The organism is Sorangium sp. So ce131, from assembly GCF_051519095.1.
Taxonomy (GTDB): Bacteria; Myxococcota_A; Polyangia; order Polyangiales; family Polyangiaceae; genus Sorangium.
On sequence record NZ_CP150455.1, the window covers coordinates 10646173 to 10703843 of the forward strand.

Below are 57671 nucleotides of genomic sequence, written 5' to 3' on the forward strand. Positions count from 1 at the left end.
CGCCGGCCGCGGGCCCGTCCCGCTGCTCGCGGACATCACCTACGACCCCCGCGGAGAGCTCGAGGGCTACCGCGTCCCGCGCACCCGCCTGCGCCGCGCGCTCGGCCACGACGCGCGCTCCGGCCAGCTCACCGCCCTGCGCGCCTGCACCGGCGACGCGCCGGAGCCGTGCGCGCGCGGCGACGTGCAGGACGTGACCTACGAGCGCCGCGCCGACGGCCGGGTCATCGTCGCGCGGGACGCCGCGCTCCCCGTGGCCGGCGCCGAGGGCGCCGGGGCCGTGGGCGAGACCTCCTACACGTACAGCGCGCGCGGCGAGCTGCTCGGGGCCGTTGCCGCGGGCGCCGAGCACACCTACACCTACACACCAGCCGGTCACGTCGCGGCGTTCGGCGAGGGGGCCGAGGCGCGCGTGTTCGACGCCGGGGCAGACCCCGGCGGGCTGCCACTCCCGCAGGGCAGCGGCGGCGAGCTGGACGAGTTCGGGCGGCTCGTCGCCTTCGGGTCGCTCCGCGGGGCCGAGTACGACCCCTGGGGCCGCCTCCGGCGCGTCGAGGTCGACGGCGGCGAGATCTTCTACGGTTACGACGCGTTCGGCGAGCGCATCGCGAAGCGCGTGGTCGGCCGCGAGGGCGAGCGCGAGCTCGTCGTGTACCCGACGCAGACGACGCGCGACGACGGCGTCGAGCGCCAGAGCCTGATCCGCCTCGGCGATCGGCGCGTCGCGCTGCTCGTCGACGGCGAGCGGGTGCTGTCGCTCGTCGACGACCAGCTCGGCGCGGTGCGGCGCGTGGTCGACGAGCGCGGCGACGTCGTGCTCTCGGCCGATCCCACGCCGTTCGGCTCGTTGCCGCGGGGCATCGAGGGCGCTCCCTCGGGGCTCCGCAGCGCCGAGCTCGTCCTCGGCTTCACCGGCCAGCTGCGCGACCCCGACACCGGGCTCGTCCACATGGGGGCGCGCGAGTACGTCCCTGCGCTGGCGAGCTTCGCCACGCCCGATCCGTACGTGCTCCTCGCGCCGGAGCTCTGCGCGAGCAGCCTGCTCGAGTGCAACGCCTACGCGTACGTCGCGCACGACCCGGTGAACTTCATCGACGAGACGGGCTTCACGAGGAGCCCGGCCGAGCGCATCCGATCGCCGCGGAGCATGGGCGCCCGCATGGCCAGGGCCGCCAAGTCGGTCAAGGAGAAGGGAGGCCCTTTCCTGAAGCAGTGGCTCCACAACTTCCTCGCGAACGCGCGCGGCGGCGCGCCCTCGAACGGGATGCCCCGCACGTCCGCGGCGGTGGAAGACCGCGATAGCGCCGTCAAGGAGCTCGCGAGCACCGCGAGATCCGAGCTCAAGCAGCTGAAGAGGGGCCCGTTCGCGCCGAGGAAGACCAGCGTGCAGAGGATCAACGCCCTCGCCGCCAGGACCCTCGAAGGGCGGCGGGCGATCGAGGCGACCTACCGAGAAAAGATGACGCCCGAGGCGCGTGAGCGGCTCGAGAAGCAGAACCTCGAGAAGTTCGGCGACCCGCTCGGCGCCACCGTCGATCACCTGCGGGGGCAAGGGTGGAGCTGGGACAAGATCCTCAAGGCCTCCGTGAAGACGGACACCGGGAAGCTGGGCTTCATGGTCGAGCAGCCCTAGCCAGCGTTCGCCCTGCCTCCGTGAACCGAGCGGCGCGCGGCGAGGCGACCTGTCCCACCTTGGTGTCCTCGCCCCGCGCTACTCCACCGTCGCGTAGGCCTGCGTCCACGCCCGCTTCCCGTCCGGCTGCGTGACGCGGGCCCGCACGTACCGCTCCCCCCCGCGGAGCCGGTACGTCGCCCGCCCCGTCAGCAGCCGCTGCCGGTCCAGCACGCGCCCCCCGGCCCCGACGAACTCGACCACGGCCCCCGTGGCCGCCGGCCAGACCGAGAACGAGTCCTCCGCCACGGCGATCCTGCGCAGCCTCGCCCCCGACGACGCGTAGAGCCGCCGCCGCGCGAGCGCATTGCAGATCGCGGCGCTCGACACCTCGCGGGAGAACACCTCGATGAACGCGCGCCCCGGCCCCGCCGGCGGGGCGCTCGACTCCGGCACGAGCTGGTGCAGGTCGTCCACCGCCACCGCGGCGATGCCGGCCCCTGCCGGGCCCCGCGCCGTCAGCACCACGTCCCAGATCGCCTCGTGTGACGGCCGCGTCGCGTCCCCCTCGGTGTGCACGTACGGATGGCCGCTGTAAATTTCCAGGAGCTCCGCGGGTGGCGCCGCCATGATATCGCCGGCCGAGAGCGCCCAGTCGAAGTTCGGGTGGTTGATCAGCGCCACGCCCCCCTCCGCGCGCACGCGCCCGATCGCCCAGCGCAGCGCCTCCACCTTTGTCGGGAAATGCCCGCCGCCGATCGTCCGCTGCGTGCACAGCGCATTCACGTGCACCGGCCGACCCTCCGCCGTCATCGTCACCTCTTCCCCGGGGATGACGACGAAATTCGGTGAGGGCTGGGACGCCGGGGACATCGTGGGATCCACCCGCTGGTTGTGGTCTGTCAGGGCCACAAAGGCATACCCGTTCTCGCGGTACCACCGCACGACGTCATCCGGCGCGCTGTCCCCGTCGCTGAGCGACGTGTGCGTGTGGAGGTTGCCTCGCTGGAAGACCTCGACGTCGAGCGGCTCTGCGAACCGCAGCGGGCTCCGCGCCCCTTCCGCCCCGGAAGCGGCCGTGGGGCCCTCCTTCCAGCAGGCGAAGGCCGCCGCTGCGCCGATGAGCAGGAGAGCGATCCAGCGTGCGCGATTCTTCATCTCCGCCAGCAGCCTCTCCTCATCCTCCGATCCCCGGCCAGCAGCAGAGTATACCGGCGCCATCGGCCGCGACCAATTCGGTGCACCTCGGCCGCTCGCCTCCACTGCATTCGCTGCCTTCCGTGACTTTCCGCCTTCTCACCTCCCCTCCCCTTTCGCCTCCCCTCCCCTTTTCGCCCCCCTCCCCTTTTCGCCCCCCTCCCCCTTTCGCCCCCCTCCCTCTCCTCACGCCGGCCGCTGCATAATCCGCCGGTGCCCCGCCCTCTCCTCGCGCTCGTCATGATCGTCAAGGACGAGGCCCGCTCCATCCGCGAGACCCTCGCCTCCGCGAGGCCTTATGTCGACCGCTACACCCTGCTCGACACCGGCTCCACCGACGGCACGCAGGCCCTCGCGCGCGCCGCCATGGACGGCCTCCCGGGCGATCTCGTCGAGGAGCCCTTCGTCGATTTCGGCACGACCCGCAGCCGCGCGCTCGACCTCGCGGGCGACGCCGCCGTGTTCACCCTCATGCTGAGCGGCGACGAGCGCCTCGTGGGCGGCGGCGCGCTCCGCCGCTTCTGCGAGGCGCACCGCGACGCCTCGGGCCCGGGCCACGGCGCCTACTACGTCCGCGTCCGCTTCGGCGACGCCGTGTACGACTCCGCGCGGCTCGCCCGCGCCTCGGCCGGGTGGCGCTACGTCGGCGCGACCCACGAGGTGCTCGCCAGGGACGGCGAGCCGCCGCCCTCCGTCCGCGTGCCCGAGGCGCACATCGTCCACGACCTGTCGCGCCGCGACCCCGCGGCCCAGACCCGGCGGTGGGAGCGCGACCTCGACCTGCTCTCCGCCGAGCTCACCCGCTCCCCCGGCAGCGGCCGCGCCGCCTTCTACCTCGCGCAGACGCTGGAGTGCCTCGGCCGGCACGAGGAGGCGTTCCAGGCTTACGAGCGCCGCGCCGCGCTCGGCGGCTGGCGCGAGGAGGTCTACGAGTCGCTGTTCCGCATGGCGCGCACCGCCGCCGCGCTCGGGCGCCCCTGGCCCGAGGTCCAGCAGCGTTACCTCGACGCCCACGCCCACAGCCCGCACCGCGCCGAGCCGCTCTTCGCCGTCGCCTTACGCTGGTACGAGCAGCGGTGCTGGCCGCTCACCTACCTCTTCGCCTCGCGCGGCGCCGCCATCCCCTTCCCCGCCCAGGCCACGCTCTTCGTCGACGCCGAGGTCTACGAGCACAAGCTCCTCGACCTCGTCGCCACGAGCGCCTTCTACGTCGGCGAGCTCGCCGCCGGCGAGGCCGCGCTCACGAAGGCCCTCGCGCGCCGGCCCGGCGACGCGCGCCTGCTCAAGAACCTCGCCTTCTACGCCGCCGCGAAGAAGCGCTGACGCGCGCCCGCCGCGTCATGACGCGCGCCCGCCGCCAAGGAGCGAAGGCGCGCGCCCTCGTCGGCGCCCCCTCAGCGGCCGTCGTCGTCCTTCCCGAGCCAGCCCTTGCGGCGGTAGTACGAGAGGAGCCCGACGACGCTCGCCAGCATCAGGAGCCACACCATCGGATACCCGTAGTACCAGTCGAGCTCCGGCATGTTGTACGGCGAGCTCTCGTGGTGGAAGTTCATCCCGTAAATCCCCGCGATGGCGGTGATCGGCAGGAAGATCGTCGAGATGATGGTGAGCACCTTCATGATCTCGTTCATCCGGTTCGACATCCCGGAGAGGTGGAGGTCCATGAGGCCCGAGCTGAGCTCGCGGTAGGTCTCGATCATGTCCATCAGCTGCACCGCGTGGTCGTAGGTGTCGCGCAGGTAGAGCCGCGTGTCCTTCGAGATCATCGGGTTGTCGTCGCGGAGGAGCGCGTTCACGAGGTCGCGCTGCGGCCAGACCGCGCGCCGCAGCGTGAGCAGGTCGCGCTTGAGGTCGTGGATCGGCTTCGACATCGGGCGCTTCGCCTCGAGGACCTCGAGCTCCAGGTCCTCGATGTGGTCGCCCATGCGCTCGAGCACCGGGAAGAAGCCGTCGACCACCGCGTCGAGCAGCGCGTAGGCGAGGTAGTCGGCGCCCCGCGTCCGCACCGTGCCCCGGCCGGCGCGGATGCGCTCCCGCACGACCCCCATCACGTCCCACTCGGCCTCTTCCTGGACGGTCAGGACGAAGGTCTTACCGAACAGGATCGCGAGCTGCTCGGTGCGCAGCGCGCAGTGCTCGTTGACCTGCGCCATCCGCGAGATGACGAGGACGTGCTCGCCCCCGTAGACGTCCGCCTTCGGCCGCTGGGGCACGTTGACCATGTCCTCCAGCGCGAGCGGGTGGATCTTGAAGATCTCGCCCAGCCGCTCGAACGTCGGCTTGTGGCCGAGCCCCCGGACGTCGACCCAGGTGATCGAGGGCCGGTCGTCGATGAGGTAGGGGATGCACTCCTCCACGCTCTCGATCTCCTTCTCGGCCACCACGTCGGCGTCGTAGTCGATGACGAAGATCTTCGGCCGGTTCGTGTTCTCGATGACGAGGGTTCCGGGGGGAGACGCCGGCGGCGGCTCGTGCACGAGCCGGTCGCGCTTCGGCCGCTGCGCCCCGGCCAGCTCGGCCCGCTCGCGGGCCCAGGAGGTGCGCAGCTCCGACTCGCTGTGCCGCGACTCGGGGGGATGGCTGGTCGTCGTCATGGGGACGGATGGTAGTCGAGGATCCCGCGGCATCGAGGGCACGCTGTGGCTCGCTCCGCAGCGCCGCCTGGCGTATGCTGACCTGGCCGCGGGGGGAACCGGCGCTTTCCTGGCCACCTCTTCACCCCTGTCCTGCTGGGCTGGGACCCGCCGCGCGGCGCGCCGGCCCGCGCCCGGCGTCGCCGCGCGCCCTGCCTTTCCGGATGCCCATGGGAACGACCCTCGACATCGCGATCGGCCTCGTCAGCGTCTTCTTCCTCCTGAGCGTCCTCTGCTCGGCCATCTACGAGGCGCTCGCGGGCGTCTTCCGGCTGCGCGCGCTCAACCTGGCGCAGAGCATCGAGATCATGCTCGCGGATCGCGCGCTCGACCCGCACGTCCTCCGGTCGCTGGCCGAGCGCGAGGGCGCAGAGCGCGCGGCGGCCGCCCGCGAGCCCTTCCTGACGCGCCTGGTCCGCGGCTTCGCCGAGCTCGTGCGCGTCCGGCTGATGCCGGGACCTCCCGCGTCCCCGCTCGCGAAGGCCCTCCGCCAGCACCCGCTGATCAAGGACCTCAAGTACGGCTGGGTGGGCCCGTCCTACATCCCGTCGCACGCGTTCGTGGCCGCGCTCCTCGACGTCCTGCGGCACGTCGACTGGTCCGGCGGCGCGCCGCCGTCGGCCGCCGCGCCGCCGTCGGCCGCCGCGCCGCTGCCGGCCGCCGCCGCGCCGCTGCCGCAGCCGGTCGCCGCGCTCGCGCCCGCGGCCGGGGCTACTGCGCCTGCGCCCTCGCCGGACGTTGCCGCCGCGCCCTCGCCGGACGTTGCCGCCGCGCCCTCGCCCGACGCTGCCGCCACCGCCGCGCCCTCGCCCGACGCCACCTCGCCCGCCCCCTCGCCGGGAGTCGCCGCCGCGCCCTCGCCCGACGCCACCGCCGCGCCCTCGCCCGACGGGGGAGTACAGGCGCCCGGCAGCGATCAGACGCCGCTCCAGGAGCTCCGGCGCCTCATTGCGAGCATGCCGCCGGAGAGCGATCTCCGGCGCGCCCTCGCCACGATCGTCGACGGCACGGTCAGGAACATCCGCGAGGCCAACGTCCGGCTCGAGCGGTGGTTCAACGACGCCATGGACCGAGCCTCCGGTCGGTACAAGCGCCGGGCGCAGCTCATCATCAGCGCGACGGCGCTCGTCCTCTGCGTCGGGTTCAACGCCGACAGCCTGAAGCTCGCGAGCGCCCTCTCGCGCGACGCCGCGGTGCGCGCGGCCATGCTCGCGGCGGCGCAGGAGATGGCGAAGTCGGCGCCCCGCGTCGCGCCCCATGAGCTCGGCATGGACAAGGACGAGGACGTGAGCGCCGCGATGGCCCAGGGCAGCGGCGTGCACAAGCAGCTCACGGGGCTCGACCTCAAGATCACCTGGGGCGTGAGCCCTCCCGGCGAGACGACCTTCACGGGGCTCTGGGGCGCGCTGTCCCGGGTCTTCGGCCGCGGCTCCGTCGCCTGGGTCCGGGGCGTGCTCGACCGGATCTTCAGCCCCGGCATCCTCATCACCACCGCCGCGGCCTCGCTCGGCGCGCCGTTCTGGTTCGACCTGCTCAACAAGCTCGTGAACCTCAGGACCGTCGGCAAGAGCCCCGAGCCCTACGAGCCCCCGAAGGGCGCCGGCCCCGACGAGAGCGTGAACCGCTGACCGGCGCGCCGGCCGCGCCGCGCGCGCAGACAGCGCGCCCACGTGTCGCTCAGCAAGCCCTGGTCGGGCCGCGCTACGACACCAGGCCGGCGTGCATCACAATCTGCGGCAATCCTGGAGCCAGTGGCTCGAACGTCCTCCGCGTCGTCCGGCACCTGGGGCAAGCGAGCTGCGGCACCGGCGTGCACCCGTCGAACATCCCATCCTGAAAACATGTCAATGCGGTCGGGCCGCCCAGTGACCTGGCGATAAGCGGCGCGCGACGCCCATCAGCTTCATCGCCTGCTGGGCTGCATCCTTCAACCGTCAGGAGAGCACTTCAGCGGCGGTCTTCGCCCCAAGGACGTTATCGATCCACCGGTCGAGGGTCGCGATGTCCTTGCATGCCTGGATGCGCGCGCTCTCGTCCTCGGTGAGCGAGATCCCCGCACGAGCGAGCAGCCGCAGCAGCGTGTCGCTCTTGCCCTTGAGTTCGCCCTCGCGGATGCCGTCGAGCTTGCCGCGATCGACGAGCTTTTGCACGAAGGAGGGGAACGTCGCCTCACCTTCTATCTGTCGTTCCATGACCAACGCCTCCAGAGCCCGCCGCATGGGCTCGCGCAGCCCGTTCCAGATGACCTGAAAGTATACTTCCGCGTGCTCCTGGTCGAGCCGCTCGAGACCGACGAGCGCCGCCTGGACCACGGCGAGCCCGTTTGGCCCGTTGCCGTGCGCCACCGCCGAGAGCACGGCGAGCTCCATCTCCTGCTCCGCCTCGGCAGGGTCGGAGATCTCGGGCACGACGGCCGGACCGAGCACCAGCGGCTTGACGTGGCCGAAGCCGAGGCCGACGTCGATGTTCTCCGCCGCCCAGGCGGCCACGTCGGCGCCCGGTGCGACCACGAGGACGACGGTGCCACAGCGCTTCTTCGCGCGCACGACCGTGACGTAAACCGGCCAGGAGAACTTCTTGTCCGGGTCCTCGTCGCGCTGAACCTCGATGACAATCGCCAGCACGAGCGTGCCGTTCGCGTCGCGGAGCTCGAGCACCAGGTCGGCGCGGAACTCCACCGGGATGAGCTGGTCGAGCGAGGACTCGACCACCGCGACCGAGGCATGCCGCGGCACATCGACGTGGAAGAGGGTCACGAGGAAGCGGGGCGCGAGCTCCGGGGTCTCGCGGAACATCTCGACGAGGGCGTTGTGCTCGAGCGTCGGCATGACGCTGGGCCGATGGCACGCGCCATACCGGCGCGAAACGACGGGAGAACGCGACGAAAGCTCCCCGTCAGGGGTGGCGGCGCCATGGCGGAGCGTGCGGCCGCTCCCCCGCGGTACGTCGGCCCGACGCTTCCCCGCGCCCGCTCACCCTTCCCCGCGCCCGCTCACCCTTCCCCGCGCCCTCATGGCGCCGCGCGCTCGAGCCACTCCCGCGCGTCCTTCTCCAGCAGCGGATCCCCGAGCCGCACCGACAGCTCGAGCACGTCCTCGAACTCGCGCCGCGCCAGCGCGTCGTGGCGCGCGTTCTTCAGCAGCATCGCCGCCGCCCAGCGGCCCTGCAGCACGTCATGCAGGTAGCCCTGCTCCTCCGCCTGCGCGATCAGCTCCTTCAGCCGCTCGCGCGCGTCCCCCACCCCCTCCACCCCGTCCAGGTACGCGATGTACATCCGGTTCGACGCCGCCACCCGGTCGTACCCCGCCTCGTCCGCCTGCTCGAGCGACGCCGAGAACAGCGACCGCGCCCGCTCGTAATCCCCCAGCCGGAACGATGCGTACGCGAGGTTGTGCAGGTTCACCACCCCGTCGAAGCGCAGCCCGAGCGCGCGGTCGAGCTCCAGCGCCCGCTCACACGCGCGCACCGCGGCCTCGAAATCCCCCGTGTAGAGCTCGATCATCACGAACAGCTTCGCCCGCACCGCCTCCGCCACCCGGTCGCCCGGATCCGAGCAGGCCTCCGACCGGGACAGCGCCTCGATCGCCCCGGCCCGATCCCCCGACGTCGCCCGCGCCAGCGCGACCGACAGGAGCACCCTCGGGTCGTCGATCGGTCCGAGCGCGTCGAGGTCGAGCGCCGCGCGCCGCGCGCGCGAGAACTGCCCCTGCAGGCAGGAGACCTCGAGGTCGACCATCAGCGCCTCGCGCAGGAGCTCGCGGTGCGCGAGCGCCATCTCGAACACCCCGTCGAGCAGGTCGTACGACATCCGGAACAGGTTCGTCGCGCCGAGCGCGCGGGCGAGCTCGATCCGGGAGCGCAGCCGGAGCTCGGCCGAAGACACCGCGTCGAGCCGCGACAGGATGCGGTCCGCGGCCGCCGGCAGCGACGGCGCGCGGCGCGAGTGGCTCGCCGCCTTCGACAGGATCTCCACCCACCGCCCGAGCTCCTCGGGCTCGCGCCGCGACACGTCGCAGAGCTCGAACGCCCGCGTCATCGCCGCGATCGCGGCGTCGTACTGCCCGATGCGCGCGCGGATGACCGCCGCGCGCGCGAGGTGCCCCGCGGCGCCGTCGCTGTTCCCCAGCGTCAGCGCCTCGTCCGCGGCGCGCGCGAGGTGCTGATCGACGAGCGCGAGCACCACCGGATCCCCCCCGCCCACGCGCTCCAGCCACTCGGCCGCCAGCCAGTGGCCGAGCGCCCGGTCCGCGTCGGTCAGCATCTCGTAGGCCGCGTCGCGCACGAGCGCGTGCCGGAACGTGAACTCCGTCTCCCCGCGGAACATCGCCTCCGACCGCGGCACGATGAGCTCGCGCTTCTCCAGCGTGAGCAGCCACGACTCCAGCTGCGGCACCTGCCCGCCCCCGCCGAGCAGCGCCTCCAGGCCCCCGCGCCAGAACACCTCGCCGAGCACCGCCGCCGCCCGGAGCGCCCGCCGCGCGTCGGGCTCGAGCGCCGCGATCCGCGCCTGCATCATCGCGAGCACCGTCTCCGGCACCTCGCCCGCCCGCCGCTCCGCGGCCGCGCGCACGAGCTCCTCGAGGAAGAAGGCGTTGCCGGACGACCGGTCGACGATCGCGGCCACCTCCGCCTCCGGCAGCGCGTCGCCGAGCACGTCGCGCACGATCCGCTCGCACGCGCGGCGCGACAGCTCCCCGAGCCGCATCTCCGTCGCCCCGCGCTCCTCCCACAGGTCCGGGAACGCCTCGCGCACCCCGGGGCGCGCCAGCGCCAGCACCATCAGCGGCTGGTGCCGGAGCTGCCGGAGCGCCGCGTCGATGTACTCCACCGTGCTCCGGTCGCCCCAGTGCAGGTCCTCCAGCACGATCAGCACCGGCTGCGCGTCGCACTCGGCCCGCAGGAGGTCGAGCCACGCCCGCCGCGTCTGCTCGTCCATCAGCGCGCGGTCCTGCCGGGCGGCGCGCAGCGCCGGGCTGTCCGGGAACGGCGTCCCCACCAGCTCGCCGAGGAACTCCGTCACGCGCTCCTGCGCCCCGGCGGCGACGCGCAGCGCGACGCGCGCCGCGAGCTTCCGCCGCCGCTCCTCGAGCGGCTCGCCGTCGAGCAGCCCCGCCGCGCGCCGGACGATCTGCGCGAGCAGCCCGAGCGGCGCCCCCGCGCGCATCGGATCGCCATGCGCGCGCCACACCGACGCCGGCTCGCTCCGCGCCTCGACCCGCCGGATCAGCTCGTGGCCGAGGCGCGACTTGCCCACGCCGGCCCCCGCGGTGACCAGCACCACGCGCGCGACCCCCTCCATGGCGCACTCGTCGAGCAGGTCCTCGAGCGCGCGGAGCTCGCGCTCCCGCCCCACGCAGGACGTCGGCTTCCCGAGCAGCCGCCGCACGGACGTCGGCTCGGGCGGCTCGCACGCTCCGAGCAGCGTCGGCCCCTGGTCGCCCGCGGCGATGTCGAAGCGGTCGCCGAGCAGCGCCGCCGTCATCTGGTCGATGAGCACCGGCCGGCCCGAGACCGGGTCCTCCGGCGTGTGGCGGACGCGCATCTCGAGCAGCGCGCCGGCGCGGTCGATGACCTGCCCCACCGCCTGCGTCCCGGCGATGACGTCCCAGCCGGTCGCGAGCGCGACCCACGCCCCCGGGAGGAGCGCGTGGATCGAGAGCGCGCACCGCGCGGCGTTCGCGGCCAGGTCGGTCGGCGAGCCCGCGCCGGCGACGACGGCGGCGACCGAGCCGTCGGCGAGCACCTCCAGGACCGCGCCGTGGGACTGCGCCGCCTGGCGCACCTCGTGGAACGGCGTGGCCGGCGGCGGCGCGGGCCGGTGCCGCACCTGCGGCGCCGGCGGCGGCCCGTTCGCGGGCGACGCCTCCTTGCCGCCGGCGGCGACGGCCCCGTGGGGTCCCGAGACCACCGTGTCCGTGGCCCGCGGCGGGGCGGCCATCGGCTGCGGGCGGGCCGAGGGCGGCCCCCGCTTGCCCGCGCTCATCTCGGCCGCGAGCACGACGCTGACGAGCCGCCGCTCGCTCTTCGTCAGCGCCGGCGTCGGCTGCCCGTTGCCGGACGACATGCTGCCCTCGACGACGCTGAGCATCCGGAGCTCCGCGGCGACCTCGGCGGCGTCGGCCGGCCGCTCCGCGGGGTTCTTCGCGAGCAGCCGCGCCACGAGCAGGTCGAGCGGCGGCGGGGTGTGCGGGCAGAAGGCGCTCGGGCGCGGCGCCGACTCGAAGAGGACCTTGGCGAGGACGGACAGCGGGTGCTGGGCGACGAAGGGCGCGCGCCCGGTGAGGCACTCGAAGAGCAGGCACCCGATCGAGTAGAGGTCCGCGCGCGCGTCGACGTCGAGGTCGCCGCGGACCCGCTCCGGGGCCATGTAAGCCGGCGTGCCGATGGCCGAGCCGGTGAGGGTGAGCTCGTACGTCGCGTCGGCCTGGCGCGCGATCCCGAAGTCGATGAGCTTGGCGCGCTCGATGTCGCCCTCCGGCAGGAACACGTTGGTCGGCTTGAGGTCGCGGTGCACGATGCCGCGCGCGTGGACGGCGGCGAGCGCCTCGGCGACGCGGCCGACGAGCATCAGGCTCGGCTCGATGCCGAGCGGCCCGCGCGAGAGCCTGGCGCCGAGGTCCTCGCCCTCGAGCCACTCCATGGCGAGGTAGTAGAGCCCGTCCGCGGTGACGCCGTGGTCGATGTAGCGGGCGACGGCGGGGTGCTCGAGCTCGGCGAGCAGGCGCGCCTCCCGCTGGAAGCGCACGACGTGCTCTCTGCCCTGGTTGAAGATCACCTTGAGCGCGACCACCTGGCCGCTCTGCCGGTCCACGGCCCGCCACACCGCGCCCATCCCGCCGGAGCCCGCGAGGCGTTCCAGCTGGAAGCGGTTGGCGATGACGTGACCGGAATGCATGGCGCAAGTATCGGCGTGCAGGCGTTCGCGGTCCAGGCGACGAGCGCCGGAGGGGACAGCGATTCCGTGGGTTTACCACCCACGTGCGGCACGAGGATACCGATCTGGGGGCGCCGTCACGAGCCTCGTGGTCTCTGCTGACGGTCGGGCGGCCGAGAGCGCCGGCCGGTCGGCCCCGGATGCTCCCGCGCGCGGGCCGGAGCCCACCGGAGCGCCTCGTCCTCCGGCGGACATTTCTGCTGACGCCGCGTCGGTCCGCCTCGCGCCGTGCGCCGCCGGCGCCTCCGTGGCGCCGATCGGGGCGCGTGTCCTGCGCTGTCGGGCCTCCCGTGGAGGCCGCGGCGGCGGCGCCGGGGGTGTGCCCGGCGCGGCGGGGCTCTCAGCTCGCGAGGCGCTCGATCCGCGCGTCGACCTCGCGCTCGGCGTTCAGCCAGTCCTCAACCGGGTTGTTCCGGAAGCCGGCCCTCTCGGCATATCCATAGGCCACCTTGGCGATCAGGCGGTGCCGCTCCTCGCGCGACAGCCCCCCGATCCTCGGCGCGCCCTCGCGCGCGGGCCGCGCGTCGGGCGTCGCGGCCGGAGAGGGCATCTCGACGGCGGCGGGGGCGGAGACCGCGCTCTCCGCCTGCGCGGCGCTCGGGGCCGCCGCGGCGACCGGGGCGTCGAGCTGGCTCGGGGCCTTGGTGGTCTTTCGGCGGGCCGGGGTCTTGCGCTTCGAGGTCATCTCGTCGTCTCTCCTTTCGGGTACACGGGTCGACTAACCCAGGTCCGCGCGCACGAACAAATTTTGAGCGCGCAGTTTTCCGGCCGCTCGGTCCGTGCTCCCCCGGCGGCGCGCCGTCGGGATCTCCCTTCCACCGCACCGGGGTTCGCGGTAAACTCGATGTCGCTGACCGGGTGAGATCATCCGGCCTCTGCCATTCATCGTCGCTCGCCTGGCCGCCGTTCCCGGGTCGGCGCGTTCGTGGCTTCCGGGTCACCTCCTGCGCTGACGACACGTGTGGAAGCGCGCGCCGAGCGCGCGCCGAACACGCCCAAGACACATTCGCGAACCGCAGAACAACCGCTGACGACACGCTGGAGACATGCTGGAGAATCGCTGACGACACGCTGGAGACAACACGGCGACGTGGACGTGGCAGGCGCGGTGCTCGCGGTCTGCCCGCGACTCGTGGAGATGCGATGTGGAAGAAAGCGCGGCCGCTTCTCGGCGCACGGATCACCTCCGCTCTCTCGGCAGCGGGATGACGCGCGTCCTTTGGGTCGAGGATGACAGCGAGGTGCGGCTCGTCGGCGCCTCGGAGCGCTGGGCGCGGGCGATGGAGCAGCTGCGGCGGCTCGCGGAGCACGAGCGCGCTCCGGTGCTGCTTGCGGGCGAGCCTGGCACGGGCAAGGGGCGCTGCGCGCGCCTGTTGCATGCGTCGAGCGCGCGTGCCGGCGGCCCGTTCGTGGCGGTGGGCGTGGCCCGCTTGCCGGCAGATCGCCTCGAGGAGGAGCTCTTCGGCGTGGAGGGTTGTGCTGGCGGGCAGCGTGCGGCGCGACCCGGGCTGCTCGAGCTCGCGCGCGGGGGCACGTTGTTCCTCGACGAGGTCGGCGCGCTCCCGCGCGATCTCCAGCCGCGGCTCGCGGCCGTGCTCGACGGCGCGCCGTTTTGCCGGGTTTCCGGCGCGGGCGCGCTGGTCGCGGACGTGCGCGTCATTGCGTCCACGAGCCGCGATCTCTCCGGTCCGTTCGGGGAGGGCGAGCTCCACGACGATCTTCGCCGTCGCGTCGGCGTGTTCGTCCTGACGCTCCCTCCTCTGCGCGAGCGCGACGGCGACGTCCGGCGGCTCGTCGAGTATTTCCTGGAGCGCCACGCCGCCGCGGCGGGGCGGCCTTGCGGTGGGATCACGCCCCGCGCGCTTGCGCAGCTCGAGGCGTACTCCTGGCCGGGGAATGTCCGCGAGCTCCGGGGCGTGGTCGAGCGCGCGCATCTCCTGGGCAATGGCGCGCCGCTCGACCTGGAGCACCTTCCGCCGGAGATTGGGGCGTCGTTACGGGGGGGGTCGGCGGGCGGGGGCGGGCGGCCGTCGCCGCCGGCGCGCGGCAGCGCGTCGCTGGGGGAGGCCGTGCGCCGCCATATCCTCGCGGTTTACGCGGCTCAGGGCGGGAATGTCACGCGCACGGCGAATGCGCTTGGGATTACGCGGGTCTCTCTCAGGAGGCATTTGAGGCAGTATCTTGCTGGAGAGGGGAGGACGAAGGGTCCGCTGGGCGGGTAGCTGCCCGACCTGACCGGGGAAATTGCCCCGGGCCCCTCGGGATGAGCGGTTCAGGGCTGGAGGTCGGAAGCGCGTCGCCTCCCGTCTCCCGTCTCCCGTCTCCAGTCTCCCGTCTTTCGTCTCCCGTCTCCCGTCTCCCGTCTCCCGTCTCCCGTCTCCCGTCCTTCGTCTTTCGTCTTTCGTCTTTCGTGATCGTGATCGTGATCGTGATCGTGATCGTGATCGACATGTTCGAGGAGAGCCAGATGCTCGACTCGTCATGGGAACTCATGCAGTTGAGAGAAGAGGGACGGCTCCAATACAGAAGAATCAAGAGGATCGATCACGATCACGATCACGATCACGATCACGAAGGACGAAGGACGAAGGACGAAGGACGAAGGTCGAAGGACGAAGGACGAAAGACGAAGGACGGGAGACGAAGGACGAAAGACGAAAGACGAAAGACGAGGGACGAAAGACGAAAGACGTCCGACGTACGGCGGAACAGGCCAGACGGACGCCCCACCGCGCTGACACGGCTCCCCTAATCAGATACTGCTCGATCCATGCCGTACCGCCCCCCCACCTTCCTGCTGCCCGCCATCTCCGCCTTGCTGCCTCTCATCCCGCTCGCCTGCGGCGACGGCGCTCCCGACCCCGGCCAAGGCCTGCCCGGCGCCACGACCACGGGCGGCGACGGCGGCGCGCCCGGTACCTCCACGTCGACCGGCGCCGCGGGCGGAGGTGGCGGCGGCGGAACCGCATTCACCGGCGGCGGTGCCCCGGGCAGCGGCGGCTCCGGCGGCTCCGGCGGCTCGGGCGGCGGCCCCGGCGCCCCGGACGACATCCTCTGCCCGACGACCTTCACCTTTCGCCCCCCCACGGGAGCCACCGAAGTCCTCATCCCCGGCGAATGGAACAGCTTCGACCTCTCCTCCGCCCCGGCGATGACCCCAACCGCAACCCCCGGCGAGCTCGCAGCCACCCTCGCCCTCCCTCCCGGCCTCCACGCCTACAAATTCACCTACCGCTCCGCCGGCGAGCTCACCTGGATCCTCGACCCCACCGCCGGCCGCCGCAAATACGTCGGCGGCATCGAGAACTCGGCCATCAAGGTCCGTGACTGCCGCCTGCCGTCCTTCTCGGTCGCCTCCAGCCACGCGACCCGGCTCACCCCCGGCCAGGGCTCCTTCGAGGCGAGCCTCGTCTACCTCGACGGCATCGAGGGCGACGGCCCCGACGTATCCGCGTTCGAGGCCACGCTGCAGGACCAGGACGGCGTGACGCGCCCGCTCACCGAACAGGAGCTCTCGATCGACGCGTCCGGCGACGTCGTGCTCGCCCTCGAAGGCCTCGCCGACGGCAAGTACCGCGTGACCGTCCGCGGGGCGACGCAGGGCGGCCGCGCCGGCGAGCCGCACCGGCTCGTCTTCTGGATCGAGGACGAGCCGTTCTCCTGGGAGGACGCCCTCCTCTACATGGTCGTCACCGATCGCTACCGCGACGGCGATCCCGACCTGAACGCGCCGCCCACGCCCGGCGCCGATCCGCGGGGCGACTGGGCCGGAGGGGATCTCGAGGGGCTCCGGCAGGCGATCGCGGACGGCACGCTCGACGCGCTGGGCGTGCGCGCCATCTGGCTCACGCCATTCCAGGAGAACCCCGCCGGCGCCTACCCCGCGAGCGACGGGGTCCATCAGGTCACCGGCTATCATGGCTACTGGCCCATCAAGGCGCGCGAGGTCGATCCGCGGCTCGGCGGCGCCGCGGCCCTCCACGCCGTGGTGGCCGAGGCGCACCGCCACGGCATCCGCGTGCTCCAGGACTTCGTGGTGAACCACGTCCACGAGGAGCACGAGTACGTCGCGTCACACCCGGAGTGGTTCAGGACAGGCTGCGTCTGCGGCACGGACGGGTGCGACTGGACGTCGCACGCGCTCGACTGCATGTTCGCGGGCTACCTCCCCGACGTGGATCACACGGTGCCCGAGGCCAACGCCGCGTTCGTGGACGACGCGATCTACTGGCTCGACACATTCGATCTCGACGGGCTCCGCGTCGACGCCGTGAAGCACGTCGAGGAGCTCGCCACGCGCAACCTCGCCGCCGAGGTCCGGGAAACGTTCGAGTCGGCCGGGACGCGTTACTTCCTGATGGGCGAGACGGCGATGGGCTGGAACGACTGCGCCGATCCGTGCAATGACGAGAACTACGAGACCATCGCGAAGTACATTGGCCCCTTCGGCCTGGATGGTCAGTTCGATTTCGTCCTCTATCACGGCGTCTCGTACCGCACCTTCGCCTATGGCGATAAGGGCATGCTGCACGCCGCGTACTGGACGGAGCACGGGCAGCGCAGGTGGCCCGAGGGCGCGATCATGACGCCTTACCTCGGCAGCCACGACACCGCCCGGTTCGCGACGCTCGCCGATTACCGAGGCCAGTCGCCGTCTCGCGGCCGCGACGTCCCGGGCCGCCAGTGGACGGACGTCGCGGAGGCGCCGGAGTCGCCGGAGGTCTATGCCCGGGTGCGCCTCGCGACCGCGTGGCTGCTCGGCCTGCCCGGCGCGCCGCTCCTGTATTACGGCGACGAGTACGGCGAGTGGGGCGGCGCCGACCCGAACAACCGCAGCCTGTGGCGCCCGGAGGAGGAGCTCACCGCCGACGAGCGCGAGACCCTCGACCACGTGCGCTCGCTCGGCGCCGCGCGGCGGCGCATCCCGGCGCTCCGCCGCGGCGCCTACGTGAACCTCGCCGCCACGGAGGACACGCTGGTCTTCGGCCGCCGGCTCGACCCCGGGAGGTCCGCCATCGTGGCGCTCACGCGCGCGGGGGAAGCCCAGGAGGTCGAGGTCGAGGTCGCTTCGGCGCTCGGCCTCGCGCCCGGCACGGCGCTCACCGACGCGCTCGGCGGCGGCGGCGCGGCGGTCTCCGCGGCCGGGACGCTCTCGCTGCGCGTCCCGCCGGGAGGGGCGCTGATCCTCGCGCCGTGATCCCGCCCGCCGGCCCGGCGGCGCAGGGCGCTCACCTCAGGCCTTTGCTCGCGACGTGCAGCTTGATCAGCTCCTCCATCCCGGCGAGCAGCTCGTGGAGATCCACCGTCGCGAGGTGCGGCGCCAGCACGGCGACCTCGCCGTGCAGCCGCTGCCACTCCTTGAGGAAGTAGCGCTCCACGTCGTGCTGCCTGAGCGCCGCGAGCACGTCCTCCCGCTCGCCCCGCCGGATCTGGTCCACGTGGATGATCCCGCGGCGCAGCGCGTGCGCGACCACCTCGGACGCGAAGTCCGACCCCTTGATCTTGCGCTCCCAGGTCGAGATCTGGTCGCCGAGGCGGCCCATGCGCTGGGCGTGCCACATCGCCTCGCGCACGAGGCCGAGCTCCTCGGCGTCGAAGCCCGGCGAGGCCATCAGGTCGATGGTGCAGGAGAGCATCATGTGCGTGCTGTGCGGCTGGTAGAGCTCGCTCTCGACCAGGTTCATGAGGCCAGGGTGCCTGTTCGCCAGCACCGCGTAGCGCATCGTATTGATGATCTGGTCGCGGTCGTACTGGAACACCTCCTCCAGCTCGTCCCAGCGCGGCAGCGCCCGCGCGCGCCGCTCCATCTCGCGGGCGACCTCGCGGGCGAAGGCGATGTACTCGCGGGCGCCCTCGTCGAGCGCGCGCTCTCGCGCGCTCTCCTCGGCGGCCGAGCCCGGGTCCTCGAGGCAGAGCTCCAGCATCTCGCGGTCCTGGAGGACGCCGGCGATGTCCTCCAGCAGCACGGAGAACATGATGCCGAGCATCTTGGTCATGGCCGCCGCCGAGCGCAGCTCCGGCGCGACGGAGCTGAGCGTCGTGATCTGCATCGCCCGGAGCGTCCAGCGCCACAGGAACGGATTGCGCTCGCCGACACGCTCGTAGCGAGCGAGCCACTCCGGCAGCTCCTCCGGCATGTGCACGTAGAGGACGCGCTCGAGCGCTGCGCGCGCATGGCTTTGCCAGCGCTGGGTGTCGACGTCCGAGGTCAGGTCGGGCGTCGGGGGGACGGCGGGAAACGCGGTCGCAAGCATGATGATCCTCCGGGGCCTCGGGCCGACGCAGATGCCTTGTTCCGCGGGGGGCGCAGCGCTCTCCCTCCCGCAGGCTCCGCGCGGGTCGACCACCCCCGCGCCTGCTGTGTCGTGCCGCTTACTTGCCCAGCACCCGCAGCAACCCATGTGCCAGCCGGCGTTCTCCCGTCTTCGTGCCGTCCAGAACGGTTGCGTTGCATCGCAGCCGCCGTGGAATGCGAAAATGGGCGGGGTTTTTGCGACGTGCCGGACGGCGTCGGCGCCGGGCAGCGCGGGGTGGCTCGGCGCCGGTGGCTCGTGCCAGCCCGCGCGAGCGTGCCAGTGTGCCAGCGTGCCACCTCGGTCCTGGCGTCCTTGCCTGTCCTGCGGCGGTCAGGATGCGACCGCTCAGGACGCGACGTGGACGATCAGCTTACCGAAATTTTCACCCTTGAGCAGCCCGATGAAGGCCTCGGGGGCCTTCTCGAGGCCTTCGACGATGTCTTCGCGGTACTTCACGTGGCCTTCGCGGATCCAGCGGCTCATGTCTTGAAAGAAGTCGGGGCGTTGATCGGCGAGGTCGCCGACGATGAAGCCGCGCAGGGTCAGGCGCCTCGTGAGCGCGAGCATCATTAGGCCAGGCAGCCGGTCTGGCCCTGGCGGCGGGGCGGTGTCGTTGTAATGGGCGATGAGGCCGCAGATCGGCACGCGCGCGAAGGGGTTCAGGAGGGGCAGCACCGCCTCGAGCACGGCGCCGCCGACGTTCTCGAAGTACACGTCGATCCCGCCGGGGCAGGCTTCCTTGAGGCGTTCGGCGAGGTCGGGGCGGCGGTGGTCGATGCAGGCGTCGAAGCCGAGCTCGTTCACCACGTAGTCGCATTTCTTCTGCCCCCCGGCGACGCCGACCGCGCGGCAGCCCTTGATCTTGGCGATCTGCCCCACGGTGGCGCCCACCGGCCCGGAGGCCGCCGCGACCACCACCGTCTCGCCCGGCTTCGGCTGGCCGATGGTGAGCAGCCCGGAGTAGGCCGTCATGCCCGGCATGCCCAGCACCCCGAGCGCGGTCGAGACGGGCCCGAGGGCGGGGTCCACCTTGCGCAGCCCGTTTCCATCGGAGATCGCGTACGCCTGCCAGCCGGTCCGCCCCTCGACGATGTCGCCCGGCGACAGGCCGGCGACGTCGGACTGGATCACCTCGCTGACGGCGCCGCCGACCATGACGCCGCCGATCTCGACCGGCGCCGCGTAGGACGGGCCGGCGCTCATGCGGCCGCGCATGTACGGATCGAGCGAGAGGTAGAGGGTGCGGAGCAGCGCGCGACCCTGGCCGGGCGGGGCGAGCTCCTCCTCGATCAGCGAGAAGTCGGTGGTCTTGGGCTCGCCGGCCGGCCGGGAGGCGAGGACGATCTTGCGGTTGCGCAGGGTGGTCATGTTCCGCTGATCCTGCGCGAACGCGGCCGGAATTCCAGGGCAGATCGGCGGGGCGCACGGCCTGGTTGAGCTCCGCCGTGTGCGGGGGTATGCCGCGCCCCGCGATGAAGCCGCTCGACCTGACGCAGCTACCCGACGAGCTTCGCGAGGCGCCCCCGCGGCGGTGGGCGGCCCTGAGGCACGCCCGGCACCAGCTCGCGGGGCTCGGCGCCACGCTGCTGCTCTGGGCCGGCTTCCTCGTCGTCGCCTCGTTCTACCTGCACGTCGAGTTCGCCGCGACGGCGCTCTGGCTCTCTGTCGCCACCGTGCCGTTCTTGCTGCTGTACCAGGCGCTGGGCTGTTATGCCGCCTGCCAGGTCGCGCTCCGCGGCGCCCCGTCCGCCGCCCACATCTACGACAGCGTCGTCGTGACGAGGTTCAGCACGGTGAAGATCTGGCACGTCGTCGTCTCCGGCGCGCACGTGCGGATTCGCGCCGAGGCGCCGCTCGTCAAGGGCATGGTCGTCCTCGTCACGCCGGAGACGCGGCGGGGAAAGCGCAGGGTGGGTGTCTATCATCCCCAGGTGGGGATCTGCACGTCGATGGTGTGAGACGGCGTTTGGGGCCGTCCCGATCACGCGCGATACGGCCCTTATCTGACGTGCTGTCCGACCGTCGAGCGGATCTGCGGTTGACGCAGATCGCCCCGGGGTCCGCCCTCAGCCGGCCGACTTCACGAGCCGGAGCCGCTTGTCCGCCTGCCCCCGGTCGTTCAGCCGCAGCTCCGACGCCGCCGGCGCGCGCCGCCGCACCGGCTGGTGCAGCCGGGCGCTCGCGAGGATCGCCTCGCAGAGGTCGCCGAACTCGTAGCCTGCCGCCGCCGCGATCTTCGGCAGGAGGCTCGTCTGGGTCATGCCGGGCAGGGTGTTCACCTCGAGCACGTACTCGTTCTCTCCGCCCGTCACGAGCAGATCCACGCGCACCGCGCCGCTGCACTCGAGCGCCTGGGCCGCCCGCTCCGCCAGGTTGAGGATCCCGCGGTAGCGGGTCGGCGGGAGGCGCGCCGGCATGAAGTACTCGGTCATGCCCGGCGTGTACTTCGCCTCGTAGTCGTAAAGCCCCTTCTTCGGGACGATCTCGATCGCGCCGAGGACCTTCCCGTCCAGGATGCCCACGTTGACCTCGGTCCCCGACACGAACCGCTCCACGATGGCGGCGTCGTCGAACTCGAACGCGAGCGCGAGAGCGTCCCGGAGCTCCTCGAGCGACCCGGCCTTGGTCACGCCGAGGCTCGACCCCTCGCCGCGCGGCTTCACGATGACCGGGAACCCGAAGGAGCCGTGGACCGCATCGAGCGCGTCGAGGTCCTGGTCCGCTCCCACCGTGTAGTACGGCGGCGTCGGCACGTTGTGCAGGCGGAACATCTCCTTCGCCTTGAGCTTGTCCATCGCGAGCGCGCTCGCGAGCACGCTCGAGCCCGTGTACGGGATCTGGGCGAGCTCCAGGACGCCCTGCACACACCCGTCCTCACCGAGACGCCCGTGCAGCGCGAGGAAGGCCGCGTCGAGCCGCGCCCGCTGCAGTGTGGCGCAGAGCTCCGTGCCGAACCGGTCGCCGAGGGTAATCCGGACAACATCGTACCCGCGTGCCTCGAGCGCCTCGGCGACGGCCGCTCCCGAGCGCAGGGACACCTCGCGCTCGCCCGACGAGCCGCCCATCACGACGCCGACCCGCCTTCGGACTTGCCGCTCCACCATCGAAGAACCTCCGTCGCCTTCCCGTGCGGAAATCAACACCACGCCAGCGCCTTTCCGGTACAGCAGAGCTGCCCGAGGTGCGCTGCGCAAAAACCAAGCCAGCTGCCTCCAAGACCAGAAATGCAGCGGTCTTGCGGCGGAGGGCGGTATTTCCTGAGCTGGGGTTGAGGAAAACTGCGCCCGCCCGCCGTGTTCACCTGCCCACGGCGCGCTGACAGCCAACCCGGTATCAAGGCCCGCGGCGGAGGTCAACTAAACGGAGCGATGACGGGGGTGGGGAGCGGGCGCGACAGAGTGCGGGCGGCGGGGCGGGGGCGGCCTGAGGGATGGGGGCGCGGTGCTGCGGGGCTCCGTGCGGGAGGAGCGCGTGGAGCAAGGGTCCGGGCGGGCGGGGGAGGCGGCGTGAGGGGGATTGTGGAATGGGTGCCGGCTCACCAAGGGTGGGGCAGAACCGCAAACCGCTTGCCGTCTCCCATCATGCCTCTTTCGTCGTTCGTCCCTCGTCCCTCGTCTCTCGTCCCTCGTCCCTCGTCCCTCGTCTCTCGTCCCTCGTCCCTCGTCTCTCGTCCCTCGTCTCTCGTCCCTCGTCCCTCGTGATCGTCCCTCGTCTTTCGTGCTCGTCCTCGTGATCGTGATCGTGATCGATCAGATTGCTCACGAAGGCCGCCACAAAGTGCTCGCATGAACACACAAGGCAATAATGAGAGCGATCACGATCACGATCACGAGGACGAGCACGAAAGACGATCACGAGAGACGAAAGACGAAAGACGAAAGACGAAAGACGAAAGACGAGAGACGAAAGGCCGACCAATTCACGTTCCCCGGGGCCGAGGCCCGTCCAACACAAGAGCCGATTCACCGCTCCCCCGCTCCTGCAACACCCACCCGACGGACACCAACCCCGCTCCCCCAATCCCCCTCACGGCCGAGGCCCCTTTTCCCCGCCCCCCGAGCGCGCCCGCCGCCCCGCCCCCACGGCCCCCCTCCCCCACCTCATCCTGAAGCGTGCGCCCTCCAGGACCCAGGGTAGGATACCCGCGTGCTCGTCTCCGACCTCGTCGCCACCTCCGAGCGTGTCGCCACGACCTCAAGCCGCCTCGAGAAAATCAACGCGCTCGCCGACGTGCTCCGCCGCCTGTCCCCCGGCGAGGTGGAGATCGGCGTCGACTGGCTCGCCGGCCGCCTCCGCCAGGGCCGCATCGGCCTCGGCCCGGCGATGGTCGCCGAGGCCCGCCGCGCCGGCCCCCCCGCCCCCTCCCCCGAGCTCAACCTCGCCGAAGCCGACGCGATCTTCACCGAAATCGCCCGCACCTCGGGCCCCGGCTCCGCCGCCGCGCGCCGCGCCGCCCTCGGACGACTGCTCGCCCGCGCCACCGACGCCGAACGCGACTTCTTCGCCCGCCTCCTCGTCGGCGAGCTCCGCCAGGGCGCCCTCGAGGCCGTCATGGTCGAGGCCGTCGCCCGCGCCGCGTCGCTCCCCCCCGCCTCGCTGCGGCGCGCCGTCATGCTCGCCGGCGACGCCGCCGAGGTCGCCAAGGCCGCGCTCCTCGAGGGAGGCGCCGGCCTCGAGCGCTTCTCGCTCCAGCTGCTCCGCCCCGTCCAGCCCATGCTCGCGCAGGCCGCCGACGACATCGCCTCGGCCCTCGGCGAGCTCCGCACCGTCGCCCTCGAGTGGAAAATCGACGGCGCGCGCGTGCAGGTCCACAAGGACGGCGACGACGTCCGCGTCTTCAGCCGCAGCCTCAACCCCGTCACCAAGGCGGTCCCCGAGATCGTCGAGGCAGTGCGGGCGCTCCCCGCCCGATCCCTCGTGCTCGACGGCGAGGCGATCGCCCTCCGCGAGGACGGCAGGCCGCACCCGTTCCAGGTCACCATGAGCCGCTTCGGCCGCACGCAGGACGTCGCCGCCATGCGCGCCCAGCTGCCGCTGCGCGCCCTCTTCTTCGACGCGCTCCACGTCGACGGCGAGGACCTCCTCGACCGCTCGGGCCGCGAGCGCGCCGCCGCCCTCCGGCAGGTGCTCGACCGGTCGCTGCGCGTCCCGCGCATCGAGCTGCCCACCGTGGCCGAGGCCGAGGCCTTCTTCGCCGACGCGATCGCACGCGGCCACGAGGGCGTCATGGCCAAGGCGCTCGCCGCGCCCTACGAGGCCGGGCGCCGCGGCAGCTCCTGGCTCAAGGTCAAGTGCGCGCACACCCTCGACCTCGTCGTGCTCGCGGTCGAGTGGGGGAGCGGCAGGCGCCGCGGGCTCCTCAGCAACCTCCACCTCGGCGCCCGCGACCCCACCTCCGGCGCCTTCGTCATGCTCGGCAAGACCTTCAAGGGCATGACCGACGAGATGCTCGCCTGGCAGACGAAGCAGCTGCTCGAGCTCGAGATCTCCCGCGACGCCCACACCGTCTACGTGCGGCCCGAGCTCGTCGTCGAGGTCGCCTTCGACGGCGTGCAGGCGAGCCCGCAGTACCCCGGCGGGGTCGCGCTCCGGTTCGCGCGCGTCAAGCGCTACCGCAGCGACAAATCCGCCGCCGAGGCCAGCACCATCGACGAGGTGCGCGCCCTCCACGCCGGCGCGCTCGCGCGCGGCGCGGCCGAGGGCGGCGCCCCGCGCGATCAGCCGAAGCGGTAGTGCTTGCGCACCGGGGAGCGGACCTCCCAGGTGCAGCTCAGCCCCGCAGGGAACGTCACGAGATCCCCCGCCTGGACGTGCACCGGCGCGCCCTGGTTCGACGCCGGCGTCACGACCACGTCGCCCTCGAGCAGGTAACAGGTCTCCGGCTCGTCGTAGTGCCAGGAGAAGGTCGACACCTCCTTCGTCCAGATGGGCCAGCCGCGCGCCCCGAGCTCCTCCAGGCGCTCCTCCGACGGTCCGTGCTCCAGCTTGATCGGCTCCATGGCTCCTCGCAATCGCGGTGATCGCGCGACGCGCCTCCAGGCGAAGCTCCGGTAGCCCCCCTCAGCCGTCGCTCCGCGCGATGGTAGCAGCTCGGCCGGCCGCCGCGGCGTCCTCCGCGCCGCGGTGGACCACGCCGCCCCCCGCCGGCCGACCCGCCGCGCCGGGCCCCGCCGCGGCCGCGGTCGCCGGCGCGACCATCTCCTCGAGATCGAGCATCAGCGAGGTGCTCCGCTCGATCCACGCGAGCGGGTCGCCCGGCTCGTCGCGCAGGATCTTCTCGCTGATGGAGCGGTACATCCTCGCGTAGCTCTCCGTCTTGTTGATCCGCGCCACGCGGAGCACGCGGTGATCGTCCTCGGCCACGTAGCGGCTCGCGTTGTCGACGCGGACCGTCGTCCCGCCGGCCCGCAGCTCGATGTGGTCCTGCACGCCGATCCGGCGGCTGCCCACGTCGGTCAGCACCATGCTGAACACGGCGCCGTTCTCGAGCTGCACGCTGACGTGGAAGTCGCCGTTCGCGCCGCGGAAGAGGTGGCGGCGCACGGGGGTGGAGAAGCCGTTCATGAACAGGAAGTGATCGAGCCAGTGGCAGCCGTTGCTGACGATGCGGCTGCGAGAGCTCGGCCACTCGTACCAGTGCCGCCGCACGAGCGGCACCTCGTAGACGATGCAGCTGTAGTGGACCGGCTGCCCCGGGGCGAGCTTCAGATCCTCGCGCGCGAGGTCCCAGAGGGCGCTGTAGCGCATGTGGAAGCAGGCGAAGAGGCGGCCCGGGTGCGCGCGGCACGCGTCGAGCAGATCCTCGAGCTGCGCCCGCGTCGTCACGAGCGGCTTCTCGACCACCGCGAAGCCGCCGCGCCGGATCGCGTGGGCGGCGAGCGGCGCGTGCGTCGCGTGGTAGCCGGCGATGAAGTAGACGTCGTGGTCCTGATCGGGCCGGGGGATCGCGCTCGTGTCGTACGAGACGCCGGCGGGCTGCACCGGGCCGATCTGCGTCGGGTCGATCTCGTGGATCGCGCGGACGTGGATGCGCGGATCGACGTTGGGCAGGATGTTCGTCTTCGCGTAGTGCCCGAGCCCGAAGAGCACCGCCGACTTGGCGCCGCGCTCGGTCCCCGGCGCGCGCGGCGAGCGCTCCGCCACCGGGCTCGCCTCGGGCAGCGGCAGCTTGCGCATGGCGGTCGGGTCCAGGCGGGCGAGCGCCCCCCTCGCCCACTCCAGCAGCGGCGCCGCCCGGTCGCCGAGCGCCTCGCCCGAGAACGGGCTCCACCCGGCGATGTCCGAGGGATCGGGGCCGGCCTCCGGCGATCGCGTGTACAGGAAGACGCCGTCCGCGCCCGCGTACGGCAGGAGGAGCTCGCGCGGCGCGCGGGCCACGAGCTCGGGGGGGAGCGCGAGCCGCTCGACGCAGAGGGGGTGCGAGGGGGCCACGAAGATCACGGCGTCGCCAGGGCCGAGGTCCGCGGCGTGGCCCTCCACGATCTCGCCGATCCCCACGGCGATGACGCGCTCGTCCCGCGCCCGCTCCCGGAGCCGCGACCGGATCTTCCGCGCGGTGATCCGCGGGCCCACCTCGAAGACGTAGTTCAGGATCCGGCGGAGGCTCCGGGGCTGCGCGAGGTGGACGTCGTCGAGCCGCCGGAGCGGCCAGTAGCAACGGACACGGACGCGGACCTGGCCCGTCGGCAGGTGGTAGTCGAGGTAACCCCCCTGCCAGCGGTTCGACTGAACGAACATGTGTGAGTCTCCACTTTGTCGAGCCCTGGATCCCAGGACACGCCTGGCCCCCAGGGCCCGTGAGCTTCTCGTCGAGCGGCCGGCGCCGCCCGCGCCGCGCTGACGCGTGCGTCCGCCGTCCCTGTCATGCCGGGCGACCTTACCCCGAAGCCGCCCCGGTCGGCACCTCCGCGCGAGAGGTCCCGCGCCTCGCGCGCGAGCGCTTCCATCCTGCCCGTTCGCTGTGCCCGCCGCCGCCGTTCTGCTACACGGCAGCGCGTGCCCGATCTGATCGTCCACCCCGCGGAGCGGCCGCTCATCGGGAGCGTGCCGGTCCCCGCGGACAAGAGCATCGCCCACCGGGCGCTCCTCCTCGCCGCGCTCGCCACCGGGCAGAGCCGCGTCAAGGGCGGCGCGCTGGGGGACGAGCTCCGCGCGACCGTGGGCGCGCTGCGCGCCCTGGGCGTCCGCGTCGAGGAGCCGTCGCCCGGCGAGCTCGTCGTCGAGGGCGCCGGGCTCGACGGGCTCCGCGCCCCGGCCGGGCCGATCGACTGCGGCGCCTCCGCCGCCACGATGCGGCTCCTCGCGGGCGTCCTCGTCGCCCAGCGCTTCGCGGCGCGGCTCGTCGGCGACGCGTCGCTCTCGCGCCGGCCCATGGAGCGCGTCGCAAGGCCGCTCCGCCTCCGCGGCGGCCGCATCGAGGGGCGGCTCGATCCGCGCACGATCGGCGAGATCACCGCGCCGCTCGACGTCGGGCCGCTCCCCGCGCCGCACGTGCTCTCGTCGATCGAGCACGAGCTCCCCGCCGCGTGGGACGAGGTGAAGAGCGCCCTCCTGCTCTCCGGCCTCTACGCCGACGGCCCCACGTTCGTGCGCGAGCCGATCGTCTCGCGCGATCACACCGAGCGCATGCTCGCCGCGCTGGGCGCGCCGGTCGACACGGTCGGCGCGATGGTCTGCCTCGACGGGGCCCGCTTCTCCGGCGCGCTCCCGGCGTTCGACGCCGACGTGCCCGGCGACCTCTCCGCGGCCGCGTTCCTCGTCGCCGCCGCCCAGATCGTGCCGGGCAGCCGCGTCACGGCCCGGCGCGTGGGCCTCAACCCGACGCGCGCCGGCCTGCTCGAGGTGCTGCGCGACATGGGGGGCGGCGTCTCGGTCGAGGTCCAGGGAGACTCGCTCGGAGAGCCGATCGGCGACCTCCACGCGGCCTCTGCCGGCCTGCGCGGCGGGCGCGCCGGCGGCGAGCTCGCCGCGCGCGCCCAGGGCGAGCTGCCGATCCTGCTCGGCCTCGGCGCGCGGGCGCGCGGCGTCACCGAGGTCTCCGACGCAGAGGAGCCGCGCGGGCAGGAAATCGACCGGATCGCGGCGATGGCGGCCGCGCTGGGCGCCTTCGGCGTGCGCTGCGAGGAGCGCCCCGACGGGCTCCTCGTCGAGGGCAGGCCGGACCGGCCGCTCGACGCGGCGGACGTCGACAGCCGCGGCGACCCCCAGGTCGCGATGACGGCGGCCGTGCTCGGGCTGGCCGCGAGCGGCCCCACGCGCGTGCGCGACGCGGGCTGCATCGCGGCGAGCTTTCCGCTCTTCGTGGGGACGCTGCGCGCCCTCGGCGCGCGGATCGACGTCGAGGGTGCCAGGGGGGCGTGAGCGAGGAGGTGCAGACGTGACGGAACGGCAGGACAAAGACGACGCCCCCCGCGCCCCGGCCCCGGGGACGGTGCGGCGGCTGCGCGTCGCCATCGACGGCCCGGCCGGCGCCGGCAAGGGCACGGTGGCGCGGGGGCTGGCCGAGCGGCTCGGCTACCTCCTCGTCGACACGGGCGCGCTCTACCGGGCCGTGGCCCTCGCCGCCCACCGCGTGGGGCTCACGTGGGACGAGAGCGGCGCGATCGGCGCGCTCGCCGAGGACCTCGCGACCTTCGGCCGCATCGCGCTGGAGCGCGGCGCGTTCAGCATGCCGCCCGCCGCCGCGGACGGCGCGCGGCCCGCCGAGGCTGCCGCGCCGAGCCCGCCGCTCGGGGGCAGCGGCCTGCGGGTGCGGCTCGACGGCGAGGACGTCTCGAGCGCGATCCGCGAGCCCGAGATGAGCTTCGGCGCGAGCCGCGTCTCGGCCATCCCCGCGGTGCGCAAGGCGCTGCTCGCGATGCAGCGGCAGGCCGGCGCCGAGGGCGGGGTCGTGCTCGAGGGGCGCGACATCGGCACCGTGGTGTTCCCCGACGCCGAGGTGAAGTTCTTCCTCACGGCGCCGGCCGAGATCCGGGCGAAGCGGCGGTACGACGAGCTCGTCGCGCGCGGCCTCTCCGTCAGCTTCGAGGCGACGCTCTCCGACGTGCTCCGCCGCGACAAGGCCGACAGCGAGCGCGCCGTCGCGCCGCTCCGCAAGGCCGAGGACGCGATCCTCGTGGACTCCGGCCACCGGAGCCCGCAGGAGATCATCGACGAGATGGCGCTGCTCGTGGAGGCCCGTGCGCGGGGCGGCTGACCGGCGCCGCCCCGCCGCCGCCGCGGCGCTCGCCGCGCTCGCGCTCGCGCTCCCGGCCTGCGGGGACGCCGCGCCGCGCCCCGCCGCGGGCGCGTTGAAGAGCCCCGCCGGCCCCCGGATCGTCCGGCGCATCGAGCCGGCCGAGCTCCTGCCCGCCGACCTCGATCTCGTGGTGCGCGTCGACGTCGCCCGCATGCGCGCCGGCCTGGGCCGGGCCGCCGCGGACGAGCTCGCGCAGCGCGCGCTCGGCGAGGCGGCGGCGCACGACGCCGAGCTCGACGCCGCGCTCCTGCGCGCCGACGTCGTCTGGCTCGGCCTCCGGCTCGCCGACCTCGAGGAGGGCGACCGCGTGATCGTGCTCGAGGGCCGCATGGGCGGGCTCGCGCCCGACCCCGCGCGCTGGGAGCCGGTGCCGTCGGCGCACGGCGGCGTGTCCATCTTCGACCGCCGCGGCGCCGCCGCCCCGCGCGCGGACGCCGCGCGCCTCATCGCGCTCGGCGACCGCGCCGTCGCGCTCGTGTCCCCCGTCGAGGTGGGCAGCGTCGCGCGCGTCCTCCGCGACGGCCCCGACGCGCGCCGCGGCGACCCGGCCGCCGAGGGGATCGTCAGCCTCGACCTGCGCGCGCGCCGGCTGCCGCCCCACCTCGCGCGCCGCTTCCCCTCGCTCGGCGCGCTCGTCGCCGGCGTCGAGCGCGTCCGCGCCGTCGCGTCCCTCCTCGACGAGGGGGTGCGCGTGGACGCCGAGATCGTCGGCGTCGAGCCCGCCGGCGCCGAGCGCGCGCGCCGCTTCCTCGAGGTGCTCCGCGACAACGTCGAGGACGCGCGTTACGCAGACCTCATGAAGGCGCTCTCGATCGAGCAGGTCGATCGCACCGTGCAGCTCCGCTGGCTGTTCCCTGCGCCCCTCGTCCTCGCGCTGCTGTCCCGGCCCCCGCCCGGCTGAACCGATGCCCGACACCCTCATCGAAGAACCGATCCGACCGACCGTGATCGACGATCCCGCGCTCGCCCCCGCGCCCTCGCCGGCCGCGGGCGATCCCGCGGGGGCGAGCCCCGGCGCGCCCGGGGGTGATCCCGCCGGCGCCCCGCGGCGCCCGGGCAGCCCGCGCGGCGCGTGCCTCGCGGTCGCCCTCGCGCTCGTCGCCGCGCTCGCCGCGCTCGCGTTTGGCCTTTACTTCTTCTTCTGGCGCTACGAGCCGACGGCGCGGCGCCACATCCCGGGCGACGCGAACATCGTCGTCCGCCTCGAGGCCGCCCAGCTCGCGCTCTTCGGCCCCGTGCGCCAGCACCTCTTCCCGCTGCTCGACGAGGCGCGCGCGGGCTCGCCGCGGAGGGCGCGCATCGAGGCGGCCACCGGCCTCGATCCCCTCGCCGACGTGCGCGAGATCGTGATCGCCTCGACCGACGCCTCGAGCTGGGTCGCGCTCGCGGGCGGGCGCATCCCGCGGGGCCGGTTCGTCGCGGGCATGGAGAAGGTCGCGCGGGACGAGGGCTGGATCGGCTGGCGCCGCGAGGGCGAGCTCCTCGTCGGCCCGGGCGCCGCGATCGGCCAGGCCGACGACGGCACGCTCGTCCTCGGCACGGACGTCGAGATCGCGAGGGCCGCGCTGCCCGCGTCGGACGAGTGGCAGCGCCTCGATCTGCCCGAGCAGGGCCCGGTTACCTTCGCGCTCACCCGCGCCGCGCTGTCCGGGGCCGCCGGCCAGGCCTCTGGCGCCCTCTCGCGGGCCGCGGCGCTGCTCCGCCGCGTGGATCGCGCCTCGGGCGTGCTGACCCTCGGCGCGGAGCCCGCGCTCGCGGCGCGCCTCGCGCCCATGTCCGGCGAGGCCGCGCCGGCGCTCGCCGCGGACGCCCAGGCGGCGTTCGGCGGCGTCAAGCTCGCCCTCGCGACGCTCCCGGACGTCTGGGGCGCCAGGGCGGCGCTCGACGGCGCCGAGGCCGAGGCGCAGGGCGAGCTCGTCGAGATCCGCGCGAAATGGCCCTACGAGGGCCTCGATCGCGCCTGCGCGGAGCTCGCGCAGCGGGCCCGCGCCGCGGGCGGCGCCGACGGCGCCGTCCCTTGAGCCCGCCGTGGGGCTTTCAGCCTGTGAGGGCCTGGTTTCCAGGAAAACGACAAAAGCCTCGCGTGGCTCGGTCGTTGCATTGACAGAGGCCCCTCCTCAGACTACAGGCTCGCCTCTCCCGAGGGGCTGGGCGCATCGGTACGCGTGCGCCTTCCCCTCCGTCGCTCGCGTGCGCGGCACCTAGGGTCCACGCCTGCGCCCGCTGCGACGAATCCCAGGGAAGGAAAGGAAACAAGAACGAACAACATGACTAGCAACATCTATACGGAGGCAGGCTCGTCCGGGGCGAGCATGGAGAGCTTTGCCGCGCTCTTCGAACAGAGCGTGGAGGGGGGCGATTTCGCGCGTGAAGGAGAGATCATCTCCGGCACCGTGGTCGCAGTGAACCGCGACTCCGTCGTGGTCGACATCGGCGGCAAGAGCGAAGGCGTCATCGCGCTCCGCGAGTTCGCGGACGCCGCGGGCCAGGCCGCCGTCAAGGCGGGCGACAAGGTCGACGTCTACATCGAGAGCCGCGAGAACGACGACGGCCTCGTCACCTTGTCGAAGGAGAAGGCCGACAAGATGAAGGTCTGGGATGAGATCTCGAACGCCTGCGAGGCGGACGAGCTCATCGAGGGCACGATCAGCCAGCGCGTGAAGGGCGGCCTCTCGGTCACCATCCGCGGCGGCGTGAAGGCCTTCCTCCCGGGCTCTCAGGTCGATCTCCGGCCCATCCGCAACTTGGACAAGCTGATCGGCCAGACCTACAAGTTCAAGGTCATCAAGTTCAACAAGAAGCGCGGCAACATCGTCCTCTCGCGGCGGGTCCTCCTCGAGCGCGAGCGCGACGAGATGAAGGCCAAGACGCTCGAGACGTTGACCGAGGGGATGACCGTCAAGGGGACCATCAAGAACATCACCGAGTACGGCGCCTTCGTCGACCTCGGCGGGATCGACGGCCTCCTGCACATCACGGACATGTCGTGGGGCCGCGTGAACCACCCGAGCGAGGTGTTCCAGGTCGGCGACGAGGTCCTCGTGAAGGTCCTCAAGTACAACGCGGACACCGAGCGCGTCTCGCTGGGCCTCAAGCAGACCCAGGAGGACCCCTGGAACCACGCCGAGGAGGCGTACCCCGCGGGCAAGAAGGTCCGCGGCAAGGTCATGTCGATCACCGACTACGGCGCGTTCGTCGAGCTGGAGCCGGGCGTCGAGGGCCTCATCCACGTGAGCGAGATGAGCTGGACCAAGAAGGTCAAGCACCCGTCGAAGCTCCTCGAGGTCGGCCAGGAGCTCGAGTGCCAGGTGCTCGAGGTCGACGCGCGCGCGAAGCGCATCAGCCTCGGTCTCAAGCAGCTGGAGCCGGATCCGTGGATGCTCTTCACGGACAAGTACCACCCCGGCGACAAGATCGCGGGCAAGGTCCGGTCGCTCACCGACTACGGCGTCTTCGTCGGGATCGAGGAGGGCGTCGACGGCATGGTCCACAAGAGCGATCTCTCGTGGTCGGTGCGCGTCAACAACCCGAGCGACCTCTATCACAAGGGCGACGACGTCGAGGCGATCATCCTCTCGATCAACCACGACGAGAAGAAGGTCTCCCTCGGCATCAAGCAGCTCTGGGACGACCCGTGGCCCACCATGCTCACGGAGTACCCGCCCGGCCGCGTGCTCGAGGACGCCCAGGTGGTGAGCATCGTCGACTACGGCGTGTTCGTGCGGCTGCGCGAGGGCGTCGAGGGCCTGATCTCCCAGAGCGACGTGCAGGAGCCCGAGGAGGGCAAGCTGAAGGTCGGCGACAAGGTCAAGGCCGAGATCTCCTCGCTCGACACGGTCGACCGCCGGCTCTTCCTGACGATGAAGAACATCGGCATGGAGCGCCCCGCGCCGGTGCAGCGCCAGCAGCAGAAGCGCAAGGACGACGACGACAAGCCGGTGGCCGGCACGATCGGCGATCTCATCAAGGAGAAGTTCGGCGGCAAGCTCGACCTGAAGTGACGCCGCCCGGCGCGCTGGCGCTGTAACGGCGCCCGCGCGCCCCGGTCGCGCGTCAGGTACGGCGGGCCGCAGGCGCCCCGGTCCAGCCCGGCTCGCCGAGTGGACCCGATGGTCGAGAGGCGAGGCTCTTCCCAGGGCCTCGCCTCTCTCTTTTTTGCGCGAGGTTCCGCGGCGTCCGGCGAGGCCCCGCGGGATCGCGCCGCTCGCTGTCCCGCGAGGCGCCCCGCGCCTTGCCTTTTCCGCGGGTTCGCGGACGATCCTCGTCGATGAGAGGCCTCCGTGCGTGCACCTTCCTCGCGGCGCCGCTCCTCGCCGCCGTCGCGCTCAGCGCGCCGCTCGCGCGGGCCGACGGCCTCGGCGACCGCCCCGGGGGCACGCCGCCCCCCTTCCCTCGCGCGCCGCCTCCTCCCCGCTCATCTCCCGCGCCGCGCCCGCTGCCCCCGCCCGGCCTGCTGCCCGCGCGGCGCTCGCCGCCGCCGCCTGGCGGGCCGACACGCGCGCCCGATCCGTGGCTCGGCCGCGACAAGGCGCTCCATTTCTTCGCGTCGGCGGCCCTCGCCGGCGGCGGGTACACGCTCGGCGCGCTCGCGACGGACGAGATCCCCGGGCGGCTGGCCGTGGGCGCGGCGGTCGCCCTGGGCGCAGGCCTGGCGAAGGAGGTGTTCGACGCCGCCGGGTACGGCACCCCGTCCTGGCGCGACCTCGCCTGGGACGCGCTCGGCACCTCGGCCGGGCTTGGCCTCTCGCTCTGGTTCGATCTCGCGGTGCTCCCGGTCCAGTTCTGACGCCCGGCGGCACGCCGCGTGGCCCGCCGGCGCCGCGGCGCGGGCGACCCGCGAGGACGCCGCGAGCGCCGTAGGCGAGCGGGCGCCCCGGCGAGCGGCCGCCGTGCTAGCGTCACCGCGACATGGGCAACCCCCTGTGGGCGCCCTGGCGCATCGAGTACATCCTTGCGCCGAAGGGCCACGCCGATTGCATCTTCTGCGGCATTCCCCGCGCCTCCGAGCAAGAACAGCGCTCCCGGTTCGTCGTCGCCTCGACCCGCCGCGCGTTCGTCATGCTCAATCGCTACCCGTTCGCGTCGGGCCACCTCCTGGTCGTCCCGCACGCGCACGTCGCCTCGCTCGACGCGCTTGACCCCGCCGACCACGAGGCCCTCTTCCGCCTCGTGCGCGAGTCGTCGACCCGCCTGCGCGCCGCGCTGAAGTGCGAGGCCATGAACATCGGGATCAACCTCGGCACCGCCGCGGGCGCCGGGATCGCCGAGCACCTGCACGTCCACATCGTCCCGCGCTGGTCCGGCGACACCAACTTCATGCCGGTGCTCGCCGACGTCCGCGTCGTCCCGCAGGCGCTCGAGGCGACCCGCGACCACCTGCTCGGCCACTTCGCCGACCTCCCGACCGCGTCGATCGACGGCGACGTCGGCCCGGGCTCGGCCGCGCGCGGCGAGGCGACGTGAGCGAGGGCCCGTCGCGGCGCACCGTGTTCCTGACGGTGAGCGCCGTCCTGACGGCGGCGCTCCTCATCGTCTCCCACGCGGTGCTGCTCCCCTTCGTGCTCGCGCTCGTCGTGGCCTACGTGCTCACGCCGGCGGTCCTCCGGATCGAGCGGGCGCGCGTCCCGCGGTGGGCGGCGATCCTCATCGTCTACGCCCTCGCGGTCTCCAGCGTCGCCGGCTTCTTCGCCCTCAGCGTCCCGCGCCTCATCGTCGAGGGGAAGGCGCTCGCCGTCGAGGCGCCGCGGCTCGCCTCGCGGCTCCGCGAGGAGTACCTGCCCGCGCTCGACGAGCGGCTCAGCCGCTGGATGGGCCGCCCGATCGTGATCCCGCCCCCGGCGCCGCCCGAGCGGGCGCCGGAGGGGACCGCGCCGGACGATCTCTCCGACGTTCCCCCCGACGACGCCCTCGCCGAGCGCGCGGACCGCCCGCCGGTCCGCATCACGCCGGGGCCGGACGGCTCCTTCGACGTGCGGGTCGCCGACGACGTGGAGATCCGCGAGACGGCCGACGGCGTCTGGCAGATCGAGCAGGCGCGCCCGAACCACCCGCTCTCCAGCGCGACCATGCTCCAGGAGGCGTTCGAGAAGGCGGCCTCCTACCTGAAGGAGAACTCGCTCACGGTCCTCCGGATCGGCCAGGCGATCGCGACGGCGATCTCGCGCGGCATCTTCAACCTCTTCATGACGTTGATGCTCGCCGCGTACCTCATCCTGACGCACGAGAAGATCCTCCGCTTCTTCCGCGACCTCTGGCACCCGACCTCGCGCGAGTCGTTCGATCGCTTCCTCCGCCGGCTCGACCGCGGGCTCTCCGGCGTCGTCCGCGGGCAGCTGCTCATCTGCCTCGTGAACGGCGTCCTCTCCGCGATCGGCTTCTGGCTCTTCGACCTCAAGTACTGGCCGATCCTCTCGATCGTCGCGGCCGTGATGTCGCTGATCCCGATCTTCGGCTCGATCCTGAGCTCGATCCCGGCGGTCGTCATCGGCCTCACCCAGTCGTTCGGCACGGCGGTGGGCGTGCTCGCGTGGATCGTGGGGATCCACCAGCTCGAGGCGAACTTCCTGAACCCGAAGATCATAGGCGACGCGGCGAAGATCCACCCGGTGCTCGTGGTGCTGGCGCTCCTCATCGGCGAGCATTTCTTCCAGATCACCGGCGCGCTCTTCGCGGTCCCGTGCCTCTCGATCGCGCAGACGATCTTCCTCCACTTCCGCGAGTCCACGCTCGGCCTCGCCGATCCGACGGCCTCGATCCCCCCGCAGCGCGGCGCGCCGTTCGTCACGCCGTCGATCGAGCCGCTGCCGCCGCTGCGCGGCTTCGAGACGGTCCGCCCGGCGGTGACGCCGGTCCCCGCCTCGGGGGCCGCGGAGGACGCCGGCGCGCGCCGCCCCGGCGACCCCGGCACCGCGCCCGGCTAGCGGCGAGCCCGCCCGCCGGCGCTGGCCGCTCCTGCGCAAGACGGCTATGAGAGCCCGCACCCCGCGGGAGCGGGAGCGCCCGATCCACGACCCGATGAAAACCCCCGGCAAACTCACCCCGAACCCGAAGAAGCAGAGCCCCAAGCAGCAGCGCGAGCAGGCGATCGCGGCGCTGCGCGGCAAGCCCCCGGCCGACCCGCTCTCCAAGCTGAACCCCCGCTCGCTCGCCCTCCGCGCGGGCATCCCGGCGCTCCTCGTCTGGGCCATCGCGCTCGCCATCCCGGGGCTCTGGCCGAAGGTGGTCGCCGGCGTGCTCACGATGCTCGTCGCGGGCGTCCTCTTCTGGGCGCTGCGCTTCGCGACCCGCACGCGCGCCGTCGCGCAGATCGTGCAGACCGCCGACACCGCCGAGGCCCGCAAGGACGCGATCGCCAAGCTCGACACGGAGTTCAAGAAGGACGACGCGGCCGCGACCTTCGCGAAGGCGCAGCTCCAGATGCAGGAGGACCCGCGGGCCGCGCTCCGGACGCTGGAGACCATCAACCTCGACAAGGTGATGGCGCCGATGGCCGACGAGGCGCGCGCCCAGCGCGGGATGATCCACCTCATCCTGAGCGAGACGGACGAGGCGCGGGCGCTCGTCGACAAGATCGACATGACCCGCCACAAGGAGCCGAAGATCCGCGCCATGATGGCCGCCATCGTCGGCGAGGCGTGGGCCCGGACGGGCCAGGCCGCGAAGGCGGTCGACCTGCTCGAGACCTTCGACCCGAACGACGAGGCGTTCGCCGAGCTCAAGCCGCAGCTGCTCCGCGCGCGGGCGTTCGCCTACGCCTGGGCGAACAACACGAAGCAGATGAAGAACACCCTGCGCAGCCTGAGCGGCCTGAACCCGCAGTACCTGAGCGGCTTCATCACGAAGAAGAAGAGCCCCATGGGCGTGCCGCCCCGCGGCGTGCACCCGATGCTCGAGAAGGAAGCGTTCGAGATGCTGATGCGCTCCGGCGCCGTCCCTCGCCGGATGCAGCAGGTGAAGCGCAGCTGAGCGGCGGCCGGGCGAGGCCGGCGGTCCCGGCGGCGAGGCGACGCGCCCGGATCGAGCGGGCGCCGCCCCTTGACGAGGGGCGCTCCGCGCAGCTCAGATGCGCGCCCTGATGAGAGGGACCGCGCTGATCTACAGCTCGCACAGCCGCTGCAACGTCCTCCACAACGACCACATCGCGCAGCGCGCCCTGCAGGGGCAGGACAACAAGCGCATCCTGTTCCTGCCGATGTCGTCGCCGCCGCGCGGCGGCGACGAGCTCGAGGGGCAGCGGCTCGCGTACGAGGACTTCCGCTGGTTCTTCCAGCACTACGAGCGCTTCGGCCTCGAGCACCTCCCGTTTTACTGGACCAGCGGCCTGCGCAAGCAGGACGTCGACGTCCTCTGGCACCACCTCTGGTCGTCCGAGGTGGTGATCCTCGGCGGCGGCTACAGCACGACGGGGCTCTGGCGCTACAAGGAGCTCGGCGCCCGGTTCGACGGAGAGCCCGGCAAGTTCGGCCGGATCCTCCACGAGCGCCGGCGGCGAGGCCTGCTCACGGTCGGGTTCTCCGCGGGCGCCGACCAGCTCTGCCAGTTCCTCTTCCGTCATGTCCGGGACAACCCGGGGGACAACGAGGGGTTCGGGCTCGCGCGCAACACCCTCGTGACGCTGCACCACGAGGCGAGCCGCAATGAAGAGCTCTGGAATGCTGCCAGGCGGTTTCCACATTGTTTCGTGTTCGGGCTCCCGAACGACTCGGGGCTCAACGTGGACTGGGGAGTGCTCCCGTCCGGCAACCTCTGGCAGGTCTATGAGGTGGTCATCGACCGCACCTGGGACGCGCCGTTCGACGCGCTCCACATCAAGACGCGGCAGGGCGCGCTCGTCGACCACATCGACCACACGGGCCGGCACTGGGCGTTCCAGGGCGGCGATCACCTCGTCCGGATCACGTCGCAGGACAGCCGCTACGACCGCGCCTGGATGGCCGTCGGCGGCAGGATCCTCGACTACTGGACGCGCGAGCCGACCGGCTATGGATCCTTGGGCGACCTCCTCGCCGGCCACTGACCGCACCGCCGCCGGCGCGGCGCGCGCCTGATATCGGCGTGACGTCGAGCCGGCACGCGCCTGACGTCGAGGCGGCGCGCCGGGTTGCAAGCGAGCCCGTCTTGACGCCGGACGTACGCTGCGGCATCGATGACGCGGGTCGTCGTGGCCGCTCGCGCTTGCATCTTCTGCAGCATCGTCCGGGGCGAGGCGCCGGCCCACGTGGTGCTCGACGAGCCCGACGCGCTGGCCTTCCTCGACGTCCACCCGCTGTTCCCCGGGCACTGCCTGCTCGTCCCGCGCGCCCACGTCGAGGTGCTCACCGACCTCCCCACAGAGCTCGTCGGACCGCTCTTCGCCACCGCGCAGCGCCTCGCGCGCGCCGTGGAGTCGGCGCTCTCTGCCGACGGCTACTTCGTCGCGATCAACAACCGCGTCAGTCAGAGCGTCCCTCACTTGCACGTCCATGTGGTCCCGCGCCGGCAGAAGGACGGCCTCAAAGGTTTCTTCTGGCCTCGTCATAAATACTCGAGCGAGCGCGAGATGGACGAGGTTCGTGACGCCATCGTGACGGCGTATGGTGGTAGTTGAACACAGCCCGCTCGCCGGTTACCTGGAGCGGAGCCGACCTGCGCAGGGGGTGGGCCGCAGCGCTGTACCGCGGCATTCTGCCACAGTCCGATTTGTCACGTCGCGTCTTGCGACGACACACCCCGGCGGCCAAGTTAAGGAATAGACTAGGCCCCGCTCTGGTTTGAACGGCCGACTGGCGAGTCACCCCACCGTACGATGCTGGCCCCCCGTTCCCTTTTCGCCCGGATCACGCTGCTCTTCCTGCTCGTGCTCGCGCCGATTACCCTGGTGCGAGGGAATGTCAGCGTCATTGAACGGACCGTGGCGAATGTTTCGGGGACGTTGCGCGCCGCGGCCAGCGAGCTCGACCACGCTGATGTCGAGGTCCTGCAGCCGGCGCACCGCAGCACGGCGACCCGCGCTCCCGGGGTGCGCGCCCCGGCGAGCCCTGAAGCCAGACGGTCACGCGTCCTCCTCGTCGCGGACGTCCGGCCCGTCCGCATCACATCGCCCGTCCCTCACCCTCCTGTACGTCGCCCTCCACCACGCCTCCTGAATTGAGCCGTTAGCTCCGCGCCCGCGGCGGGTCGCTGCAGCGCTGGAGACGCTGGACTCGGTGGTGTTCATGGCGATCGCTGCGCCCACCGGCGCAGCGGAGGCAGCCGCGCTCATGCGCGCGGCGTACACGGTTGCGCTGATGTCAGCGCAGCCCGTGGGAGGCGTTGTACGATGCAAAAGCTAGTTGACGGGTTGCACAAGTTCCAGACGGAAGTTTGCCGTTCGCATCAAGATCTTTTTCGCAATCTGGCGAAAGGTCAACGTCCAGAAGCGCTGTTCATCACGTGCTCGGACAGCCGCATCAACCCGAACCTCATCACGCAGACCCAGCCGGGTGACATCTTCATCGTGCGCAACGTGGGGAACATCGTGCCCCCGTACGGCGCCAGCAACGGCAGCGAGTCCGCGGCGATCGAGTTCGCGGTCGCGCACCTCAACGTGAAGAACATCATCGTCTGCGGCCACACGCTCTGCGGCGCGATGCGCGGGCTGCTCGATCCGGCGGGGCTCGACGCGCTGCCGTCGGTCAAGTCGTGGCTCCAGCACGCGGAGCTGACGCGCCGCCTGGTGGAGGAGAACTACCCGCACATCGAGGGCGTGGACCGGCTGACGATCACCGTCGAGGAGAACGTCCTCGCCCAGATCGAGAACCTCAGGACGCACCCGACGGTCCGCGCGCGGCTCGCGCGCGGCGAGCTCTCCCTCTACGCGTGGGTCTTCAAGATCGAGACTGGTCAGGTCTTCCAGTTCGAGCACACGAACGGTCAGTTCGCGCCGATCGACGAGACGGCGCCCCCGTCCGCGCTGCCGGAGACGACGGTCTTCCGGCGAGCCATCTGAGCGCCCGACAGGCACTGGCCCAAGACTCCAACGTTGTAGAGGACCCATCCGATGCAGTCATCGAATGCCATGCAAACACGCGTCCTGTCGGAACACGCCGGCGCCGCGGGGCCCAGCCTCGGGACCGCGGACGCGAAGGGGGGAGCGCCCCCCGGAGCGCCGGCCGCGGAGGGCGCCCCGCCGCTCGATCCGCGCCTCACCGCGAACCTCAAGTTCGATATCCCGTCCGGCGTGGTCGTCTTCCTCGTCGCTCTGCCCCTTTGCCTCGGCATCGCGCTCGCGTCGGGGGCACCCCTCCTGTCGGGCATCGTCGCCGGCATCGTGGGCGGGCTCGTCATCCCGCTCGTGAGCCGCGCCCAGCTGAGCGTGAGCGGCCCGGCGGCGGGCCTCGCGGCCATCGTGCTCGCGGGCATCACCCAGCTCCGGAGCTTCGAGACCTTCGCGCTCGCGGTGGTGATCGGCGGCGCCCTGCAGTTCGGGTTCGGCCTGCTGCGGGCCGGCGCGATCAGCCACTTCTTCCCCTCCTCGGTCATCAAGGGGATGCTCGCGGCCATCGGCGTCCTGCTCATCCTGAAGCAGCTCCCGCACGCCGTGGGCTTCGACAAGGACAACTTCGCGTCCGAGTCGTTCAAGGCGGACGGCGGGAACACCTTCTCGATGCTGGCCCAGGCGACGCAGGCGATCGAGTGGGGCGCGTTCCTCCTCAGCGCCGTCAGCCTCGCGATCCTCGTCGGCTGGGAGAAGTCGCGCTTCGCGAAGATCTCCTGGCTGCCCGCCCCGCTGGTCGCGGTGGTCGTCGCGGTGGCCGGGAACGAGCTGTTCCGGGCGGCGGTCCCGTCGCTCGCCCTCGATCAGAAGCACCTCGTCACGTTGCCCACCGGCGAGGGGCAGAGCCTGCTCAGCGCGCTCCAGCTGCCGGACTGGTCGGCGATCACGCGGCCCGAGGTCTGGGTGCTCGGCGTGACCCTGGCGATCGTCGCCAGCCTCGAGACGCTGCTCAACCTGGAGGCGGTCGACCGCATCGATCCGTGGCGGCGCAAGTCGCCGCCGAACCGTGAGCTCGTCGCGCAGGGGCTCGGCAACATGGTCTCCGGGTTCGCCGGGGGTCTGCCGGTCACGTCGGTCATCGTCCGGAGCAGCGCGAACGTGAACGCCGGGGCGCGCACGCGGATCTCCGCGTTCGTGCACGGCGCGCTCCTCCTGCTCGCCGTGGTCTTCGCGGCAGGGCTGCTCGCGCGCATCCCCCTCGCCTGCCTCGCGGCCATCCTGCTCGCGACCGGCTACAAGCTGGCGAAGCCCAAGCTCTTCGCCGAGATGTACAAGCTCGGCTGGAGCCAGTTCATCCCGTTCGTGGTCACGATCGCCGCCGTCGTGCTCACGGATCTCCTGAAGGGCATCGCCATCGGCCTCGCCGTCGGCGTCGTGTTCGTCCTGAAGGCGAACATGTCCCGCGTGTTCGACGTGATCCACGAGGGGGCGCGCGTGACGATCCGGTTCAACAAGGAGGCGTACTTCTTCACCCAGGGCAAGCTCGTCGCGCTGTTCGATCGGCTCCCGAGCAACTCGCACGTGGTCGTCGACGCCCAGGGCGCGTCGTACGTCGATCACGACGTCGCGGAGCTCATCCGGCGCTTCCAGAAGTCGGCGCCGCAGCGGAACATCAACGTCGAGATCCGCGGGCTCTGACGGCCGCGCCGCGGCGGGGGCTCCGGTTTGCCCCCGCCCGCGGCGTCGGGGCCGTCAGGGCGCCGGCGCCTGCGCGGCGAGCGCCTCGATGCGCGCCGCCAGCGCCTCGATGTCCGCGTCGGACGTGCGCGGGTTCATGATGACGAGGCGCAGCCAGGACTCGCCGCGGAGGGTGGTGCGCGTGACATAGAAGCTCCCCTCCTGGACGAGCTGCTGCCGGATGTGGTCCTGCGCTCGCGAGTCGCGGCCCACCCGGAAGCAGAGGATGTTGGCCTGGGGGACGCCGAAGCACTCGAACGAAGGCCGCCGCGCGAGGAGATCGTGGAAGCGCCGGGCGCTGTCGAAGAGGCGCTCGACGTGCGCGGCGAGGCCCGCCTCGCCGATGAGGGCGAGGTTGAAGAACAGCTTGAGCGACAGCTGCGCCTTCGTGCACTCGAACGTGAGCTTCGACAGGTCGACGCCCTCCCTCTCGTCGCCGCCGTGCAGGTAGGGCGCGTATTGCTCGTAGGTGCCGGCGAGCGCGGCGCGGTCCTTGACCAGGACCGCGCACGCGAGCGTCGACGTGCCGAGCATCTTGTGTGTGTCGCAGACGAGCGAGTCGGCGAGCTCGATGCCGTCGAGGAGCTCGCGGTAGCGGCCCGTGAAGAGCGCCGCCGCGCCGTGGGCGCCGTCGACGTGGAGCCACAGCCCTTCGCGCCGGCAGAACGCGCCGATCTCCCGCAGCGGGTCGAAGGCGCCGTTCGGCGTCGCGCCCGCGTTGGCCACGACGGCGAGCACCCGCTTGCCCGCCCGCGCGGCCTCGTCGTACGCCCGCGCGAGCGCCCCCGGGACGATCCGCAGCGCGTCGTCCACGGCGATCTTCACGACGGCATCGCCGCCGAGGCCCATGATGGAGGCGGCGCGCGCGACGGAGTAGTGCGCGGCCTCCGAGGCGAGCAGGACGAGGTTCGGCGGGACGCCCGCCTTGAAGCTCCCCGGCGCGACGCGCTCCCTGCACGCGAGCAGGGCGCTCAGGTTCCCGAGGCTCCCGCCGTGGGTGATCACGCCGTCGCCCTCGTCCCCCCAGCCGACCTTGCCGCGCATCCAGCGGACGAGCCCGCGCTCGATCGCGGTCCCGGCCGGCCCCATCTCGTAGACGGCCATGCCGTTGTTCAGGACGCCGTGCACGAGGTCGGCGAGCGAGGACGGCAGCATCGGCACGGCCACCTGGTGCCCGAAGTAACGCGGGTGGTGCAGCCGGTTGCTGTTGTCGAGGACGGTGGCGACGAGGGCGGCGAGGTCGGCGCCGCCCTGCGCCACCGCGCGGTCGAAGTCGAGCGCGGCGAGGATCTCCTCGATGGAGCGCTGGACCAGCACCGGCCCCTCGCGGCGCTGCGCCCGGCGCACGTAGTCCGCGAGCAGGGCGCCCACGCGGGCCGACTCGCGCTCGAGGAAATCCGGGGAGAAGACCGCGGTCAGCGCGTCCGTCATCGGGCTCTCACTCCTCGCCCGCCGCTCAGGAATCTGAGGGCCTGGTCGACCTGATCGTCCGTCATCGCGTGCCCTGCGCGCGGCTTGCCGAGCGCCCGCGACGGCCACTTGAGCCGGCGGAGCATCTTCGCGAGCGCCACCTGCTCGCGGTGCGCCGGGTCCTTGCCGCCCCACCCCACGAAGAGGGGCACGCGCCGCCTGGCCTGGGCGCCTGCCCGCTCGAGGTACCGCGCGCCCGAGCCGCCCGCGAACGCGGCGTAGCCGTCGACCGGCAGCCGCCCGCGCATGGCCAGCGACGTCGCGTAGTAGGCGCCGTTCGAGAAGCCGAACACGAGCACCCGATCGAAGCGCCCGCCCGCGCGCTGCTCGAGCGCCGCGCGCGCCGCGTCCCACTCGGCGAGCAGCGCGTCCTCGTGGGCCTGCTGCGCGGCGGTGGCCGTGGGCCAGCACCAGAAGTCCTCCATCCCCTTGGGCCCGATCCCGCGCCGGCCGCGCGGCATCAGCACCGCCACGCCGTGCCGGGCGCCGGCCCGCGCCGCGCCGCGCTGCTGCGCCCACTGCCACCCCGAGTCCGGCTGGACGACCCCGTGCAGGAAGATCACGAGCACACGCGGGCCGGGCGCTTTCCTTTCGGGCAGGAAGGCGCACGCCTCGCCGGGGAGCGACTCGAGCTCCGGCGCGCACCACCGCGCCGCCGCCGGAGCGGACGGCGAAGGCGCGGACGTGTCCTTCGCAGCGGGCAGCGCCGGCGCGTCCTTCGCAGCGGGCAGCGCCGGCGCGTCCTTCGCAGCGGGCAGCGCCGGCGCGTCCTTCGCAGCGGGCAGCACCGGCGCGTCCTTCGCAGCGGACAGCGCCTGTGCGTCCTTCGCGGCGGGCAGCGCCGGCGCGTCTGCCGGGGCCGGGTGGACCTCATCCCCCCGGGCCGAGGCGGGTCCGCCCGCGGCCAGGAGCGCGGCCAGGGACAGCACGATCGCGGGCGAGCGCATGCGCCGCGCAGTATCACGTCCGCGACGCCGCCGGCACGCCGCCGAGCCGGCGGCGGGCGGAGCGTCGCCTTCCGAGCGAAGCCCTCGGCCGCGGCGGCGCGGACGCGCCGGGCCGGGTCAGAGGCGCAGCTCGACGCCCGCGCCCGACGCGCCGATCCACGGCGTCACCGCGCCCGCCTTGGGTGGGCTCGGCGCCGGCTGCTTCAGCAGCAGGTACAGGCCGACGCCCACGGTCGCGGCGCCGATGCCGCCGAGGACGTCGCCCACGATCCCCTTGGTCTTCGCCGAGCGCGCCTCCGGGCCTTCGCGCGTGGCCGCGCCGCTCGCCTGCGACACGCCGGAGAGGCCGAGGACGACGCCCCCGGCGAGGAGCGCGCCGCCCGCGCCCATCACGACGATCGGGAGCGTCCGGTTCGGCGGAGCGGGCCGGGGGTCGGCCACCGGCGGCAGGCCACGCGCCGCGGCGCCCGCCGACGCGGTCGCCCTCGTCTCCGGCTCGAGGGTGATCGGGACCTCGGCCGAGCGGCCCGCCGGGACGTTGAACCGGGCGGCGGCGGCGCGGAACCCCGGCGCGCGCGCCACGATCTCGTGTGCGCCCGGATCCAGCTCGATCGCGCGATTCGAAGCGCCGTGCAGCGGCGCTCCGTCGATGGCCAGCGTGAGCCCGTCGATCTCGCCGGGGCTCACCGCGATCGTCACGCGAGCGACGCGCTTTTCCAGCGCGGCGACCGCGTCGCGCGCCGGGCGGACGTAGGGCGCGGTCGTCGTCGTGGTCGGCTCGGCCAGAAAGGCGCGAAAGCTGGCGAGCGCTTCGACGAGCCGCCCGGTCTCCTTCTGCGCCACGCCGAGGCTGTACCAGGTGAGGGCGGCAGGCTTGATCTGGAGCGAGCGGGCGTACAGGACGCGCGCGTCGTCCCAGCGACCCTGCCGCGCGAGCTTCGATCCCTCGATGAACAGCGCGCGCGCGGATTTCACATCCCCCGCGCCTTCCTCGGCCGCAGGGAGCGGGGACGCGGCCGAGAGCAACGCGGCGACGAGGAGGGCGGAGAGCAGCCTGGATCGTGCAGGAGACCGCGCCGTCATTGGCACTCTCCCTGCCGGCAGCGGCGGCGCTCCGGGCATGTGTTGCCGCACGCTCCGCAGTGCTCGGCGTTGTTGCTCACGTTCGTTTCGCAGCCGTTCTCCCTGTCCCCGTCGCAGTCGCGGTGAGGTCCCGGGCACGTCAGCTCGCCGCCGGCGCCGCTGCTCGCGCCGGGGCCGCTCCCCGGACCGGGGCCGCCTCCCGCACCGGGGCCGCCTCCCGCACCGGGGCCGCTCCCCGGACCCGGACCGCTGCTCGCGCCGCCGGCGCCGCCCTCGCCCCCGCTGCTGCTGCTGCTCGCGCCCCCGCTGCTGCTGCTCGCGCCTCCGCTGCTGCTGCTCGCGCCTCCGCTGCTGCTGCTCGCGCCTCCGCTGCTGCTGCTGCTGCTCGCGCCCCCGCTGCTGCTGCTCGCGCCGCCGCCGCTGCTCGCGCTCCCGTCGGCACCGCCGCTGCCTGTGTTCCCGCCGCTCGTGCTGCTGCTCGCGCTCCCATCGGCACCGCCGCTGCTTGGGCTCCCGCCGCTCGCGCTGCTGCTTGTGCCGCCGCTGCTCGCGCTGCTGCTTGTGCCGCCGCCGCTGCTTGCGCCTTCGAGCTCGCCGCTTGCGCTGCTGCTCGTGCCCTCGAGCTCGCCGCCCCCGCCGCGGCTTCCGCTCTCGCTGCCGCCATGGCCGGTCGCGCTCCCGCCCGGAGCACCGCCGGCGTCCCCGTGGGCCCCCTGCCCGCCTTGGCCTCCGGCGCCCTCTGTCTCGTCCGGCTTGTCGGACAGCTCGGCGCCGATCATCACGATACAGCCACCTTGGCCCAGCGTCGCCGCCGCGAGGGTGGCCAGGAGGAGCAGCAGCCCACCGGGGCCGCGAACAGAGCGGAGTTTCACCCCATGATTGCGCATGACCACCTCAGAAATCGGGCGTCTCGGGCAGCGGCATGGACGTCGAACCGGATCTCGGAGACGCGGACGGCGGGGCCCGACGAGCGCGTGTCCCGTCCACTGGCGCTCTCCTCGCAGTGGCCTTGTCCGACGGACCAGCGGTATCGTCCCGGGGCACGGCGGCCTTGCCTGAAGCGATTGCGGTCCTGTCCGAGGGAACAGCGGCCTTGCCCGAAGGAACCGCGCTAACGTCCCCGGGAGCAGCGGCCTTGCCTGAAGGAATCGCCGCAGCGTCCCCGGGAGCAGCGGCCTGGCTTGACGGAACTGCGGTCCCGTCCGAGGAAACCACCGCAGGCCCCTCGCCGCGAGGCGCGAGACGGATGGCAGGCTCCGCCGAGCTCGCCGCCGGCGCCCGCGACTCGGGCAACACCGGATCTCGCGCCAGAGCCGACACCGCGGCCGTGGTCGCCTCCTCATCGCTGCCTGTGCTCGCGCTGCCGCTCCGCGCGTTCAGCAGCCCCATGATGATCACCACCGGCGCGACGAAGGCGGCCATGACACCGAGGAAGAGCGCCCTCTGCAGCCGCGGAGGGGGCGTAAGCCCCGCCGGCGCGCTGCCATGGAGCTCATCCATCCGGATGGTGCCCCCACGAACGCCGGTGGGCGTGACCGACAGGGGCGCCGGCTCGGCGAGCGCCGGCTCCGCCGCATCACGAGCGTGGAGCCCCGCGAGCAGATCGGGAGAGGCGTTGGGGAGGGCGGCGACCGGGACGGCGAGCTCCGCGGTCGTCAGCGGTTCGACCCCCCGCGCCAGCCACTGGTGCACGAGCGACGTGCCCGCCACATCCGCCGAGATCCCCCGCTGGACCGCCCAGGACGCCAGCGCGCGCCCGAGCGCGCGCATGGTGGGCCACCGGTCGGCCGGCAGCTTCGCCAGCCCTCGCCGGATGATCGCCCAGAGCGCCTCGTCGCCGGCCGCGAGCTGGGTGGTGGGGACCGGCTCCTTGTTGAAGATCGCCGAGATGATGGCGCCGAGGTTGTCCCCGGTGAACGGTCGCCGTCCGGTGATGAGCTCGTACAGGACCACGCAGAACGCCCAGACGTCGGTCTGCTCCCCGATCTCCAGCTGGCCGTCCGCCTGCTCCGGCGACATGTACTCCGGGCTGCCGACGATCATCCCCCGCTGCGTGATCGCCGGGTTCATGCCGCTCGACAGCTTCGCAATGCCGAAGTCGACGATCTTGGGCACGTAGCCGCCCGCCCCGTCGGAGACGACGAGGATGTTCGCAGGCTTGATGTCGCGGTGGATGACGCGCTGCGCGTGCGCGGCGGAGAGGGCACACGCGACCGGCAGGAGCATCTGCACCGCATACTCCGGCGTCATCCGTCCCCGCGCGTCGAGCCAGCTGGCGAGCGACGTGCCCTCGAGGAGCTCCATCACCAGGAACGGCTCGCCCGAATCGGTCGCGCCGAAATCGAACACGCGCACGATCGCGGGGTGACCGAGCTTCGCCGTCGCCCGCGCCTCCCGGAGCAGCCGCTCGGCGGCGTGCGCGTCGAACTGCTCCTCGTGGATGACCTTGATCGCGACGTCGACGTCAAGCCACAAGCTGCGCGCGCGCCAGACCGATCCCATGCCGCCCGCGCCCAGCCGGCCGAGGATCTGGTACTTGCCCGCCAGGACCTCGCCCGGGGCGTGCTCCCCGGGCATCAGCGCGCGAACCAAGGACGAACCACCGCCCGTGCTCGCGCCGCCTCTCCTGGCGACCGATCCGCTCTGGCTGGAGGTGCAATGCTCGTCCTTCATGGTTCGTCCTTCTCTGGAAGCAAGGGACGAACCACCGGCCATCCACCCTGGCCACCCGCATCACCGCCGCGAAACACCGACCCGGGCCCCCCCTCGCGCGCCGGGTGGTTGGAGCCGTCGGCGTTCGTCTGCGCTCTCCACAGAGGCACAATCGCAATCGCTGCCCCGCACGGCGTTGGAGCCGCTGCGCGCATAGGCCACGCTGAGGCGATTTGCACCAGGTCGTCTCGATCTCGAAAGAGACGGGGCGCCCTCTCGGCCCGACGCTCCCCGGACGACATCGCAGAGCGGTCGGTCCCGGAGCGGGCGCCCCCCCGCGGCGCCGCTCGGAGGAAACGGGGCGCCAGACCTCGGGACCCCGGGGTGCAGCGGCCCGTGTGCCCGGCGCTGCTACCTCCTCCGCCCGCCGCATCGTGCTCCCTGGACGATCTTTGTCAGGAAGATCCTCCTCGCGTCGGGCTCGCGCTACACTGCCCGGCGACGTGGTGCCCCCTGCACCCAAGACAACGCTGGACGACTCGCTGCTGGGAACCGGCTCGGAACGCCTACGTTCCAAGAAGCCGACGCCCGGGCTGGTGCTCGTCTTCTCGGTGGACAGCCCCCGCTGCGACGTCCTTCCGCTCAAGGACGGCGAGCTCGAGCTCGGGCGCGGCGAGGTCGGCGGCGTCCCGCTCGACGACCTGCGGATGTCGCGCAGGCACGCGCGCGTGCGCCTCGACGACGGCGCGTGGGTGGTCGAGGACCTCGAGAGCCGCAACGGCACGTCGCTCGACGGCGTCCCCCTGACCGGCGCGCGCGCCGGCGCGGAGCTGCGCATCGTGCGGACGGGCTCGTCGGTGTTCCTGATCCAGGCCGACGTGGAGCCCTTCCGGGCCGGGATCGCCACCGCCGGGGGCACGATCCTCGGGCCGACCCTCGCCCGGGCGTGGGACGCGATCGATCGCGCCGCGCGCTCCGGGACGATGCTGCACATCACCGGTGAGAGCGGGACCGGCAAGGAGCACGCGGCGCGCGCCTTCCACGCCCTCGGCCCGCGCCGGAGCGGGCCCTACGTCGCCGTCAACTGCGCCGCTATCCCCGACGGGCTGGCCGAGCGGCTGCTCTTCGGCGCCCGCAAGGGGGCCTACTCGGGCGCCGCGGCGGACGCCGAGGGCTACGTGCAGGCGGCGCAAGGCGGCGTGCTCTTCCTCGACGAGGTCGCCGAGCTCGACCTCGGCGTGCAGGCGAAGCTCCTCCGGGCGCTGGAGACGAGGGAGGTGATCCCGCTCGGCGCCTCACGGCCCGTGCAGGTGGACTTCGCGCTCGTGTCGGCGACCCACAAGGACCTTCGGGCCCAGGTCTCGGCAGGGAGGCTGCGCGAGGACCTCTTCTTCCGCATCGGGCGGCCGGCGGTCCGCATCCCGCGGCTGCAAGAGCGGCCGGAGGAGATCCCGTGGCTCGTGCGCGCGGCGCTGCGGGACGCCGGAGCGGCCGCCGGCCCGGACGGCGCGGCGCTCGTGGCCCACGCGTCGCTGATCGAGGAGTGCCTCGTGCGGGCGTGGCCCGGCAACGTGCGGGAGCTGATGGCAGAGATCCGCGCCGCGGCGCAGGAGGCGCAGATCGCGAAGAGCCCGGTGGTCCAGGCGCGGCACCTGTCGCCGTCCGCGGGGCACGCCTTCGCCCAGGCGTCGGCGAGCTCGCCGGATCAGTCCGCGTCGGGGCTCGGCGAGAGGACGCCGCGGCCGTCGCAGGCGTCCGCGGGGCGGACGCAGCGGCGCGCGGCGGCGCTGCCCGCCGACGAGGTCATCGAGGAGGCGCTGCGCCGCGAAGGGGGGAACGTGGCGCGCACGGCCCGGGCGCTCGGCGTGCACCGGACGCAGCTCCGCCGCTGGCTCGGGCGGCGCGCCACGGGCACCGACGACGAGGAAGACGACGCGGAGGGCTGAAGCGCCGGCCGCATCGCCCCCGGAGCAACGCGGCCGGCACGGCCGGCGGCCGGCACGGCCGGCGGCCGGCACGGCCGGCGGCCGGCACGGCCGGCGGCCGGCACGGCCGGCGCGTCAGCCGCGCAGGACCACCGTGGTCTGCTGCGCGAGATCGGCGACCGAGCCCCCGACGTGCAGCGTGTACGCGCCGGGCTCCACCTGCCAGCCGCCCGCCGCCCAGTGCGCGAACGCCCGCGGCGCCATGGTGATCGCGACCTCGGCCTCCTTGCCCGGATCGGCCTCGACGACGGCGAAGCCCGCCAGCCACAGCGCAGGGCGCTCGACCTTGGACTCGGCCCTCGAGAGGTAGAGCTGCACCACGTGACGCCCGCGGCGGCGGCCGGCGTTGCGCACCCGCACCCGGGCCTCGACGGCCTCGCCGGCGGCGAGGCCCGACGGCGCGTCCACGCCGAGGATCTCCCAGCGCGTGTAGCCCAGGCCGTGCCCGAACGGGTACGCCGGCGCGACGCCCGCGCGGGCCCAGGCGCGGTAGCCGATGTGCAGGCCCTCGGCGTAGACGAGCTTGCGGTTCTCGGGCTTCGTCGAGAGCACGGGCACGTCCTGCTCCCGCGCCGGCCACGTCGTGGGCAGCCGGCCGCCGGGCTCCCGCGCGCCGAGCAGCACGTCGGCGACCGCGTTGCCGAACTCCTGGCCAGGGAACCAGGTGAGCAGCACCGCCGCCACCTCGTCGCGCCACGGCAGGGTCACCGGCCCGCCGGCGTTCACCAGGACGACGGTGCGGGGGTTCGCGGCCGCGACCGCGCGGACCAGCTTGTCCTGGCCGCCGGGGAGGGCGAGCGTGCTCCGGTCGAAGCCCTCGCTCTCGATCTGCTCGGTGGTGCCGACGACCACGATCGCCACGTCGGAGGAGCGCGCGAGCTCCACCGCGCGCGCGAGCTCTTCCTCCTCGGGCAACGCGGGGACCTCGACGCCGAGCGAGAACGCCACCGCGATCGCGCCCGGGGGGACGGCGTGCGTGAGCTTGAGGTCGAGCTCCTCCCCGGCCGCGAGGGACAGCTCGGCCCCGAGGTGCGGCGGCGCGAGCAACGCCGCGGCGAGATCGTCGATGTGCGACGCGATCGTCTGGTCGAACAGGACCCGCCCGCCGCCGGTGAGCCGGAAGGCGCCCACGCCCGCCACGCCGATGCGGTAACGGCCGGCCTCGACGGCGCGGAACCGCGCCGTCACCTCGATGGTCGCGGACTGGTTGGCGCGTCGATCGCCGATGTACGTGAGCTTCCCGACGTCGCGATGCTCCTCGTGCAGCGGGTTGCCTTGCGCGTCGAGGAGCCGCACGTGCACGCCCGGCTGCCCGGTCACGGGGTCGATCACGTGCTCTCCGGTCACCGGCACGAGCCCCTCGTGGATGCGGGTGCCGAGCGCGTAACGCACCTCGGCGCGCTGGCCGAGCGCGGCGCGCAGCCCGTCGAGCGGCGAGACCGTGTAATGCGGGTGCACGGTGGCGCTGCCGCCGCCCTGGGTCCGCCCCCGCGCGGCGCTCGGGCCGATCACGGCGACGCGCCGCAGGCCCTCGGGGTCGAGGGGGAGCACGTCGCCCTGGTTGCGCGCGAGCACCATGCCGGCGGCGGCGGCCTCGCGGGCGAGCTTCCCGGCCTCGGCTGCGGGGATCGCGGCGGGGGCGGGGCGGGCGGGCGGGACGCCCTCGAGCGCGCCGACCCGGGCGGCGAGGCGCAGCAGGCGGCGGACCTTGTCGTCGATCGCCTTCTCCGGGACGGCGCCGCTCCGCACGGCGGCGACGAGCGCGTCGCCCCACGGGCCTTCGGGGCCCGGCATGACGAGGTCGAGCGCCGCGCGCCCGGCGGCCTCGGTGGAGCGGGTCGCGGTCCAGTCCGAGACCACGACGCCGTCGAAGCCCCACTCGTCCTTGAGCGGCGAGGCGAGCAGGGCGCTCTCGGTCATCGTCGCGCCGTTGACCCGGTTGTAGGACGCCATGACGAGCCACGCGCCGGCGCCGGCGGTCATCCGCTCGAACGGCGCGAGGTAGAGCTCGCGCAGCGGCCGCTCGTCGACGCGGACGTCGACGGTGAACCGCTCGGTCTCCGCGTCGTTGGCGACGTAGTGCTTGGGCGTGGCCGCGACGCCGTGGGCCTGCAGCCCCCGCACGTACGCCGCGCCGAGGCGGCCGGTCAGCAGCGGGTCCTCGGAGAAACACTCGAAGTGACGGCCGCCGAGGGGGCTCCGGTGCAGGTTCACCGTCGGCCCCAGGACGACGTCGACGTTCTTGCGGCGCGCCTCCGACGCGAGCAGCGCGCCGACGCGCTCCATCAAGGCCTCGTCCCAGGTCGCCGCGAGCGCGGTGGGGGACGGGAGGCTCACCGAGGGGTCGCGCTCGTCCCAGAGCTCGCCGCGCACGCCGACCGGACCGTCCGAGAGCACCATGCGCCGCAGGCCGATGGCGGGCTCCGGGTGTGTGCTCCAGAAGTCGGCGCCCGTGAGCAAGCGCACCTTCTGCTCGAGCGAGAGCGCGGCGAGCGCTTCCGCCACCCGCCGCTCGACGGCCTCGGGCTGGTGATCGTTCGGACGATGAGGAGCTGAGCGCGGATCGGCGACGGCCATGGACCCTCCTGGAAGCAAGCGGAGCTGCCGCCCGCGGAGGCGGCCGGCCAGCACGGTACTTACGGGGAGGTGGAAACGCCAGCCTTGCAGGAAAATTACCGTACCTTCAACGTGCGTGGACACCCGCCATGGACGAGGCCGTCAGCGTGTTTGAATGGCTCCGTCCGGGCGCTCGTTCGCGTTACGAGCCACCGACGCTGTTCACGCGCGCTTCGGTCAGCCTCGCGAGGATCTGATCGGCGGTCTCCGCGGCCGTGAGGTCCGAGGTGTCCAACCAGAGGCCCAGTCGCGGTGTCTCCGCGCGCAATGCACGGTCGAAGTCGAGGACCGAGGACGTGTCTTGGTAACCGCTCTTCGCTCGACCCGCCTCACGCGCCGCGACCACGGCGGGATCCGGGCAGAGCACGATGACGTGAAGAGGACGGCGCGCGTGAGCCTGCACCACCTCGGCGAGCCAAGGGCCGAGGATGATGTCCTGGTACACGACCGTGAATCCGGCCTGGAGATAGAGGTCGGCCGCGGCCGCCGCGATGCGGTACCGGAGCCGCAGCTGCTGCTGGGCCTCCTCGGAGAGCTCGAAGCCCATCTCGGCGCGGCCGTTGACGATCATGCGGCGGAACACGTCGCCCCGGAGGTGCACGCTCCTCGGCAGCCGCTCCGCCAGCTGCTGGGCGACGGTGGACTTCCCTGCAGCCATGAGCCCGGTGATCAGGAGGAGCGACGGCGGGTCCGGCAGGCTCATGCGCAAGGTTACTTCCTGTTCAGGAACGCGTCCATCGCCTGCCGGTGGTCCGGGCCGTTCCACTGCTCGGCGAACGCCCGGCGCTCGACCTCCACGGCGGAGGCGCGCAGCGCCTCGCGCACCTTGCAGAGCGACCGCTTCATCGCCGCCACCGCCGCGCGCGGGCTGTCGGCGATGCGGTTCACCTGCGCGATCGCCCGGCTCCGCGCGGCGCCGGTCGCGACGACCTCGTTCACGAGGCCGATCCGGAGCGCCTCGGCCGCGTCGATCCGCTCCGCCGTCAGGAGGAGCCGCGACGCCTCGAGCGGGCCGACCCGCTCGCAGAGCCGCGTCAGACCGCCCCACGCCGGGGACAGGCCCATCTTGACGTGGCGGAACGAGAGCGCGGCGTGCTCCTCGATGATGACGAAGTCGCAGAGCAAGAGCAGCTCGCAGCCGCCGCCCAGCACGTCGCCCTGCACCGCGGCGACGATCGGCACATCGCTCTCCTCGAAGGCGGCGAAGCTGTCGAACATCGCCAGGACCTCGCCGCCCTGCGCGCCGCCCGCGGCGAGCGCGTGCAGCTCGCGGATGTCGCCGCCCGCGACGAAGACCTCGTCGTCGGCCGCGGTGATCACGACGCCGCGCACCCGCGGGTCGGCGGCGGCCAGGCGGATCGCGTCGGCGAGGCGCCGCGCGACGGCGCTGTCGATGGCGTTCTTGCACTCCGGGCGATCGATGGTCAGGACGACCGCATCGCCGGCCGCCTCGACCCGCAGGCTCACGAGGCGGCCCTCCGCGCGCCCCTCCCGTTCGTGAGCAGCGCAGGCTTCCTCCGCCCCGCGCCCGCGCCGTTCTGCGCGGCGCGGCCGAGCCGGCGCGGCGCCACGCGCTCGTCGTGGATCACGTCGGCGATCCGCGCCTCGAGCGTGCGGCGGCTGAGGCCGCGCTGCTCCGCCGCGTACCGCTCGGCGTACTCGATGATCGCGCCCGCGACGTCGACGCCGCTCGCGCGCTCGATCCCCTCCAGGCCGGGCGAGCTGTTGATCTCGAGGAGCTTGGGGCCGGAGCGCGCCTCGAGCATGTCGACGCCGGCGACCTCGAGGCCCATCGCCTTGGCGGCGCGGATCGCGACGCTGCGGTAGGCGCGCGGCAGCTTCAGCCGGTCGCCCTTGCCGCCGCGGTGGAGGTTCGAGCGGAACTCGCCCGGCTTCGCGACCCGGCGCATCGCCGCGACCACGCGGCCGCCGACGACGATGACGCGGATGTCGCGCCCCTTCGACTCGCGCACGTACTCCTGGAGCACGATGTCCTGGCCCATGGCCCAGAACGTCTCGAGCAGCGCGTGCACCGCCTGGGGCGTCTCGGCGAGCATCGTGCCGATGCCCTGCGTGCCCTGCTGGAGCTTGACGATCGCGGGACAGCCGCCGACGAGCGAGAGCGCCGCCTCGACGCCGGCCGGGCTCCGGGCGCACACGGTGATCGGCACGTTGAGCTTGCGGCGCGTGAGCAGCTGGAGCGCGCGCAGCTTGTCGCGGCTCCTCGCGATCGAGACGGCGCCGTTCAGGACCGGGACGCCCATGAGGTCGAACTGGCGGACGACGGCGAGCCCGTAGTTCGTGATGCTCGCGCCGATGCGCGGGATCACGATGTCGAAGCGGGGCACCGCGGAGCCGCCGACGAGCAGCGACGGGCGCCCGCGTGACACCACGATCTGGAAATCGAGCGGATCGATGACGCTGACGTCGTGGCCACGCGCGCGCCCCGCGAGCACGATGCGGCTCGTCGAGTAGAGGGACGCGTTGCGCGACAGGACGAGGAATCGCATGTGGCCGGGAGGCTAGCAGAGCCCGCAGACCGCGTGGATGGGTGCGCGCCCCGATTCTCTCCGCGCCCGCGTTCTCCCGCGTCGTTCCGCGTCGTTCCGCGTCGTTCCGCGTCCTTCCGCGTCACTTTCCGCATCCACCTTGCGTTCGTTCCACAATCGCCTTGCGTCCAGCGCGCGACCGCGTGCGCCCGCAGCAGCGCCGCGCGTCACGGGCCGGGTTTTCATCCAGTTTCGCGGCGCTTGGTGCGCTGCCATCCGTCTGCTCGCACGGCCCCGCCCGGCAGACCCGACGCGGGCGGAACCGCCGGGGCGCGGCGCTTGCGCTGGAAAATGTTTCGTGTACGAATCAATTGGCTTCCGCTGGCCAGGAGGGGTTCGCGATGTGGCAGCCGTTCACGGAGGAGCATCAGCAGTTCAGGAAGACGGTGCGGGCCTTCGCCGAGAAGGAGCTCGCTCCTCACGTCGAGGAGTGGGAGGCGTCGGAGTGCTTCCCGAGCTGGGTGTTCAAGCGCGCCGGCGAGCTCGGGATCCTGGGCGCGCACTTCCCGGAGGAGCACGGCGGCGCCGGGCTCGACTACTGGTTCTCGGCCGCGAAGGCCGAGGAGCTCGTGCGCTGCAGGATGGCGGGCGTGTCGATGGGGCTGCTCGTCCAGAGCGACATGGCGACGCCGGTGATCAGCGACATCGGGACGAAGGAGCAGATCGAGGAGTTCCTCAGGCCGGCGCTCGCGGGCGACAAGATCGCCGCGCTCGGCGTCTCCGAGCCGGCGGCCGGCAGCGACGTGGCCGGGATCCGGACGACCGCGCGCAAGGACGGCGACGACTACGTGCTGAACGGGCAGAAGACGTTCATCACCAACGGGACGCGCGCCGACTTCGTCACGCTGCTCGCCAAGACGTCGCCGGACAAGGGGGCCCACGGGTGCTCGTTCTTCCTCGTGCCGACGGAGCTCCGGGGCTTCCAGGTCGCGAAGAAGCTGAAGAAGATCGGCAACAAGTCGTCGGACACGGCGGAGCTCTTCCTGGAGGACGTGCGGGTGCCGAGGCGCTGCCTGCTCGGCGAGCCGGACCAGGGGTTCGTGTACCTGATGCAGAACTTCCAGACCGAGCGGCTCGTCGCCGCGGTGGGCGCGATCGCGAGCTCGTTCATGACGCTCGACACCACGGTCGAGTACGGGCGCGAGCGGGTGGCCTTCGGCAAGCCGCTCATCAAGCGCGAGTCGTGGCAGCACAAGTTCGTGGACCTCTACACGCGCTGCGAGGCGGCCCGCGCCTTCGTCTACAAGTGCGTCGACCACTACAACGACGAGCGCTACGTCCGGAAGGTGCCGATCAGCTTCGACACGGTGAAGCTCATCTCGATGGCGAAGATCCTGGCCGGCGACGTGGCGAACGACGTGGTGGACACCTGCCTCCAGTTCCACGGCGGCTGGGGCTACATCGAGGACTTCCCCATCGCGCGCGCCTGGCGCGACCAGCGGCTCCTGCGCATCGGCGGCGGGACGACCGAGACGATGAAGTACTACCTGGCGAAGCTGATGAACTTCTGAGGAAGGCCGGACCGGCGGGGGGCCCGGACCTTTCGCAGCGGCGATCGAAAAAAAGTAGAGACAAGCGGCGCGAGAGGCTGTAGATATGCCGCTCCCAACGACCGGGGCTGTAGCTCAGCTGGGAGAGCGCATGACTGGCAGTCATGAGGTCAGGGGTTCGATCCCCCTCAGCTCCACTGACACGAACAACTCGACCGAAAGACTCCCGCGAGAGTCCGGCGCGCCGCGCCTTCCTGGCGGCGAGCTCGCTCAGAACCCGCCGAGGTAACGCGGCGGTAGGCCGATCCGCGGGTCGACCCGGAAGGCGCCGGCGTGCACGAGCGCGCGGCGGTCCTCGCCGGCGCCCACGTCGAAGCGGTGCACGACGCCGCCGTCGGTCTCGGCGTCCGCAGCGAGGCAACGCCCGCAGGCCTCGGCGCAGCGCACCTCGCCGAGCACGAACGGGAGCTCCTTCGAGCGCAAGAGGACCTCGGGCTCGCCGCGCGCCGGTCCGGAGCCGGCGAGGTCGACCGCCACGAGGGTGTCGTCGACCGGGCCGCCCTCGCCGAGCGCGTCGCGGCCGAGCGTCGCGAGGAGGACGTGGTCCTCGGACGCGAACGCGACGGAGAAGCCGGGCGTGCCCGCGCCGAGCTCGGCGGGCGCCCAGCGCGCCTCCTCGACGAGGCCTCCGCCGTCGCGGCGCGCGAGGACGACGAGGCCCGCCTCGGCGGCGTTCGAGGTGGAGTCGCCGCCGAACGTCCCGGGGCACACGACGGCGAGCCGCGATCCGCTCGCGGACGCGGCCAGCCCTCCGCACCCGTGGAGCCCGCGCAGCACCGTGACCTCCTTGATGGCGTCGCCCTGCGTGTCGATCTCGACGAGGCGCGACTCGGCCGACGTGGTGAAGTCGAGCGACGTCGCCGTGAGCAGCACGTAGAGGCTGCCCTCAACGAGCACCGCGCGGCTCGGGCGGGGGTAGATCCCGGGATCCTCCCCGGCCAGCGCGGGCGCGAGGTCGACGCGGCCGACGATCGCGCGGGCGCCGGGGTCGACGACGAGCACGTCGCTCCCGCCGTCCGTCGGCGCGGCGTCGGGGTCGAGGTTCGGCTCGTGGCGCGTGACGTACGCCTTGCTGGGCGAGACCTCGACGTAGTCCTGCGGGTTCGCGCGGAACGCGGTCGCGACGGCGAGCTGCGCGCGCGCCTCGCCGCTCCGGACGTCGACCCACGTGAGCACGGACGCGGCGCGGTCGATCAGCACCAGCTGGTCCCCGCGGGCC

42 protein-coding genes and 1 tRNA gene (2 of these 43 only partly in view) are annotated in these 57671 nt (G+C 72.9%); 23 read left to right on the forward strand and 20 right to left on the reverse strand.

The features are described from left to right. Window positions 1-1633, forward strand: partial view of an RHS repeat-associated core domain-containing protein gene (locus tag WMF43_RS38705; RefSeq protein ID WP_437672676.1) — the final stretch only. 4805 nt of this gene lie to the left of the window's left edge; only the last 1633 of its 6438 coding nucleotides appear in the window; its start codon lies off the left edge, out of view; the stop codon is at window positions 1631-1633. Between the two features lie 78 nt (window positions 1634-1711). Here the strand turns inward: WMF43_RS38705 and WMF43_RS38710 are convergent, their stop codons facing one another. After that, the gene (locus tag WMF43_RS38710; protein WP_437672678.1) at window positions 1712-2770 is read right to left on the reverse strand and encodes a PHP domain-containing protein; all 1059 of its coding nucleotides are present in this window, start codon (window positions 2768-2770) and stop codon (window positions 1712-1714) included. Window positions 2771-3022: 252 nt separating this feature from the next. On the opposite strand from WMF43_RS38710, the gene WMF43_RS38715 reads away from it, so the two are divergent. Continuing rightward, complete coding sequence (locus WMF43_RS38715; RefSeq protein WP_437672680.1) at window positions 3023-4132, forward strand: tetratricopeptide repeat-containing glycosyltransferase; 1110 nt, start codon at window positions 3023-3025, stop codon at window positions 4130-4132. A gap of 71 nt (window positions 4133-4203) precedes the next feature. On the opposite strand, the gene corA is transcribed toward WMF43_RS38715, so the two are convergent. Next, window positions 4204-5403 carry a magnesium/cobalt transporter CorA gene (gene corA / locus WMF43_RS38720; protein ID WP_437672682.1) on the reverse strand — a complete coding sequence of 400 codons (1200 nt, stop codon included), beginning with the start codon at window positions 5401-5403 and terminating at the stop codon, window positions 4204-4206. A gap of 209 nt (window positions 5404-5612) precedes the next feature. Here corA and WMF43_RS38725 point away from each other — a divergent pair, with 209 nt between their 5' ends. After that, complete coding sequence (locus WMF43_RS38725) at window positions 5613-7070, forward strand: hypothetical protein (protein ID WP_437672683.1); 1458 nt, start codon at window positions 5613-5615, stop codon at window positions 7068-7070. A gap of 306 nt (window positions 7071-7376) precedes the next feature. On the opposite strand, the gene WMF43_RS38730 is transcribed toward WMF43_RS38725, so the two are convergent. From WMF43_RS38730 to WMF43_RS38740, 3 genes are all read right to left on the reverse strand, one after another. Then, window positions 7377-8270, reverse strand: a complete 894-nt coding sequence (locus WMF43_RS38730) for a hypothetical protein (protein ID WP_437672685.1) — start codon at window positions 8268-8270, stop codon at window positions 7377-7379. 182 nt (window positions 8271-8452) lie between these two features. After that, entirely contained in the window at window positions 8453-12337 is a 3885-nt protein-coding gene (locus tag WMF43_RS38735) for a protein kinase domain-containing protein (protein ID WP_437672686.1), read from the reverse strand. Between the two features lie 379 nt (window positions 12338-12716). Next, window positions 12717-13061 (reverse strand): DUF2934 domain-containing protein, encoded by a 345-nt coding sequence (locus WMF43_RS38740; RefSeq protein ID WP_437672688.1) that lies wholly within the window; start codon window positions 13059-13061, stop codon window positions 12717-12719. Window positions 13062-13581: 520 nt separating this feature from the next. Here WMF43_RS38740 and WMF43_RS38745 point away from each other — a divergent pair. Continuing rightward, entirely contained in the window at window positions 13582-14598 is a 1017-nt protein-coding gene (locus WMF43_RS38745) for a sigma 54-interacting transcriptional regulator (RefSeq protein WP_437672690.1), read from the forward strand. A gap of 548 nt (window positions 14599-15146) precedes the next feature. Next, on the forward strand, window positions 15147-17573 hold the full coding sequence (locus WMF43_RS38750; RefSeq protein ID WP_437672692.1) for an alpha-amylase family glycosyl hydrolase: 2427 nt from the start codon (window positions 15147-15149) through the stop codon (window positions 17571-17573). A gap of 31 nt (window positions 17574-17604) precedes the next feature. On the opposite strand, the gene WMF43_RS38755 is transcribed toward WMF43_RS38750, so the two are convergent. Further along, a complete protein-coding gene (locus WMF43_RS38755; protein ID WP_437672694.1) occupies window positions 17605-18630 on the reverse strand; it encodes a hypothetical protein in 1026 nt (341 codons plus the stop codon). 387 nt (window positions 18631-19017) lie between these two features. Beyond that, the gene (locus WMF43_RS38760) at window positions 19018-20040 is read right to left on the reverse strand and encodes an NADP-dependent oxidoreductase (RefSeq protein ID WP_437672696.1); all 1023 of its coding nucleotides are present in this window, start codon (window positions 20038-20040) and stop codon (window positions 19018-19020) included. A gap of 104 nt (window positions 20041-20144) precedes the next feature. On the opposite strand from WMF43_RS38760, the gene WMF43_RS38765 reads away from it, so the two are divergent. Further along, window positions 20145-20630, forward strand: coding sequence for a hypothetical protein (locus WMF43_RS38765; RefSeq protein ID WP_437672698.1), 486 nt, complete (start codon window positions 20145-20147; stop codon window positions 20628-20630). A gap of 108 nt (window positions 20631-20738) precedes the next feature. On the opposite strand, the gene WMF43_RS38770 is transcribed toward WMF43_RS38765, so the two are convergent. Then, window positions 20739-21776: a D-alanine--D-alanine ligase gene (locus tag WMF43_RS38770; RefSeq protein ID WP_437672699.1), complete on the reverse strand. Its 1038-nt coding sequence runs from the start codon at window positions 21774-21776 to the stop codon at window positions 20739-20741. Window positions 21777-22818: 1042 nt separating this feature from the next. Here WMF43_RS38770 and WMF43_RS38775 point away from each other — a divergent pair. Continuing rightward, window positions 22819-24405 carry an ATP-dependent DNA ligase gene (locus WMF43_RS38775; RefSeq protein ID WP_437672701.1) on the forward strand — a complete coding sequence of 529 codons (1587 nt, stop codon included), beginning with the start codon at window positions 22819-22821 and terminating at the stop codon, window positions 24403-24405. Here WMF43_RS38775 and WMF43_RS38780 read toward each other — a convergent pair. Together WMF43_RS38780 and WMF43_RS38785 are read right to left on the reverse strand one after the other, a co-directional pair. Next, on the reverse strand, window positions 24390-24671 hold the full coding sequence (locus tag WMF43_RS38780) for a cupin domain-containing protein (protein ID WP_437672703.1): 282 nt from the start codon (window positions 24669-24671) through the stop codon (window positions 24390-24392). The genes WMF43_RS38775 and WMF43_RS38780 overlap by 16 nt on opposite strands. 61 nt (window positions 24672-24732) lie before the next feature. After that, window positions 24733-26409, reverse strand: a complete 1677-nt coding sequence (locus WMF43_RS38785; protein WP_437672705.1) for a Gfo/Idh/MocA family oxidoreductase — start codon at window positions 26407-26409, stop codon at window positions 24733-24735. Between the two features lie 258 nt (window positions 26410-26667). On the opposite strand from WMF43_RS38785, the gene aroA reads away from it, so the two are divergent. From aroA to WMF43_RS38850, 13 genes are all read left to right on the forward strand, one after another. Further along, complete coding sequence (aroA, locus tag WMF43_RS38790) at window positions 26668-28032, forward strand: 3-phosphoshikimate 1-carboxyvinyltransferase (protein WP_437672707.1); 1365 nt, start codon at window positions 26668-26670, stop codon at window positions 28030-28032. 16 nt (window positions 28033-28048) lie between these two features. Continuing rightward, on the forward strand, window positions 28049-28867 hold the full coding sequence (cmk, locus tag WMF43_RS38795; protein WP_437672709.1) for a (d)CMP kinase: 819 nt from the start codon (window positions 28049-28051) through the stop codon (window positions 28865-28867). Continuing rightward, window positions 28851-29810 carry a hypothetical protein gene (locus tag WMF43_RS38800; RefSeq protein WP_437672711.1) on the forward strand — a complete coding sequence of 320 codons (960 nt, stop codon included), beginning with the start codon at window positions 28851-28853 and terminating at the stop codon, window positions 29808-29810. Before cmk ends, WMF43_RS38800 begins: the two co-directional genes overlap by 17 nt. Before the next feature lie 4 nt (window positions 29811-29814). Then, window positions 29815-30930, forward strand: coding sequence for a hypothetical protein (locus tag WMF43_RS38805; RefSeq protein ID WP_437672713.1), 1116 nt, complete (start codon window positions 29815-29817; stop codon window positions 30928-30930). Between the two features lie 246 nt (window positions 30931-31176). Then, entirely contained in the window at window positions 31177-32910 is a 1734-nt protein-coding gene (locus WMF43_RS38810; RefSeq protein ID WP_437672714.1) for a 30S ribosomal protein S1, read from the forward strand. Between the two features lie 266 nt (window positions 32911-33176). Further along, a complete protein-coding gene (locus tag WMF43_RS38815) occupies window positions 33177-33695 on the forward strand; it encodes a hypothetical protein (RefSeq protein WP_437672716.1) in 519 nt (172 codons plus the stop codon). A gap of 122 nt (window positions 33696-33817) precedes the next feature. Further along, window positions 33818-34372 (forward strand): HIT family protein, encoded by a 555-nt coding sequence (locus WMF43_RS38820; protein ID WP_437672718.1) that lies wholly within the window; start codon window positions 33818-33820, stop codon window positions 34370-34372. Next, the gene (locus WMF43_RS38825; RefSeq protein WP_437672720.1) at window positions 34369-35829 is read left to right on the forward strand and encodes an AI-2E family transporter; all 1461 of its coding nucleotides are present in this window, start codon (window positions 34369-34371) and stop codon (window positions 35827-35829) included. Before WMF43_RS38820 ends, WMF43_RS38825 begins: the two co-directional genes overlap by 4 nt. Before the next feature lie 46 nt (window positions 35830-35875). Continuing rightward, a complete protein-coding gene (locus WMF43_RS38830; RefSeq protein ID WP_437672722.1) occupies window positions 35876-36874 on the forward strand; it encodes a hypothetical protein in 999 nt (332 codons plus the stop codon). A gap of 109 nt (window positions 36875-36983) precedes the next feature. Beyond that, on the forward strand, window positions 36984-37925 hold the full coding sequence (locus WMF43_RS38835; protein WP_437672724.1) for a hypothetical protein: 942 nt from the start codon (window positions 36984-36986) through the stop codon (window positions 37923-37925). A 129-nt stretch (window positions 37926-38054) separates the two neighbouring features. Beyond that, on the forward strand, window positions 38055-38495 hold the full coding sequence (locus WMF43_RS38840; RefSeq protein ID WP_437672726.1) for an HIT family protein: 441 nt from the start codon (window positions 38055-38057) through the stop codon (window positions 38493-38495). A gap of 711 nt (window positions 38496-39206) precedes the next feature. Then, complete coding sequence (locus WMF43_RS38845; protein ID WP_437672728.1) at window positions 39207-39875, forward strand: carbonic anhydrase; 669 nt, start codon at window positions 39207-39209, stop codon at window positions 39873-39875. Window positions 39876-39944: 69 nt separating this feature from the next. Then, a complete protein-coding gene (locus WMF43_RS38850) occupies window positions 39945-41561 on the forward strand; it encodes a SulP family inorganic anion transporter (RefSeq protein ID WP_437672730.1) in 1617 nt (538 codons plus the stop codon). A gap of 54 nt (window positions 41562-41615) precedes the next feature. Here the strand turns inward: WMF43_RS38850 and WMF43_RS38855 are convergent, their stop codons facing one another. The 5 genes from WMF43_RS38855 to WMF43_RS38875 form a co-directional block, all read right to left on the reverse strand. Next, entirely contained in the window at window positions 41616-43031 is a 1416-nt protein-coding gene (locus WMF43_RS38855; protein ID WP_437672732.1) for a pyridoxal phosphate-dependent decarboxylase family protein, read from the reverse strand. Then, on the reverse strand, window positions 43028-44017 hold the full coding sequence (locus tag WMF43_RS38860) for an alpha/beta hydrolase (protein WP_437672734.1): 990 nt from the start codon (window positions 44015-44017) through the stop codon (window positions 43028-43030). Before WMF43_RS38860 ends, WMF43_RS38855 begins: the two co-directional genes overlap by 4 nt. A 117-nt stretch (window positions 44018-44134) precedes the next feature. Continuing rightward, a complete protein-coding gene (locus WMF43_RS38865) occupies window positions 44135-45100 on the reverse strand; it encodes a hypothetical protein (protein WP_437672736.1) in 966 nt (321 codons plus the stop codon). Next, window positions 45097-45972, reverse strand: coding sequence for a hypothetical protein (locus WMF43_RS38870; RefSeq protein ID WP_437672738.1), 876 nt, complete (start codon window positions 45970-45972; stop codon window positions 45097-45099). Before WMF43_RS38870 ends, WMF43_RS38865 begins: the two co-directional genes overlap by 4 nt. Before the next feature lie 22 nt (window positions 45973-45994). After that, on the reverse strand, window positions 45995-47773 hold the full coding sequence (locus tag WMF43_RS38875; protein WP_437672740.1) for a serine/threonine-protein kinase: 1779 nt from the start codon (window positions 47771-47773) through the stop codon (window positions 45995-45997). A gap of 575 nt (window positions 47774-48348) precedes the next feature. Here WMF43_RS38875 and WMF43_RS38880 point away from each other — a divergent pair. Continuing rightward, window positions 48349-49698 carry a sigma 54-interacting transcriptional regulator gene (locus tag WMF43_RS38880; RefSeq protein WP_437672742.1) on the forward strand — a complete coding sequence of 450 codons (1350 nt, stop codon included), beginning with the start codon at window positions 48349-48351 and terminating at the stop codon, window positions 49696-49698. Window positions 49699-49812: 114 nt separating this feature from the next. On the opposite strand, the gene WMF43_RS38885 is transcribed toward WMF43_RS38880, so the two are convergent. The 4 genes from WMF43_RS38885 to WMF43_RS38900 all read right to left on the reverse strand — a co-directional run bounded on the left by WMF43_RS38885 (window position 49813) and on the right by WMF43_RS38900 (window position 54863). Continuing rightward, window positions 49813-52314, reverse strand: a complete 2502-nt coding sequence (locus tag WMF43_RS38885) for a beta-glucosidase (RefSeq protein WP_437672744.1) — start codon at window positions 52312-52314, stop codon at window positions 49813-49815. A gap of 181 nt (window positions 52315-52495) precedes the next feature. Continuing rightward, window positions 52496-53056 (reverse strand): AAA family ATPase, encoded by a 561-nt coding sequence (locus WMF43_RS38890; RefSeq protein ID WP_437672745.1) that lies wholly within the window; start codon window positions 53054-53056, stop codon window positions 52496-52498. Window positions 53057-53064: 8 nt separating this feature from the next. Next, on the reverse strand, window positions 53065-53820 hold the full coding sequence (locus WMF43_RS38895; protein ID WP_437672747.1) for an enoyl-CoA hydratase/isomerase family protein: 756 nt from the start codon (window positions 53818-53820) through the stop codon (window positions 53065-53067). Then, window positions 53817-54863, reverse strand: coding sequence for a RimK family alpha-L-glutamate ligase (locus WMF43_RS38900; RefSeq protein ID WP_437672749.1), 1047 nt, complete (start codon window positions 54861-54863; stop codon window positions 53817-53819). The genes WMF43_RS38895 and WMF43_RS38900 overlap by 4 nt, the downstream gene beginning before the upstream one ends. 380 nt (window positions 54864-55243) lie before the next feature. Between WMF43_RS38900 and WMF43_RS38905 the strand changes: the two genes are divergently transcribed. Together WMF43_RS38905 and WMF43_RS38910 are read left to right on the forward strand one after the other, a co-directional pair. Then, window positions 55244-56413, forward strand: a complete 1170-nt coding sequence (locus WMF43_RS38905) for an acyl-CoA dehydrogenase family protein (protein ID WP_437672751.1) — start codon at window positions 55244-55246, stop codon at window positions 56411-56413. A gap of 103 nt (window positions 56414-56516) precedes the next feature. Then, window positions 56517-56589 (forward strand) — tRNA-Ala (locus WMF43_RS38910). A gap of 73 nt (window positions 56590-56662) precedes the next feature. Here WMF43_RS38910 and WMF43_RS38915 read toward each other — a convergent pair. Next, on the reverse strand, window positions 56663-57671 hold the 3' portion of the coding sequence (locus WMF43_RS38915) for a hypothetical protein (RefSeq protein WP_437672753.1). The gene runs 317 nt beyond the window's last position; 1009 of the gene's 1326 nt are visible here — the last part of the coding sequence; the start codon falls outside the window, past its right edge; it ends in the stop codon at window positions 56663-56665.

Excerpts from the sequence above, each read along its gene's own strand:
- WMF43_RS38735 (WP_437672686.1), bottom strand. The coding sequence starts at position 12,337 with ATGCATTCCGGTCACGTCATCGCCAACCGCTTCCAGCTGGAACGCCTC.
- WMF43_RS38730 (WP_437672685.1), bottom strand. The coding sequence starts at position 8,270 with ATGCCGACGCTCGAGCACAACGCCCTCGTCGAGATGTTCCGCGAGACC.
- WMF43_RS38755 (WP_437672694.1), bottom strand. The coding sequence starts at position 18,630 with ATGCTTGCGACCGCGTTTCCCGCCGTCCCCCCGACGCCCGACCTGACC.
- corA (WP_437672682.1), bottom strand. The coding sequence starts at position 5,403 with ATGACGACGACCAGCCATCCCCCCGAGTCGCGGCACAGCGAGTCGGAG.
- WMF43_RS38865 (WP_437672736.1), bottom strand. The coding sequence starts at position 45,100 with ATGACGGCGCGGTCTCCTGCACGATCCAGGCTGCTCTCCGCCCTCCTC.
- WMF43_RS38900 (WP_437672749.1), bottom strand. The coding sequence starts at position 54,863 with ATGCGATTCCTCGTCCTGTCGCGCAACGCGTCCCTCTACTCGACGAGC.
- WMF43_RS38855 (WP_437672732.1), bottom strand. The coding sequence starts at position 43,031 with ATGACGGACGCGCTGACCGCGGTCTTCTCCCCGGATTTCCTCGAGCGC.
- WMF43_RS38890 (WP_437672745.1), bottom strand. The coding sequence starts at position 53,056 with ATGAGCCTGCCGGACCCGCCGTCGCTCCTCCTGATCACCGGGCTCATG.
- WMF43_RS38785 (WP_437672705.1), bottom strand. The coding sequence starts at position 26,409 with ATGTTCGTTCAGTCGAACCGCTGGCAGGGGGGTTACCTCGACTACCAC.
- WMF43_RS38845 (WP_437672728.1), top strand. The coding sequence starts at position 39,207 with ATGCAAAAGCTAGTTGACGGGTTGCACAAGTTCCAGACGGAAGTTTGC.
- WMF43_RS38830 (WP_437672722.1), top strand. The coding sequence starts at position 35,876 with ATGAGAGCCCGCACCCCGCGGGAGCGGGAGCGCCCGATCCACGACCCG.
- WMF43_RS38765 (WP_437672698.1), top strand. The coding sequence starts at position 20,145 with ATGAAGCCGCTCGACCTGACGCAGCTACCCGACGAGCTTCGCGAGGCG.
- WMF43_RS38820 (WP_437672718.1), top strand. The coding sequence starts at position 33,818 with ATGGGCAACCCCCTGTGGGCGCCCTGGCGCATCGAGTACATCCTTGCG.
- WMF43_RS38740 (WP_437672688.1), bottom strand. The coding sequence starts at position 13,061 with ATGACCTCGAAGCGCAAGACCCCGGCCCGCCGAAAGACCACCAAGGCC.
- WMF43_RS38745 (WP_437672690.1), top strand. The coding sequence starts at position 13,582 with ATGACGCGCGTCCTTTGGGTCGAGGATGACAGCGAGGTGCGGCTCGTC.
- WMF43_RS38885 (WP_437672744.1), bottom strand. The coding sequence starts at position 52,314 with ATGGCCGTCGCCGATCCGCGCTCAGCTCCTCATCGTCCGAACGATCAC.
- WMF43_RS38770 (WP_437672699.1), bottom strand. The coding sequence starts at position 21,776 with ATGGTGGAGCGGCAAGTCCGAAGGCGGGTCGGCGTCGTGATGGGCGGC.
- WMF43_RS38760 (WP_437672696.1), bottom strand. The coding sequence starts at position 20,040 with ATGACCACCCTGCGCAACCGCAAGATCGTCCTCGCCTCCCGGCCGGCC.
- WMF43_RS38875 (WP_437672740.1), bottom strand. The coding sequence starts at position 47,773 with ATGAAGGACGAGCATTGCACCTCCAGCCAGAGCGGATCGGTCGCCAGG.
- WMF43_RS38810 (WP_437672714.1), top strand. The coding sequence starts at position 31,177 with ATGACTAGCAACATCTATACGGAGGCAGGCTCGTCCGGGGCGAGCATG.
- WMF43_RS38780 (WP_437672703.1), bottom strand. The coding sequence starts at position 24,671 with ATGGAGCCGATCAAGCTGGAGCACGGACCGTCGGAGGAGCGCCTGGAG.
- WMF43_RS38805 (WP_437672713.1), top strand. The coding sequence starts at position 29,815 with ATGCCCGACACCCTCATCGAAGAACCGATCCGACCGACCGTGATCGAC.
- WMF43_RS38905 (WP_437672751.1), top strand. The coding sequence starts at position 55,244 with ATGTGGCAGCCGTTCACGGAGGAGCATCAGCAGTTCAGGAAGACGGTG.
- WMF43_RS38710 (WP_437672678.1), bottom strand. The coding sequence starts at position 2,770 with ATGAAGAATCGCGCACGCTGGATCGCTCTCCTGCTCATCGGCGCAGCG.
- WMF43_RS38725 (WP_437672683.1), top strand. The coding sequence starts at position 5,613 with ATGGGAACGACCCTCGACATCGCGATCGGCCTCGTCAGCGTCTTCTTC.
- WMF43_RS38750 (WP_437672692.1), top strand. The coding sequence starts at position 15,147 with ATGCCGTACCGCCCCCCCACCTTCCTGCTGCCCGCCATCTCCGCCTTG.
- WMF43_RS38860 (WP_437672734.1), bottom strand. The coding sequence starts at position 44,017 with ATGCGCTCGCCCGCGATCGTGCTGTCCCTGGCCGCGCTCCTGGCCGCG.
- WMF43_RS38850 (WP_437672730.1), top strand. The coding sequence starts at position 39,945 with ATGCAAACACGCGTCCTGTCGGAACACGCCGGCGCCGCGGGGCCCAGC.
- WMF43_RS38840 (WP_437672726.1), top strand. The coding sequence starts at position 38,055 with ATGACGCGGGTCGTCGTGGCCGCTCGCGCTTGCATCTTCTGCAGCATC.
- WMF43_RS38815 (WP_437672716.1), top strand. The coding sequence starts at position 33,177 with ATGAGAGGCCTCCGTGCGTGCACCTTCCTCGCGGCGCCGCTCCTCGCC.
- WMF43_RS38835 (WP_437672724.1), top strand. The coding sequence starts at position 36,984 with ATGAGAGGGACCGCGCTGATCTACAGCTCGCACAGCCGCTGCAACGTC.